The 57,671-nt window shown below is 35.3% G+C and carries 49 protein-coding genes, 3 riboswitches and 1 other annotated feature (1 of these 53 only partly in view); of the genes, 41 read left to right on the top strand and 8 right to left on the bottom strand.

Annotated features, from left to right (window positions below):
• From argR to ACIQ7L_RS15055, 11 genes are all read left to right on the top strand, one after another.
• On the top strand, window positions 1–407 hold the 3' portion of the coding sequence (argR, locus tag ACIQ7L_RS15105) for an arginine repressor (RefSeq protein ID WP_400570310.1). The gene continues 43 nt to the left of window position 1, outside the view; only the last 407 of its 450 coding nucleotides appear in the window; its start codon lies off the left edge, out of view; its stop codon occupies window positions 405–407.
• 275 nt (window positions 408–682) lie between these two features.
• Window positions 683–1,915 (top strand): arginine deiminase, encoded by a 1,233-nt coding sequence (gene arcA / locus ACIQ7L_RS15100; RefSeq protein WP_400570308.1) that lies wholly within the window; start codon window positions 683–685, stop codon window positions 1,913–1,915.
• Window positions 1,916–1,945: 30 nt separating this feature from the next.
• Window positions 1,946–2,944: an ornithine carbamoyltransferase gene (argF, locus tag ACIQ7L_RS15095; protein ID WP_400570306.1), complete on the top strand. Its 999-nt coding sequence runs from the start codon at window positions 1,946–1,948 to the stop codon at window positions 2,942–2,944.
• Between the two features lie 94 nt (window positions 2,945–3,038).
• Complete coding sequence (gene arcD, locus ACIQ7L_RS15090) at window positions 3,039–4,454, top strand: arginine-ornithine antiporter (RefSeq protein ID WP_400570304.1); 1,416 nt, start codon at window positions 3,039–3,041, stop codon at window positions 4,452–4,454.
• Between the two features lie 37 nt (window positions 4,455–4,491).
• A complete protein-coding gene (gene arcC, locus ACIQ7L_RS15085; RefSeq protein WP_335358872.1) occupies window positions 4,492–5,454 on the top strand; it encodes a carbamate kinase in 963 nt (320 codons plus the stop codon).
• A 191-nt stretch (window positions 5,455–5,645) separates the two neighbouring features.
• On the top strand, window positions 5,646–6,335 hold the full coding sequence (locus ACIQ7L_RS15080) for a Crp/Fnr family transcriptional regulator (RefSeq protein ID WP_400570302.1): 690 nt from the start codon (window positions 5,646–5,648) through the stop codon (window positions 6,333–6,335).
• Window positions 6,336–7,078: 743 nt separating this feature from the next.
• Entirely contained in the window at window positions 7,079–7,762 is a 684-nt protein-coding gene (locus ACIQ7L_RS15075) for an ABC transporter permease (protein WP_400570300.1), read from the top strand.
• Window positions 7,763–8,087: 325 nt separating this feature from the next.
• Window positions 8,088–9,752, top strand: a complete 1,665-nt coding sequence (locus ACIQ7L_RS15070; protein ID WP_400570298.1) for a glycoside hydrolase family 13 protein — start codon at window positions 8,088–8,090, stop codon at window positions 9,750–9,752.
• Between the two features lie 191 nt (window positions 9,753–9,943).
• The gene (locus tag ACIQ7L_RS15065) at window positions 9,944–11,581 is read left to right on the top strand and encodes a PTS transporter subunit IIBC (protein ID WP_400570296.1); all 1,638 of its coding nucleotides are present in this window, start codon (window positions 9,944–9,946) and stop codon (window positions 11,579–11,581) included.
• Window positions 11,582–11,584: 3 nt separating this feature from the next.
• Window positions 11,585–12,376 (top strand): endonuclease/exonuclease/phosphatase family protein, encoded by a 792-nt coding sequence (locus ACIQ7L_RS15060; protein WP_400570294.1) that lies wholly within the window; start codon window positions 11,585–11,587, stop codon window positions 12,374–12,376.
• A 308-nt stretch (window positions 12,377–12,684) separates the two neighbouring features.
• Window positions 12,685–15,450: a YhgE/Pip domain-containing protein gene (locus ACIQ7L_RS15055; protein WP_400570293.1), complete on the top strand. Its 2,766-nt coding sequence runs from the start codon at window positions 12,685–12,687 to the stop codon at window positions 15,448–15,450.
• Window positions 15,451–15,491: 41 nt separating this feature from the next.
• Here ACIQ7L_RS15055 and topB read toward each other — a convergent pair whose 3' ends face one another.
• On the bottom strand, window positions 15,492–17,681 hold the full coding sequence (topB, locus tag ACIQ7L_RS15050; protein WP_400570292.1) for a DNA topoisomerase III: 2,190 nt from the start codon (window positions 17,679–17,681) through the stop codon (window positions 15,492–15,494).
• A 445-nt stretch (window positions 17,682–18,126) separates the two neighbouring features.
• Window positions 18,127–18,236: riboswitch (TPP riboswitch) on the top strand.
• Between the two features lie 60 nt (window positions 18,237–18,296).
• Here topB and thiM point away from each other — a divergent pair.
• The 4 genes from thiM to ilvA all read left to right on the top strand — a co-directional run bounded on the left by thiM (window position 18,297) and on the right by ilvA (window position 22,181).
• A complete protein-coding gene (gene thiM, locus ACIQ7L_RS15045; protein ID WP_400570290.1) occupies window positions 18,297–19,115 on the top strand; it encodes a hydroxyethylthiazole kinase in 819 nt (272 codons plus the stop codon).
• Between the two features lie 16 nt (window positions 19,116–19,131).
• Window positions 19,132–19,785: a thiamine phosphate synthase gene (gene thiE / locus ACIQ7L_RS15040; RefSeq protein WP_400570288.1), complete on the top strand. Its 654-nt coding sequence runs from the start codon at window positions 19,132–19,134 to the stop codon at window positions 19,783–19,785.
• 140 nt (window positions 19,786–19,925) lie between these two features.
• A complete protein-coding gene (locus ACIQ7L_RS15035) occupies window positions 19,926–20,861 on the top strand; it encodes a TPR end-of-group domain-containing protein (protein WP_400570286.1) in 936 nt (311 codons plus the stop codon).
• A 111-nt stretch (window positions 20,862–20,972) separates the two neighbouring features.
• Window positions 20,973–22,181, top strand: a complete 1,209-nt coding sequence (gene ilvA / locus ACIQ7L_RS15030; protein WP_400570284.1) for a threonine ammonia-lyase — start codon at window positions 20,973–20,975, stop codon at window positions 22,179–22,181.
• A gap of 70 nt (window positions 22,182–22,251) precedes the next feature.
• On the opposite strand, the gene ACIQ7L_RS15025 is transcribed toward ilvA, so the two are convergent.
• Window positions 22,252–23,565 (bottom strand): anaerobic C4-dicarboxylate transporter family protein, encoded by a 1,314-nt coding sequence (locus tag ACIQ7L_RS15025; RefSeq protein WP_400570282.1) that lies wholly within the window; start codon window positions 23,563–23,565, stop codon window positions 22,252–22,254.
• 281 nt (window positions 23,566–23,846) lie between these two features.
• A riboswitch (cyclic di-GMP riboswitch) is annotated at window positions 23,847–23,933 on the top strand.
• Between the two features lie 143 nt (window positions 23,934–24,076).
• On the opposite strand from ACIQ7L_RS15025, the gene ACIQ7L_RS15020 reads away from it, so the two are divergent.
• From ACIQ7L_RS15020 to ACIQ7L_RS14970, 11 genes are all read left to right on the top strand, one after another.
• Window positions 24,077–25,816, top strand: a complete 1,740-nt coding sequence (locus ACIQ7L_RS15020; protein ID WP_400570280.1) for a methyl-accepting chemotaxis protein — start codon at window positions 24,077–24,079, stop codon at window positions 25,814–25,816.
• 83 nt (window positions 25,817–25,899) lie between these two features.
• Window positions 25,900–26,001: riboswitch (TPP riboswitch) on the top strand.
• Window positions 26,002–26,102: 101 nt separating this feature from the next.
• On the top strand, window positions 26,103–26,423 hold the full coding sequence (locus ACIQ7L_RS15015) for an MTH1187 family thiamine-binding protein (RefSeq protein ID WP_097898699.1): 321 nt from the start codon (window positions 26,103–26,105) through the stop codon (window positions 26,421–26,423).
• Window positions 26,395–27,171: an ABC transporter permease gene (locus ACIQ7L_RS15010; RefSeq protein ID WP_141523251.1), complete on the top strand. Its 777-nt coding sequence runs from the start codon at window positions 26,395–26,397 to the stop codon at window positions 27,169–27,171. The genes ACIQ7L_RS15015 and ACIQ7L_RS15010 overlap by 29 nt, the downstream gene beginning before the upstream one ends.
• Window positions 27,168–28,166: an ABC transporter substrate-binding protein gene (locus tag ACIQ7L_RS15005; RefSeq protein WP_400570278.1), complete on the top strand. Its 999-nt coding sequence runs from the start codon at window positions 27,168–27,170 to the stop codon at window positions 28,164–28,166. The genes ACIQ7L_RS15010 and ACIQ7L_RS15005 overlap by 4 nt, the downstream gene beginning before the upstream one ends.
• The gene (locus ACIQ7L_RS15000) at window positions 28,163–28,912 is read left to right on the top strand and encodes an ABC transporter ATP-binding protein (protein ID WP_400570276.1); all 750 of its coding nucleotides are present in this window, start codon (window positions 28,163–28,165) and stop codon (window positions 28,910–28,912) included. Before ACIQ7L_RS15005 ends, ACIQ7L_RS15000 begins: the two co-directional genes overlap by 4 nt.
• A 672-nt stretch (window positions 28,913–29,584) precedes the next feature.
• Entirely contained in the window at window positions 29,585–29,956 is a 372-nt protein-coding gene (locus ACIQ7L_RS14995; protein ID WP_400570274.1) for a DnaJ family domain-containing protein, read from the top strand.
• 10 nt (window positions 29,957–29,966) lie between these two features.
• Complete coding sequence (locus ACIQ7L_RS14990) at window positions 29,967–30,281, top strand: thioredoxin family protein (RefSeq protein WP_400570272.1); 315 nt, start codon at window positions 29,967–29,969, stop codon at window positions 30,279–30,281.
• Between the two features lie 14 nt (window positions 30,282–30,295).
• A complete protein-coding gene (locus tag ACIQ7L_RS14985; RefSeq protein ID WP_400570270.1) occupies window positions 30,296–30,550 on the top strand; it encodes a hypothetical protein in 255 nt (84 codons plus the stop codon).
• Window positions 30,551–30,699: 149 nt separating this feature from the next.
• Entirely contained in the window at window positions 30,700–30,843 is a 144-nt protein-coding gene (locus ACIQ7L_RS14980; protein ID WP_400570268.1) for a histidine kinase, read from the top strand.
• An 80-nt stretch (window positions 30,844–30,923) separates the two neighbouring features.
• Window positions 30,924–31,508, top strand: coding sequence for a TetR family transcriptional regulator C-terminal domain-containing protein (locus ACIQ7L_RS14975; RefSeq protein WP_400570267.1), 585 nt, complete (start codon window positions 30,924–30,926; stop codon window positions 31,506–31,508).
• A 101-nt stretch (window positions 31,509–31,609) separates the two neighbouring features.
• Window positions 31,610–31,861, top strand: coding sequence for a helix-turn-helix transcriptional regulator (locus ACIQ7L_RS14970; protein ID WP_400570266.1), 252 nt, complete (start codon window positions 31,610–31,612; stop codon window positions 31,859–31,861).
• A 169-nt stretch (window positions 31,862–32,030) separates the two neighbouring features.
• Here ACIQ7L_RS14970 and ACIQ7L_RS14965 read toward each other — a convergent pair whose 3' ends face one another.
• Both ACIQ7L_RS14965 and ACIQ7L_RS14960 read right to left on the bottom strand, forming a co-directional pair.
• On the bottom strand, window positions 32,031–33,314 hold the full coding sequence (locus ACIQ7L_RS14965; protein WP_400570264.1) for an MFS transporter: 1,284 nt from the start codon (window positions 33,312–33,314) through the stop codon (window positions 32,031–32,033).
• Between the two features lie 300 nt (window positions 33,315–33,614).
• Window positions 33,615–34,928 (bottom strand): alkaline phosphatase family protein, encoded by a 1,314-nt coding sequence (locus tag ACIQ7L_RS14960; protein ID WP_400570262.1) that lies wholly within the window; start codon window positions 34,926–34,928, stop codon window positions 33,615–33,617.
• Between the two features lie 156 nt (window positions 34,929–35,084).
• On the opposite strand from ACIQ7L_RS14960, the gene ACIQ7L_RS14955 reads away from it, so the two are divergent.
• From ACIQ7L_RS14955 to ACIQ7L_RS14920, 8 genes are all read left to right on the top strand, one after another.
• The gene (locus ACIQ7L_RS14955; protein WP_400570260.1) at window positions 35,085–35,369 is read left to right on the top strand and encodes a YesK-like family protein; all 285 of its coding nucleotides are present in this window, start codon (window positions 35,085–35,087) and stop codon (window positions 35,367–35,369) included.
• 104 nt (window positions 35,370–35,473) lie between these two features.
• Window positions 35,474–35,682: a binding site (T-box leader), on the top strand.
• Between the two features lie 43 nt (window positions 35,683–35,725).
• Window positions 35,726–37,156, top strand: a complete 1,431-nt coding sequence (gene proS, locus ACIQ7L_RS14950; RefSeq protein ID WP_400570259.1) for a proline--tRNA ligase — start codon at window positions 35,726–35,728, stop codon at window positions 37,154–37,156.
• A 671-nt stretch (window positions 37,157–37,827) separates the two neighbouring features.
• The gene (locus tag ACIQ7L_RS14945) at window positions 37,828–38,424 is read left to right on the top strand and encodes a TerD family protein (RefSeq protein WP_400570257.1); all 597 of its coding nucleotides are present in this window, start codon (window positions 37,828–37,830) and stop codon (window positions 38,422–38,424) included.
• Window positions 38,425–38,447: 23 nt separating this feature from the next.
• Window positions 38,448–39,032: a TerD family protein gene (locus tag ACIQ7L_RS14940; RefSeq protein ID WP_097898714.1), complete on the top strand. Its 585-nt coding sequence runs from the start codon at window positions 38,448–38,450 to the stop codon at window positions 39,030–39,032.
• A 72-nt stretch (window positions 39,033–39,104) separates the two neighbouring features.
• Window positions 39,105–39,683, top strand: a complete 579-nt coding sequence (locus ACIQ7L_RS14935; RefSeq protein ID WP_335358914.1) for a TerD family protein — start codon at window positions 39,105–39,107, stop codon at window positions 39,681–39,683.
• A gap of 73 nt (window positions 39,684–39,756) precedes the next feature.
• Window positions 39,757–40,545: a TerC family protein gene (locus ACIQ7L_RS14930; RefSeq protein ID WP_400570254.1), complete on the top strand. Its 789-nt coding sequence runs from the start codon at window positions 39,757–39,759 to the stop codon at window positions 40,543–40,545.
• Between the two features lie 117 nt (window positions 40,546–40,662).
• On the top strand, window positions 40,663–42,294 hold the full coding sequence (locus tag ACIQ7L_RS14925) for a YceG family protein (RefSeq protein ID WP_400570252.1): 1,632 nt from the start codon (window positions 40,663–40,665) through the stop codon (window positions 42,292–42,294).
• A gap of 18 nt (window positions 42,295–42,312) precedes the next feature.
• The gene (locus ACIQ7L_RS14920) at window positions 42,313–43,395 is read left to right on the top strand and encodes a toxic anion resistance protein (protein ID WP_097898718.1); all 1,083 of its coding nucleotides are present in this window, start codon (window positions 42,313–42,315) and stop codon (window positions 43,393–43,395) included.
• A gap of 36 nt (window positions 43,396–43,431) precedes the next feature.
• On the opposite strand, the gene ACIQ7L_RS14915 is transcribed toward ACIQ7L_RS14920, so the two are convergent.
• Together ACIQ7L_RS14915 and ACIQ7L_RS14910 are read right to left on the bottom strand one after the other, a co-directional pair.
• Window positions 43,432–46,098, bottom strand: a complete 2,667-nt coding sequence (locus tag ACIQ7L_RS14915; RefSeq protein ID WP_400570249.1) for a cation-translocating P-type ATPase — start codon at window positions 46,096–46,098, stop codon at window positions 43,432–43,434.
• Window positions 46,099–46,287: 189 nt separating this feature from the next.
• Window positions 46,288–46,512, bottom strand: coding sequence for a DUF1128 domain-containing protein (locus ACIQ7L_RS14910; RefSeq protein ID WP_097898720.1), 225 nt, complete (start codon window positions 46,510–46,512; stop codon window positions 46,288–46,290).
• Window positions 46,513–46,682: 170 nt separating this feature from the next.
• Here ACIQ7L_RS14910 and ACIQ7L_RS14905 point away from each other — a divergent pair, with 170 nt between their 5' ends.
• From ACIQ7L_RS14905 to ACIQ7L_RS14895, 3 genes are read left to right on the top strand one after another with little or no spacing between them, the layout of a single operon-like run.
• Window positions 46,683–47,147: a low molecular weight protein-tyrosine-phosphatase gene (locus ACIQ7L_RS14905; protein ID WP_097898721.1), complete on the top strand. Its 465-nt coding sequence runs from the start codon at window positions 46,683–46,685 to the stop codon at window positions 47,145–47,147.
• Between the two features lie 53 nt (window positions 47,148–47,200).
• Window positions 47,201–47,689 carry a DUF4075 domain-containing protein gene (locus tag ACIQ7L_RS14900; protein WP_400570247.1) on the top strand — a complete coding sequence of 163 codons (489 nt, stop codon included), beginning with the start codon at window positions 47,201–47,203 and terminating at the stop codon, window positions 47,687–47,689.
• A 6-nt stretch (window positions 47,690–47,695) separates the two neighbouring features.
• Window positions 47,696–48,565, top strand: coding sequence for a YihY/virulence factor BrkB family protein (locus ACIQ7L_RS14895; RefSeq protein WP_400570246.1), 870 nt, complete (start codon window positions 47,696–47,698; stop codon window positions 48,563–48,565).
• Window positions 48,566–48,746: 181 nt separating this feature from the next.
• Here ACIQ7L_RS14895 and ACIQ7L_RS14890 read toward each other — a convergent pair whose 3' ends face one another.
• A complete protein-coding gene (locus ACIQ7L_RS14890; RefSeq protein ID WP_400570428.1) occupies window positions 48,747–50,408 on the bottom strand; it encodes a heavy metal translocating P-type ATPase in 1,662 nt (553 codons plus the stop codon).
• Between the two features lie 530 nt (window positions 50,409–50,938).
• On the opposite strand from ACIQ7L_RS14890, the gene ACIQ7L_RS14885 reads away from it, so the two are divergent.
• The 3 genes from ACIQ7L_RS14885 to ACIQ7L_RS14875 all read left to right on the top strand — a co-directional run bounded on the left by ACIQ7L_RS14885 (window position 50,939) and on the right by ACIQ7L_RS14875 (window position 53,417).
• On the top strand, window positions 50,939–51,889 hold the full coding sequence (locus ACIQ7L_RS14885) for a DMT family transporter (RefSeq protein WP_400570244.1): 951 nt from the start codon (window positions 50,939–50,941) through the stop codon (window positions 51,887–51,889).
• A gap of 284 nt (window positions 51,890–52,173) precedes the next feature.
• Complete coding sequence (locus ACIQ7L_RS14880; RefSeq protein ID WP_400570242.1) at window positions 52,174–52,854, top strand: lysoplasmalogenase; 681 nt, start codon at window positions 52,174–52,176, stop codon at window positions 52,852–52,854.
• A 194-nt stretch (window positions 52,855–53,048) separates the two neighbouring features.
• Complete coding sequence (locus tag ACIQ7L_RS14875) at window positions 53,049–53,417, top strand: hypothetical protein (RefSeq protein WP_400570240.1); 369 nt, start codon at window positions 53,049–53,051, stop codon at window positions 53,415–53,417.
• A gap of 277 nt (window positions 53,418–53,694) precedes the next feature.
• Here ACIQ7L_RS14875 and ACIQ7L_RS14870 read toward each other — a convergent pair whose 3' ends face one another.
• Window positions 53,695–56,493, bottom strand: coding sequence for a GTP-binding protein (locus ACIQ7L_RS14870; protein WP_400570238.1), 2,799 nt, complete (start codon window positions 56,491–56,493; stop codon window positions 53,695–53,697).
• A 506-nt stretch (window positions 56,494–56,999) separates the two neighbouring features.
• Here ACIQ7L_RS14870 and ACIQ7L_RS14865 point away from each other — a divergent pair.
• Entirely contained in the window at window positions 57,000–57,593 is a 594-nt protein-coding gene (locus ACIQ7L_RS14865) for a DedA family protein (protein ID WP_400570236.1), read from the top strand.
• Window positions 57,594–57,671: the final 78 nt, after the last annotated feature.

Raw genomic sequence — 57,671 nt, 5'->3', positions numbered from 1 at the left:
AAGAGTATGAAATAGATACGCAAGAGAGATTAGTAGAATTGTTGGCAGAACAAGGCATATTAGTGACGCAGGCTACTATTTCGCGCGATATTCGTGAATTAAACTTAATAAAGGTAACTTCTTCAAATGGATTAACTATATATAAGGTTTTCTCAGAAGATAATTTACAAACTGATATGAAGTTAAAGAAAAAATTAAGAGAAGTTGTCGTAAAGGTTGATTATGTAGATCAACTAACGGTTATTAAAACGTTACCTGGTAATGCCCATGTTATTGGTGCCTTATTAGATTCCTTAGATTGGAAAGAAAAAGTAGGATGTATATGTGGAAATGATACATGCCTCGTAATTTCTCGGTCACAGTCAGATAGGAAGATTTTGGAAGAAAGATTGAATTTAATTATGTAGATGAAAATCCTGTTTCTAATTTTATTAGAGACAGGATTTTTTTTAGAGTTTTCATATGAATTAGGGAATCCGATATTCACCATATATACGTAATATACAGCTGTTTTGCAAAATATAGAGCAAAAACCCTAATAAAAATACAAATATATATTATTTTACAAAAAAACTTGTGAAATATTTCACTTGATAATGTTAGCGTTTACACAAAGAGGGAAGCACGCACCGTTTATTATGTACTTGTAGACAACAACCAAATTTAAAAGGAGGTACAACAAATGAAACATCCGATCCATGTTACTTCAGAAATTGGGGAATTACAAACGGTTTTATTAAAACGTCCAGGTAAAGAAGTGGAAAACTTAACGCCAGATTATTTACAACAATTATTATTTGACGATATTCCATATTTACCAATTATTCAACAAGAACATGATTATTTTGCGCAAACATTACGCAATCGGGGTGTTGAAGTTCTTTATTTAGAAACACTAGCAGCTGAGGCGTTAGTTGATAAAAAACTTCGTGAAGAATTTGTTGATCGTATTTTACAAGAAGGACAGGCTAACGTAAATGGTGCATATCAAACTTTAAAAGAATATTTACTTTCCTTTTCAAATGAAGAAATGGTTCAGAAAATTATGGGGGGCGTACGTAAAAACGAAATTGAAACTAGTAAAAAAACCCACCTGTATGAATTAATGGAAGATCATTATCCATTTTATTTAGATCCAATGCCAAATTTATATTTTACTCGTGACCCAGCAGCTAGTATAGGTGACGGTTTAACAATTAACAAAATGAGAGAACCAGCACGGAGACGTGAATCATTGTTTATGGAATATATCATTAAACATCATCCACGATTTGCAAGTCATAATGTGCCAGTTTGGTTAGATCGTGATTATAATTTTCCAATTGAAGGCGGCGACGAGCTCATCTTAAATGAGGAAACAATTGCAATTGGAGTATCTGCTCGTACTTCAGCTAAAGCGATTGAGCGTTTAGCTAAAAACTTATTTAGCCGTCAAAGTAAAATTAAGAAAGTGCTAGCAATAGAAATTCCAAAATGTCGAGCATTTATGCATTTAGATACAGTATTTACAATGGTTGATTATGATAAATTTACAATTCATCCAGCTATCCAAGGACCAAAAGGAAATATGAACATTTATATTTTAGAAAAAGGACAGGATGAAGAAACTCTTAAAATTACACATCGTACCTCTTTAATGGAAGCTCTAAAAGAAGTATTAGGCTTAAGCGAATTGGTACTTATCCCTTGCGGAGGAGGAGATGTGATCGCTTCCGCTCGTGAACAATGGAATGATGGATCGAATACATTAGCAATTGCGCCAGGAGTAGTTGTTACATATGACCGCAACTATGTATCAAATGCTTTATTACGTGAACATGGTATAGAAGTTATTGAAGTATTAAGTTCGGAATTATCCCGTGGTCGTGGGGGTCCACGTTGCATGAGTATGCCAATTGTTCGAAAAGATATTTAGTATAAATAACGGAGAAAGTAGGGATGAATCATGTTAATGACAAAACCAAACTTAAAAGGAAGAAGTTTTCTTGCTGAAAAAGATTTTACAGAAGAAGAAATGTTATATTTTCTAGATTTAGCAGCAGAATTAAAAGAGAAAAAGAAAAACGGTATTCCGCATCGTTATTTAGAAGGAAAAAATGTCGCGCTCTTATTTGAAAAAACTTCCACTCGTACACGGTGTGCATTTACGGTGGCATGTACGGATTTAGGGGCAAATCCTGAATACCTAGGTAAAAATGATATTCAGCTTGGAAAGAAAGAATCAGTTGAAGACACAGCAAGAGTTTTAGGACGTATGTTTGACGGAATTGAGTTCCGTGGTTTCGCTCATGCAACAGTAGAATCTTTAGCTGAAAATTCCGGTGTACCGGTATGGAACGGTTTAACAGATATGTGGCATCCAACCCAAACACTTGCAGATTTGTTAACAATTAAAGAGCATGTGGGACGTTTAAAAGATGTTAAGCTTGTATACGTTGGAGACGGACGGAACAACGTAGCAAATAGCTTGTTAGTTGGCGGAGCAATTGTTGGAATGAACGTATGTATTTGTACGCCAGAATCATTATTCCCAGCACAAGAAATAATCGATACAGCTAAAAAATATAATGATCAAGTCATGGTAACAAGTAATGTAGACGAAGCTGTTGCCGGTGCAGACGTAATTTATACAGATGTATGGGTATCAATGGGAGAAGAAGATAAATTTGCTGAACGTATTGAACAGCTAACACCTTATCAAGTAAATATGGAAATGATTAAAAAGACTGGAAATGAAAATGTGATGTTCTTACATTGTTTACCTGCATTCCATGATGTGGAAACAGCGTACGGAGAAGACATATATGAAAAATATGGATTAAAAGAAATGGAGGTAACTGACGAAGTATTCCGCAGTAAGCATTCAAAAGTATTTGATCAAGCGGAAAACAGAATGCATACAATTAAAGCAGTTATGGCAGCTACTTTAGGAAATATGGAATAAAGAAGGGGGAAATCCTCCTTCTTTCTCCTCCTTTAGACACTATCATTCACTATTGTTGTTTTATTCTTATTGCAATTAAAGAGAGGTGAGTGTAATGGGTGAAGAAAAGAAATTAGGATTACTTACTTTAACAGCCCTTGTAGTTGGATCTATGATCGGTGGTGGCGCATTTAACTTAGCAGGTGATATGGCAAAAGGTGCTGGTGCCGGGGCTATTATTATCGGTTGGGTTATAACGGGAATTGGAATGATTGCTCTTGGATTATCATTTCAAAATTTAACTGTAAAAAGACCAGATTTAGATGGTGGTATTTTTAGTTATGCAAAAGCAGGATTTGGTAATTTTATGGGGTTTAATAGTGCGTGGGGATATTGGTTATCTGCTTGGCTTGGGAATGTAGCTTACGGTACGTTGCTATTTTCTTCATTAGGTTATTTCTTCCCAGTTTTTGAAGGTGGACAAAATATAGCATCGATTATTGGAGCGAGCGTATTACTATGGTGTGTTCACATGTTAATTTTACGCGGTGTACAATCAGCAGCACTTGTAAATTTAGTAACTACAATTGCAAAGTTAGTGCCTGTATTTGTCTTTATTGTTGTAGGAATCTTTGCTTTTCATATTGATATTTTCTTAGATGGATTTTGGGGACAAGCTGGTTCCTTTTCTTGGGCAGCGGTAGGTAGTCAAGTGAAGAGTACAATGCTTGTAACTCTTTGGGTATTTATTGGTGTAGAAGGGGCAGTTGTTCTATCAAGTCGTGCAAAAAGCAGAAGTGATGTTGGGAAAGCAACTGTCATTGGATTAATCGGCACACTCATCATTTATATCCTACTTACATTACTATCTCTTGGCCTTATGCAACAAGCTGATGTTGCTAATTTAAAAAATCCATCTATGGCGTATTTATTTGAAAGCGTTGTTGGAAAATGGGGCGCTATTTTTATTAACTTAGGTTTAGTAATTTCTGTATTAGGTGCTTGGCTAGGATGGACTTTACTCGCATCTGAGATTCCGTATTTAGCTGCTAAAGACGGAGTATTTCCAAAGTGGTTTGCGAAAGAAAATAAAAACAAAGCTCCTGTAAATTCATTATGGATAACAAATGGTTTAATTCAAGTTTTCTTATTAACATTTGTTGTTTCAGATCAAGCATATCATTTTGCATTTTCTCTCGCTTCCTCTGCTATTTTAATTCCGTATGCTTTGTCAGCATTCTATCAATTTAAGTATAGTTTACAATCTGAAGAAAAAGATCGAACAAAAAATATAATCATTGGTTTGGTAGCAAGTATTTATGGAATTTGGTTAGTTTATGCAGCTGGTTTAGACTACTTAGTACTAACAATGACGTTATATGCACCAGGTATTTTCATCTTTTACAATGTTCAAAAGCAAACGAATCCAAAACAAATATTTACTCGTGTGGAACTGGCATCTTCTGTAGCGATTGGTGCCTTAGCATTCTTTGCGATTTACGGATTAATTACAGGAAGTATCACTTTATAAAAATTTGTGAAAATGCAATCAATTGGAGGGTTGAAATATGACACGTAGAAAAATCGTAGTTGCACTAGGAGGAAATGCTATACAATCTGGAAATGCCACTGCTGGGGCGCAGCAAGAAGCGTTAGAAAGAACAGCGGAACAACTTGTTAAAATTATGGAAAATGATGTGGATATTGTTATTGCACACGGGAATGGTCCACAAGTAGGTAATATTTTATTACAACAAAAAGCAGCGGAAACAGAAAAAACACCGGCAATGCCGTTAGATACTTGTGGTGCAATGAGCCAAGGAATGATTGGATATTGGATGGAAAATGCAATCGAAAAGGCTTTGAAAAAGCGAAGCATAAAAAAAGAGGTAGCAACGGTTATAACACGTGTTGTCGTGGATGAACAGGATGAGGCATTTAAAAATCCAACAAAACCAATTGGTCCTTTTTATACAGAAGAAGAAGCAAGAAGGTTAATGGAAGAAACGAAAGCTGTATTTAAAGAGGATGCAGGAAGAGGATGGAGACGGGTTGTTCCATCACCAAAGCCTGTGAGTATTCATGAACATAAAGTAATCAATTCATTAGTGGAGGGAGGAAATATAGTAATCGCTGTTGGGGGTGGTGGAATTCCGGTAATTGACTCTGAAGAAGGATTAAAAGGAACTGAAGCTGTTATCGATAAGGACTTTGCTGCTCAAAAGTTAGCTGAATTAGTAGATGCTGATACACTTGTTATTTTAACTGCAGTTGATTATGTTTATGTGAATTTTAATCAGCCTAATCAAAAGAGATTAGAGGCTGTTACAGTTGATGAATTAGAAGAATATATACAGGAACATCAATTTGCAGCGGGAAGTATGCTCCCAAAAATTGAAGCTGCTATTAGTTTTGCTAATGCAGATCCAAAACGAAAAACAATTATTACTTCTTTAGAAAAGGTATATGAAGCATTAGAAGAAAAAGCAGGTACTATTATTTCTAAGCAGGATGCATGTGTTTGTGTATAAACATAGCGAATTGTAAAAAGAATGAAGTGATCAACTTCATTCTTTTTATTTATTGGTATTTTTTGTAAAAAAATGTTCATAAAGTATTCATGGCAGGAGAAAGTTTACTATGTTAAGTATGGTAAAATAATAGTATTGAATACGCTTTCTTGATGCTTCACTCCGACATATAGCAAGAAAGAGGGAGTTTGATGAATAGACGAAACGTAGTTAAAGATCTGAAGCAGTTTGAATTATTTGCTCATTTAACAGAAAAAAAATTGAAAGGCTTAACAGAGTTTGTTTATTGGCGAACTTATAAGAAAGGTCAATTTTTATTTTTAGAAGGTGATTCAAGAGAAAGAATTTACCTTATGTTAGATGGTTTTGTGAAGTTAGAGCGGGTGAATCAAAGTGGAAATTTAATATATGAGGACTATGTAAAGCGATATTCTATTTTTCCTTATGGCGGTATGTTTACAGATAAGAGTTATAATTATACGGCGGAAGCAATGACAGATGTGGATGTGTATTATATTCCTACAGTGATTTTTGAGGATATGGTAAAAGCAAGTCGGACACAATTAATGTACGTTGTTCAGCAGTTATCCTCGATATTAAAAATTAACGAAAATCGTGTGCAAAATATTACGATCCCAAATGCGCAGGACCGCGTCATTCAGACATTAAATTATTTAATGAATGATCTAGGAGAGCAGGATGGGGAAGGGATTGTAATTGCATGTCCGCTCACAACAATCGAAATTTCCAAAATATCGGGAACGTCTCGGGAGACGGTTAGCGGTGTGTTAAAACAGTTAAAGAATGAAAGCATTGTTACGGTTTCAAGTAAAAAAATTATCATACATGACCCAACTTATTTCGAGGAAATTTCGATGTGAAAACTTCATAATAAATATTAGATAAGGGAAAGCATTGTTACACTGGGACAATGTTATATATATCAATTAAAAAACGAAATATAAACCTTTTTCTTTTTAGATGGACAAGAGCATCTGGCCATGCATAGAAGCGGTTAGGGCCTTTTTCTGCCACATGCGAAGTAAAGACAGAGAGAGCGAACGAGTGTAGGTCATGTTGTATTCTGCATAGCAGTAACTTAGATATCGAAAAATGAAAATGGATGTATATAAAAACCCCTTTCTTTTTAGGCGGACAAGAGCATCTGGCCATGCATAGAAGCGGTTAGGGCCTTTTTCTGCCACATGCGAAGTATAAAGACAGAAAGAGCAAACGAGTGCAGGTCATGTTGTATTCTGCATAGCAGCAACTTAGATGTCGAAAAATGAAAATGGATGTATATAAAAACCCCTTTCTTTTTAGGCGGACAAGAGCATCTGGCCATGCATAGAAGCGGTCAGTGCCTTTTTCTGCTACATGCGAAGTAAAAACAGAGAGAGCGAACGAGTGTAGGTCATGTTGTATTCTGCATAGCAGCAACTTAGATGTCGAAAAATTAAAGTGGATTAATATACATATCAATTCTCTTATTCATATTGTATATTAATAAGGTTCTTTATATATTTATAAGGAACTTTTTTATGTTATTTACTATAAAGAGATTGTATATTCCGATAATACTAGCTAAAATCGATAATAAAAAACAAAGGGAAAGGGAGAAAAAATGATTCGCATTGAATATGATCGATTAGTAGCTATTTTTTACAGTATCGGAGTATTGCTATTAATAAAAATGCCAAATGATAAGGAATTAATTGGAGAAAAATTATTTCACGCGTATGGGATTCCAGTAGATACATATATTTATATGGGCTATAAAGTTTCGAATATATGGATCTTTTCTTTTGTATTACAAGTAATCTCTTTGCTATTTCTTATGAAATGGTTAGAAAAGAAGGATTCTAACTGGTTGAAAAAGTTAAATAAAATAAAAGTAGCGTGTATAAGTGTTCTCATTATAACAATGCCATTTACTTTAAATAAAACGCTTCAAATTCTTGATAAAACATGGTACTACGCAGGCAAAAAAGGACTGGAAGCAATTGAATACAAAAAAGAGGATAGCCAATGTACGATGAAGAAAAAGGGAGATAATTTTGAACAAAATTGCGTCGTCACTTTAAAAAATTATCACAATCAGTCACAAGCACTACAGCTTGTTTTATATCAAGGTGCAAATCAGAATTTGCAGAGCTATCAAGTACCGACACCTATCTATTTACAGCGACATGAAACAAAGCAATTTGAATTTCAAATTCCGATTGCTTCAGGTGAAAGCATAGTGAAAAATAAAGCACCAAATATTAAATTACAGTCATTAAATGAAAATGATAAGACATATAATTAATTTATAATAGCGAGGGTATTATTAAGGGAAATCATTAGAAATAAAAAAGTAAACTTTAGTCATCCAACATGTTACGGAGAACCCGGGCATAAATTGGGTGATTTTTTATTTGCCATTTTAGTAATGATAAGAAGTAGTGAAAAAAATCTAACGGGTTTGAGCATCATATATGTAAGGTAATTAAATAGGGGGATGTTTCTTAAAGAAAAGTAGATATTTAATAATAAGATAAAAATTCCCGTTACAAACTCTCCATATTTTGTTATGATAGTGTTACGAAAACGTTTGCATAAATTTATGAAGGATGCAAAAGGAGAGAATTATTATGAATAAAACATGGTGGAAAGAAGCTGTCGCTTATCAAATTTATCCTCGTAGCTTTATGGATTCCAATGGTGATGGTATTGGAGATTTACAAGGTATTATTGCAAAGCTTGATTATTTAAAGGATTTAGGTATAGATGTAATTTGGATTTGTCCAATGTATAAATCACCTAATGATGATAATGGTTATGATATCAGTGATTATCAAGATATTATGGATGAATTTGGTACAATGGCTGATTTTGATGAACTGCTAGATGAAGTGCATAAGCGTGGTATGAAGCTAATTATTGATTTAGTTATTAATCATACGAGTGATGAACATCCTTGGTTTATTGAATCGCGTTCGTCTAAAGATAATCCAAAACGTGATTGGTATATTTGGCGTGATGGTGAGAATGGAAAAGAGCCAAATAACTGGGAAAGTATTTTTAACGGTTCTGCTTGGAAATATGATGAAATGACAGATCAATATTTCCTACATTTATTCTCACGTAAACAACCGGATTTAAACTGGGAGAATACAGAGGTTCGTGAAGCTTTATATGATACAGTGAATTGGTGGCTAGATAAAGGAATTGATGGCTTCCGTGTTGATGCAATTAGTCATATCAAGAAGGAAGATGGATTAAAAGACATGCCAAATCCAGAGGGCTTAACGTATGTACCTTCTTTCGATAAACATATGAATGTGGATGGTATTCAGCCATTATTAGAAGAGTTAAAAGATAACACATTCTCTAAATACGATATTATGACTGTTGGGGAAGCCAATGGTGTCAAAATTGAAGATGCTGATCTTTGGGTTGGAGAAGAGAATGGTAAATTCAATATGGTGTTTCAGTTTGAACATTTAAGTTTATGGGATGCAGAGAAGAAAAAAGAACTTGATGTGGTAGAACTGAAAAAGGTGCTAACAAAGTGGCAAAAAGGATTAGAAAATAAGGGATGGAATGCGCTGTATATTGAGAATCATGATAAACCACGTATTGTTTCTACGTGGGGAGATGATCAACAGTATTGGCGTGAAAGTGCAACGGCTTTAGGAGCAATGTATTTCTTTATGCAAGGAACACCGTTTATTTATCAAGGGCAAGAAATCGGTATGACAAATGTTCAGTTCCCAAATATTGAAGATTATGATGACGTAGCAATTAAAAACTTATATCGTCAAAAAATTGCAGAAGGCGTATCACATCAAGAGATGATGGAAATTATCTGGGCATCTTGCCGTGATAATTCACGTACACCGATGCAATGGAATAATGAAGAAAATGCTGGTTTTACAACAGGTACGCCGTGGTTTGGAATGAATCCAAATTATAAAGAAATTAATGTTCAAAAGCAGCAAGAAGAAGCAGATTCTATTTTAAATTTCTATAAGAAAATGATCGCGCTGAAAAAAGAGAATGCTGTATTTACTTATGGCACATATGATTTACTTTTAGAAGATGATCCGCAAATTTATGCGTATACACGTACGTTACATGATGAAAAAGTGATTGTTATTAGCAATATCTCGAACGAGAAAGCTGTGTACAATGAGAGTGTATTCGCACTAGAATGCAAACGTTTGCTTTTAAATAACTATGAAGTATTAGAACATGAAACAAGTAATACAATTACGTTGAAACCTTATGAAACAAGGGTTTATCGTATTTCATAAGAAAAGGATGCTCTCGTAGCATCTTTTTTTTATGAAAAAATACAAATTTTTATTGCAATGTGAAAACGCTTTTATTAAAATAGATTTATGAAAACGTTTGCGTTAAAAGAGGGAATCGTTTTCATAAAAAGAGAAGCAATTATAATCTATATCCATTAGGGATGCTATAAATAAGAGGGAGGAAGAAAGAGATGAAAATTACGTCTTTTGATTTTTGGCAAAAGTTCGGGAAAGCATTGCTAGTTGTTGTAGCAGTTATGCCAGCAGCTGGTTTAATGATTTCAATTGGTAAACTAATCGGTATGTCTGCTGGGGATATAAATGCAGTACATACGATTGCTAGAGTAATGGAAGACATCGGTTGGGCAATTATTACAAATCTACATATTTTATTTGCAGTAGCAATCGGGGGATCTTGGGCGAAGGATCGTGCAGGCGGTGCATTTGCAGCACTATTGGCATTCATCTTAACAAATCGAATTACAGGAGCTATATTTGGTGTAAACGTTGCAATGTTAGCGGATTCAAAAGCAAAAGTTTCTTCATTATTAGCGGGTGATTTAGTTGTTAAAGATTATTTCACTTCAGTACTTGGTGCACCAGCACTGAACATGGGAGTTTTCGTAGGGATTATTACAGGGTTCTTAGGAGCTACTTTATATAACAAATACTATAATTATAATAAATTACCACAGGCATTAGCGTTCTTTAACGGAAAACGATTTGTACCATTTGTTGTAATTGTATGGTCTACAGTTACTGCGATTGTGTTATCACTTTTATGGCCATTTATCCAAAGCGGATTAAATGAATTCGGTCGTTGGATTGCAGCATCAAAAGATAGTGCGCCAGTTGTTGCGCCGTTCGTATATGGGACATTAGAGCGTTTATTATTACCATTTGGATTACATCATATGTTAACGATTCCGATGAACTATACGGAGCTTGGCGGAACATATACGATGTTAACTGGAGCAAAAGTTGGTCAGGTTGTTGCAGGACAAGATCCATTATGGCTTGCATGGATTACTGATTTAAATAACTTGTTAGCAAAAGGGGATACAAAAGCATATCACGATTTATTAAATAATGTTGTGCCAGCTCGTTTCAAAGCTGGACAAGTTATCGGTTCAACTGCATCATTAATTGGTATCGCATTTGCGATGTTCCGTAATGTCGATAAAGATAAACGTGCAAAATATAAACCAATGTTCTTATCTGCAGCATTAGCAGTATTTTTAACAGGTGTAACGGAACCAATTGAATTTATGTTCATGTTCATTGCACCAGTATTATATGTTGTATATGCAGTTATAACAGGACTTGGATTTGCGTTAGCGGATTTGATTCACTTACGTGTTCATGCTTTTGGTTTTATTGAGTTACTTACACGTACACCAATGATGATTAATGCAGGATTAACAAGAGACTTAATTAACTTTGTTGTTGTATCAGTGATATTCTTTGGTTTAAACTTTACAGTATTTAATTTCTTAATTAAAAAATTCAATTTACCAACGCCAGGACGTGCTGGTAACTATATTGATAATGAAGATGAATCTTCAGAAGGAACAGCGAATGTAAAAGAAGGTTCTTTAGCAACAAAGGTTATTGATCTGTTAGGCGGAAAAGATAATATTGCTGATGTCGATGCTTGTATGACACGTCTGCGTGTAACAGTAAAAAATTTAGATATTGTTGCACCAGAAGCACAGTGGAAGCAAAATGGAGCTTTAGGTCTGATTGTAAAAGATAAAGGTGTTCAAGCGGTATATGGTCCGAAAGCGGATGTATTAAAATCAGATATTCAAGATATGTTAGGTGCATAATGAATGAAATTACTAACGTTAAACTGTCACTCTTGGCAAGAAGAGAATCAATTAGAAAAAATAAAATATCTTGCTAAGGTAATTCAAGAAGAGGATTATGATGTCATTGCATTGCAAGAGGTTAGTCAGTCTATACAAGCTCAAAGCATATGTGAGAACAAGAAAGAAGATAACTTTGGTCTTGTATTACTTGCAGAACTTGAAGCGCTACATGTAAGAGGTTACGATATCGTTTGGGATTTCGCTCATATTGGCTATGATATATATGAGGAAGGATTAGCAATTATAACGAAGCATCCAATTATCGAACAGAATTCTTTCTTTGTATCAGAAAGTAAGGATACATCCTATTGGAAAACACGTAAAATTGTGAGTGCAACAATCTCTTATAAAGATAAGAATATAACATTTTATTCTTGTCACCTCGGTTGGTGGAATGATGAAGAAGAAACATTTCAAGGACAAGTAGATTGTTTAATGAAGCATGTGAATGGAAATGAACTTTCTTTCTTAATGGGAGATTTTAATAACAATGCTCGTTTGCAAGGAGAAGGGTATGATTATCTCATGCAAAAAGGTCTTTATGACACATACAAATTAGCCATGCAGAAAGATGAAGGAACAACCGTGCAAGGAGAAATTGCTGGTTGGGATGAAAATAAACAAAACTTACGAATTGACCTTATTTTAAGTAACAAGTCAAAAACAGTTACTTCTTCAAAAGTCATTTTCAATGGTGTGAATCGAAATGTTATTTCAGATCATTTTGGAGTAGAAGTTCAATTGGATATATAATATAGAAGAAATCCTCACAGCGATTTAAGAGCTGTGAGGATTTCTTCTATAAATACAAGTATTTCCAAGAGAAAATACTTGTATTTTTTATGACATTTCCTGTATATTTGTTATCATTGAATGTAAAACCAATTTGGTCATTTTGTATGCATACTTTTTTTACTTCGTTATATAATGAAGTAAGTAAAAGATTTAATTGGAAAAATAGTACATTTTCGTTTAATCCACGATGTAGAAAATGATATAATGGCAAAATGCATGTATCATTTTCTAAAGAAGGAAAAATATATAATTAGGTGATAGCTTATATGAAACAAATATGGCGTATTTATACGACAGACTTACGGAATGTAGCCAAACATTGGGCTGCGATTGTAATTGTATTAGGGCTGATGGTTTTACCATCTTTATATGCATGGTTTAACATTAAGGCTTCTTGGGATCCATATGGAAATACAAAAGAAATCCCAATTGCAGTTTCTAACGAAGATGCGGGGGCAAACTTACGAGGAAAAGACATTAATATCGGGAAAGAAGTTGTAGATTCACTTAAGAAGGATAAGAATTTTAACTGGAAATTTGTTGATGAAGAACAAGCAGTTTACGGAGTGGAACGTGGAGATTATTACGCAAGTATCACGATTCCAAAAGACTTCACAGAAAAAATTACGACTGTTATTAGCGATAACCCGAAAAAACCAGAACTTGATTATTTTGTGAATGAAAAAGTAAATGCCATTGCACCAAAGATCACAGCAAAAGGTGCATCAGGTATAACAGAAGAAATTAGTAAAAACTTCGTTAAAACAGCGAATGGTGAGATTTTTAAAATTTTTAATGATCTTGGAATCGATTTAGAAACAAACTTACCAAGTATTGAAAAGGTAAAAGATCTTGTATTCAAGTTAGAAGCACAATTCCCAGAAATGAATAAACTTGTGGATACGGCATTAACAGATGCTGACAAAGCACAAGATCTTGTAAAAGTCGCACAAGAGAATTTACCAGTAGTGGAAAGTGTGATGAATGATGGGCAACAAATGACGAAAGATTTGGATGCATTCTTTGCAAGAAATGGTCAAACGTTAGAAGATGCTCCTGGGGTCATGAAAAATAATTTGACTGTATTGAAAAAAGGGATGGATGGTGCAGCAGCTGCTACGGATTTCTTGATGCATCCAGGAGTTGATTTAAATCTAGATATTCCAGACCTTCCACAAGTTAATGTAGAAGGATATAAAAATATAGCAAAAAATATTAATCAAACAGTAAATAATGTTTTTGGCTCTGCCCGTGTGGGAACAGCATATGCGCAAAGCGTTATGGATGGATTACAAAATGGGAAAATTGATCCAGGGATAGCGAAGAAAAATATAGAGGCTGTTTCTAATAATCTTCAGACGCATACTGATAATGTTTCTTCTGTGATTGCTATGATGTCTAAGCTTGAACAGAGTGCACCAACTGATTTTGGTAAAGATTTCTTCGGTACAAGAGTACAACATTTAACAGCGATTAGAGACTCGATGCAAGATGTAAATAATAGAATTAAACATGTTGGAGATTTAATTAGCTCAGGACAAGAAGTAAAACAAGATGTGGTTGATGCAATCAATCAAAAGTTAAATGCAGTAAATGGTTTAATTGATCAAGCTGAAAAAGATTATAACGAAACTTTTGTAGCAGATTTCCAAAAGGCAGTTAGCACAGCCGAACAGTTGAAAAATCAGTCGAAAAATGCGACAGAAGATTTCAAAAAGGCAAAAGACGATTTGAAAAACAAAGGTATTAACGGACTAGATGGTACAAAAACCGCTTTAAATAGTTTAAATGGTCAATTCCAAGCAGGTATGAATATGATTGATGATATGATACCTGTCTTAAATGATTTAAATAAAATTTTAGGTGATGTCAATAGTGATAAAAATGTTAACGATCAGATTGCTAAGTTAAACAAAGCAAAAACTGATCTTCAAAAAGGGATGGATTTAACGAATAAAGGAATTGCTGCTATTGATAAAGGGCAGCAACCAGCAAAAGATGTCATTGAAAGCATTAACCAAGTATCAAAAAGTGTTTCGGCACAATTAGGTGATATTTTAGCAAAATACGATTCAGAAATCGTTCCAAGCTTTAACGCAGCAATTGCACGTACAAAAGAGATGTCTAAAAATACATCTAAACTTTTAAGCGATGCAAATAAAAAGCTTCCAGATGTAAAAACACTACTTGAAGATTCATCAAAAGGTTTAGTAGAAGGCAAGAAGAAAGTTGAAGATATTAAAGCTGAGATGCCGGCTGCTGAGAAAAAGATTAAAGAATTAGCAAATAAAATTCGTGAATTTGATTCACAAGAGGATATAAAAGACATCATACATTTATTGAAAAATGATGTTGAAAAGCAAAGTGATTATTTTGCAAATCCAGTGAAATTAAAAGAAAATAAATTATTTGCGATGCCAAACTACGGTTCAGCGATGTCACCATTCTATACAGTGCTTGCACTATGGGTAGGGGCATTGTTAATGGTTTCGTTATTAACAGTAGAAGTACACGAAGATATAGACTATAAGAGCCATGAGATTTACTTTGGACGTTTCTTAACGTTCTTAACGATAGGTCTTGCGCAGGCGTTTATCGTGGCGATGGGAGATATATTCTTACTTGATACGTATGTAGTTGATAAGTTCTGGTTTGTTCTATTCAGCTTATTCATTGGTGGAGTCTTTGTTTGTATCGTATATTCACTTGTTTCTGTTTTCGGAAACATTGGGAAGTCGATGGCAATCATTTTACTCGTACTGCAAGTAGCTGGATCAGGCGGAACATTCCCAATTCAAATGCTTCCAAAATTCTTCCAAGCAATTTATCCGTTCTTACCGTTCACATATGCAATTAGCGTGATTCGTGAAACAGTGGGCGGAATGCTTTGGGATATTGTGATAAGAGATCTTCTTGTATTAAGTGTCTTTGTAGTAATCATGCTTGTACTTGCATTAGTACTGAAAACACGAATTAATAAGTCGAGTGAAAAGTTTGTTGAGAATGCAAAAGGAAGTAAAATTATTCATTAAAAATAAAAGGTTCCTACTGAAAACGGTAGGAACCTTTTTGTTTAATCAAATTTTAATTTTTTTAGTGCTTCTGCTAATGCATTATTCAATGGTTCTTCTTCTTTTTGTTGTTGTTTCATATATTTTTGGACGTCTCGTTTATCGGCTTTGTTGCCCGATTCTTTCTTGCGTCTTTCTTGGAATGTAGAAAGTTTTTCGCGATAGCCACATTTACATGCGAAGATTTGACCAGCTCCTTCACCACGAAGCTCTAGTTTCTTTTTACACTGAGGACAGCGTGCATTTGTAGTGCGGGATACATTTTTACGATGACCACATTCACGATCTTGGCATACAAGCATTTTACCTTTTTTACCGTTTACTTCTAACATTGGCTTGCCGCAGTCTGGACAAGTTTTCGTTGAAATGTTGTCGTGTTTATATTTTTTATCGCTCGATTTAATTTCAGCAACAATCTCTTTTGTATAGTTTTTCATTTCTGAAATAAATATTTCTTTTTTTAATTTCCCTTTTGCGATCGCTTCAAGTTTTTGCTCCCATTCACCAGTTAGTGTAGGAGACTTTAACTCTTCTGGTACTAAATCAAGTAACTGACGACCTTTGGATGTAATGTGAATATCTTTACCACGTTTTTCAATTAAAAATGAATTGAATAGCTTGTCGATAATATCTGCGCGTGTCGCTACAGTACCTAATCCACCAGTCGATTTTAACGTATCAGCAAGTTGTTTATTTTGATTATCCATATATTTTGTAGGATTCTCCATTGCTGAAAGTAAAGTTGCTTCGTTAAATCGTGCAGGTGGTTTTGTTTGACCTGATGTTTGCATAATTAACTTTACAGTTAATATATCGCCTTTTTCAATGCGAGGTAGAAGTTGCTCTTTTACGTCATCAGTTACATCATCGTCTTCAAATCGATTTTCGTATACTTCCTTCCAACCAGCATGTAAAATTGTTTTTCCGCGTGCAATAAACGTTTCATTACCAACTTTTGTACGTAACGTTAGTTGCTCGTATTCGAATGCCGGGAATAAAACAGCTAAGAAGCGTTTTACAACTAAGTCATAAATTTTACGTTCTTTATCTGTGAAAGCTGAGAAGTTTACGTAGCTCTCTGTTGGAATAATCGCGTGATGATCGCTTACCTTACTATCATCAACAAATGATTTATTAGATTTTACAGGTTTCTGCAATACTTTATGTGCTAAAGGACGGTATTCTCCGACGCCACATGCCTTCAGACGCTCTGGAAGTGTTCCAACGATATCAGATGAAATATAGCGTGAATCTGTACGAGGATACGTTAGCACTTTATGTTGCTCATACAATTTCTGCATAATGTTTAATGTTTCTTTAGCAGAGTAACCGAAGATTTTATTTGCATCACGTTGTAGTTCAGTTAAATCATACAGACCAGGAGAGAATGATTTCTTTTGTTTTTTATCAATTTCCACAACAGTAGCATTTTGTTTATCTAGATTCTTTACGATACCATCAATTTTTTCTTTATTAAAACTACGACTATTCCCTTTTGCATCTTGCCAAGTTAGTTTTAATTTATTAGTTGTTTGAGCTTCGATACCGTAGTATGTTTGAGCTTTAAAGTTTTTAATTTCATCTTCACGACCAGCAATAATAGCTACAGTTGGTGTTTGTACACGCCCACAGTTTAATTGAGCATTGAATTTTGTTGTTAATGCACGAGTAGCATTTAAGCCAATATACCAATCTGCTTCAGAACGAGCAACGGCTGAGGCGTATAAATTGTCATAAGCTTTACCTGGTTTTAAATTGTTAAAACCATCTTTAATTGCTTTGTCTGTTACAGAAGAAATCCATAAACGCTTAATTGGTTTATTTACTTTTGCTTTTTCAATTATCCAACGTGCAACTAATTCACCCTCTCTTCCTGCATCGGTAGCCACAATCACCTCATTAACATCATTTCGACTAAGTTGATGTTTCGCAGCATTAAACTGTTTTCCCGTTTGTTTTATCACAACTAATTTCATACGTTCCGGAAGCATTGGAAGATCTTCAAGATTCCATGTTTTATATTTATTATCATAAACCTCAGGGTCTGCAAGCGTCACCAAATGCCCAAGAGCCCAAGTCACGATGTATTTGTCACCTTCTAAAAATCCATTCCCTTTTTTTGTACACTTTAATACTTTTGCTATATCACGTGCAACTGATGGTTTCTCAGCAATTACTACACTCTTTGCCATTTATTCAAACTCCTTTACTAACTATATACCGTTTAATATACCACAGATTTCAAGAAGAGCAGTAAGGAACATCTTCTATTTGGCAGTCATAATTGACATAGCTTGTTTAAGAATCTCTACTTCTTGTCTTAATTTCTTATTCCCTCTATAAACCTCATTAAACTGCTTTGGAGTAACTATCACGTGCTGTTTTGAATACAACTTAATCCATTTTAAATTTTCGACATCTAAATCCCTGCGATGCAGAATAAAAAGTAACTTACACTCGTATGCTCATTCTGTTTTTACTTCGCATGTGGCGGAAAAAGGCCCTGACCGCGTCTATGCATGGCCAGATGCTCTCTCCCACTTAAAAAGAGGGGTTTTTGATGTATATATAATTGTATGAAAAAGTAAAGCACTTGTTATTTTACTAGAATAAGAGTAGACTCTGGAGTAGATGAATAAGAAAACACATGGGAGTTTGCGGATGCAGACTGAGAGTACGGCTAATCTGTCGTTGACCATTTGAACCTGTTGGATAATGCCAGCGTAGGGAGAGTGTAAAAGCACATGTTCAGGCACTTTGCATACGCGAAGTGTCTTTTTGTGTATCTCCCATTATTAAGTTAGGAGATGAAAAGAATGAATTTACAAGAAATCGCAAAAGTAGTGGAAACAGTGAGAGAGACGAATCCACTTGTACATAATATTACAAATGTGGTTGTAACAAACTTTACGGCCAATGGTTTATTGGCATTAGGGGCATCACCTGTGATGGCGTATGCAAAAGAAGAAGTAGCAGAAATGGCTAGCATTGCAGGAGCGCTTGTTCTAAATATGGGAACACTTCGTCCTGAAGAAGTAGAAGCGATGCTCATTGCTGGAAAAGCAGCAAATACACATCATGTCCCGGTGTTGTTTGATCCAGTTGGTGTAGGAGCGACTTCATACCGAACAGAAGTTGCAAGACATATACCAAGTGAAGTAAAGTTAGCGATGATTCGCGGGAACGCAGCAGAAATTGCCAATGTTATTAATGAAAAGTGGGCAATTAAAGGTGTGGATGCTGGAGCTGGAAACGGTGATGTAGTAGGGATTGCAAAACAAGCAGCTGATGAATTAGATACAGTTGCGGTGATTACTGGAAAAGAAGATATTGTTACAGATGGAGAGCGAACATTTATGATTCGCAATGGTCATCAAATTTTAACGAAAGTTACAGGAACAGGTTGTTTATTAACTTCTGTAATGGGAGCATTCGCAGCCGTTGAACAAAATTATGTGAAAGCTGCAGTTGCTGCATTAACGTTTTATGGTGTAGCGGCGGAACTAGCTGCTGTTAAAACAGTAGAGCTAGGGCCAGGAAGCTTCCAAATTGAATTTTTGAATCAGCTAGCAAACACTACTGCAGCTGATATTGAACAGTATGGAAAGCTGCAAGAGGTGCAGTAAGAAGGGGGGAGGAAAAATGGCGCGTATTGAAACACAACAAATGTCCAAGTTATTGCAAGTATATTTTATTATGGGGAGCAATAACTGCCAAAAGGATCCATTGCAAGTAATGAAAGAAGCGCTAGATGGTGGAATGACACTTTTTCAATTTCGTGAAAAGGGTGAAGGAGTGTTAGCTGGAAACGAACGATTGCGTTTTGCAAAGCAGCTACAAGCGCTTTGCAAAGAATATGGTGTGCCTTTTATCGTAAATGATGATGTGGAATTAGCGATTGAACTAGATGCAGACGGCGTCCATGTCGGACAAGACGATGAAGGAATCACATCAGTTCGTGAAAAAATGGGAGATAAAATTGTTGGAGTGTCTGCTCATACAATCGAAGAAGCACGTTTTGCAATTGCAAATGGCGCGGATTATTTAGGAGTAGGGCCTATCTTCCCGACAAATACAAAAAAGGATACAAAAGCAGTTCAAGGGACGAAAGGACTAAGGCATTTTAGAGAAGAGGGTATCAGGGTACCGATTGTTGGTATTGGTGGAATTACAATTGAAAATGCTTCTTCTGTTATCGAGGCAGGGGCAGATGGAGTTTCCGTTATTTCCGCAATTAGTTTAGCAGGTTCGGCGTATGAAAGTACGAAGAAATTAGCTCAGCAAGTAAAAAAATAATTTATTTATAAGAAAGAATGAAAAAGATCACGCAACATAGCAAGTGTTGTGTGATCTTTTTTTAGATATAATTCTTGAATATTCAGTTTTATCTCAGTGATCTAATGGTATAATTTAGAAAAAACAAGGGAGGAATCTTTGTGATAAAAATAAAATTTGTAGAGCTACAAAATGAACTGTTCAAGTTGTTTGAAAAAAGGGATTTTGAGGCCATGCATAGACTTATTTATAAAGCGCAAAAGGATTTCCCTGAAAGGCTAGATAAAACGAGTTTTTGGAAGGCATGTGCTTATTCCCTCCAAGGTAAACAAGAGGAAGCTCTCGCTATTTTGAATGCAGCTTTAACAAAAGGAGTTTGGTGGAATCCAGATACCTTAATGAGTGATCCAGACTTACATGAATTACAAAGCAGAGAAGAATTCAAACTGATTGTAAAGAAATGTGAAGCTATTTTAAATAATCATCAATTGAATTCTAGTTCTAAATTATTTGTGTATGGAAATGAAGGTTCAAACACTGGAATATTTTCGTTACATTGGAGAGGTTCAGATGTAAATGATTTTGCACCGTATTGGTATGATGATGAGTTGCTTCATGAGTATATTTTAGGATTTCCGCAGTCCTCACAAATATATGGAGTGAATTCTTATTGCTGGGATAAGCGCGATATAGCTATAAATGATATTTCTACAACGTTTCGTGACTTTAAAGAGAAGTATAATATGGAACAAATCATCATTGCTGGTGCTTCTCAAGGAGGGAACTTAGCAATAGAGTTAAGTTTAAATGATAATCTGTTAGCTACTAAGGGATTTATTGCTGTTATACCAGCTATTCGAGACATAGAGTCTATAGAAAAGTTGATTCAGACAAAGCAGGTAGCTAATTTGAAAGGATGCATGATTACAGGAGATAAAGATCCCTTTTATAAGAAAACAATTGAATTAATGTCTATATTTGAGAAGTATGATATCAAGTGTAAACTAATTGTGAAAGAAGGATTAGGGCACCTTTTTCCAGATGATTTTACAAAATTGTTATCAGAAGCTGTTCAATATATAGTAGAACCAAACTAGATCATGACAAATACTTAAAAATGAATTGGGCTTGATTTAGAAAGTCGTATAAAACAAATCCTGTCGCTCAAACTAATATATATGAACATATATCGATTCGGAGGCGAATGCATGATTTCTTTACAGGATATTATAGCTGCTTATGAGAAAATGAAAGGCATTGTACATATAACACCACTAGATTATTCAAGTACATTTAGCGAGTTAGCAAATAATGAAGTGTATTTAAAACTTGAAAATTTACAAAAGACGGGTTCTTTTAAAGTACGTGGTTCTTATAATAAGATGGTTTCTCTTGAAAAAGGAGAATTAGAAAATGGAGTTGTTGCAGCATCAGCTGGAAATCATGCGCAAGGAGTCGCCTATTCTAGTAATATGCTCGGTATTCCCTGCACGATTGTAATGCCAAAAGGTGCACCGCTCAGTAAGGTACTTGCGACGAAGAGATATGGTGCGCATGTGGAACTACAAGGGGATGCATTTGATGATGCTTTGGCTTATGCATTAGATTTGAAAGAAGAAACGGGTGCAAAGTTTGTTCACCCGTTTGATGATGAAGCAGTGATTGCTGGTCAAGGAACAGTGGGATTAGAAATTATGCAGCAACTTGATGATGTTGAAGCTGTTATTTGCCCTGTTGGAGGTGGTGGTTTAATTGCAGGTGTTGCGATGGCGATTAAAGAGCAAAAACCGTCGGTGAAAATATATGGCGTACAAGCACTTGCTTGTCCAGGGATGAAGCAATCACTTCAGGAAAAGAAAGTGATAACAGTAGATGGGGCACCGACTATGGCTGATGGTATTGCAGTAAAAAGGCCAGGAGATTTAACATTTCAACTTGTACAACGTTATGTGGATGATATTTTTTGTGTAGATGAAATGGAAATTTCGAGAACGATGTTAATGTTACTTGAGCGCAATAAATTATTAGTAGAGGGATCGGGTGCTAGTTCATTGGCTGCTTTACTCTATCAAAAAATCCCAGTGAAAGAGAAGAAAATTGTGCCGGTTTTAAGTGGTGGCAATGTTGATGTAAACTTCATTGCACGTATCATTGAGCATGGCATGGTTGAAGCCGGACGCTTTGTTCATATTGCAACAATGATTAAAGATAAACCAGGATATTTGCAACATTTACTTGAAATCGTAACAAGTTTTGAAGCGAATGTATTGAATATACATTTAGAACGAATTGGAACAAAGGTGTTCCCAGGGTATGCGCAAATCCACTTGTCATTAGAGACGAAAGATAAAAATCATATTGAAGAAATATTAAGTGGAATAGAAAGGAAAGGGTATCACGTAGAGGTTATTGAATGAAAGTTTTAAACAAACGTTTGATTAAATGAAAAAAGCACAAACTTGAAAAAAAGTTTGTGCTTTTCGTTCGTTAAAACATGATTGAAATGAGTAGCATTCCAATTCCAATGGAAGTAAATGTTGCAATAAGACCAGGAATCATAAAACTATGATTTAATACATACTTACCGATATGTGTTGTTCCAGTGCGATCAAAGTTAATCGCAGCAACAATGGTTCCGTAGTTTGGAATGAAGAAATAACCATTTACTGCAGGGAACATTGCAATGAGAAGTGCCGGTGAAATGCCAAGTGATAATCCAAGTGGCACGAGAGCACGTACTGTTGCTGCTTGGCTATATAGTAAGATTGATAAGATAAATAGTGCGATAGCGAATAGCCATGGTGCACTTGTTACTAAGTGTTGAATGGATCCTTGAATTATATTCAAGTTTCCGTTAAAGAATGTGTCTCCCATCCAAGCGATACCAAAAATGGCAACGACAGCTGTCGCTCCTGCTTTAAAGACATTGCCAGATACAATACTTTCCACATTTGGTTTACAGAAGATAATAATAAGAGCAGCAATTGTTAACATGACCATTTCAATTGTGTTTGGCATGGAAAGTCGAACTAATTTCCCATCTATCATCCATCCTGGGCGAAGTGCTTCGAATGAACCGAGAAGAACAACAAAAATAGTTGCGAATAAGAAGAGAATAACAGATAACTTGGCGCCCTTTGTACCTACAAACTCTTTCTTTTCTTCAAGTTTAGGAATCCTGCCTTCTTTTAATCGTTTCAAGTATTCTGGATCTTCATTTAACTCTTTTCCCATTTTGCTAGCAACAAAAGCTGCGAACATACAAGCAATAAAAGTAGAAGGAATACTTACTTTTAAAATATCTAACAATGTAATTTTATAATCAGCTAGCATTGCTAAAAGAGCAACAGTTGCAGCAGAGATTGGACTTGCTGTAATTGCCTGTTGTGAAGCAATGACGGCGATTGACATCGGGCGTTCAGGTCTAATCCCTGATTCACGTGATACTTCTGCGATAACAGGAAGTACAGAATAGGCAACATGACCAGTTCCAGCGCACAACGTAAATAAATAAGTTACAATAGGTGCGAAAAATGTGATACGCTTTGGATTTTTACGCAATGCTTTTTCTGCAAGGTGGACAAGATAATCCATTCCCCCTGCTGCTTGCAATGCACCGGCAGCTGTAATTACTGCTAAAATCATCAACATAACGTCAATAGGAGGAGCTGTAGGTTGCAAGTGGAAGACAAATACGAGGATTGCCATACCGACCCCACCCATTACTCCTAGACCAACTCCGCCAAGGCGTGCACCAATGAAAATGCAGAGCAGTAAAGTAAGAAATTGTAGCCAAAACATGATAAACTACCTCCGGAATTCATAGGATTAGATATTTTTGAATAATTTAATTGGTGTGAAAATTAATAAAGTATTCAAATGAAACCGCTATTTATAAACCTTTTTTATTATATAACACATAAAAAGTAACATTCACTCTTTTTATAGAATTATTTTGATAAACCTTTTTATTTGAATTTTATATTTATATGTGCAAATAAGTGGACAATTTAATTTTTATGTTGTAATCTGTGAAGGAGAATATTTAATTCTCATAAAACTCCCATATCGTTCAACTCGTTCAGCGAGAAAGGCAAACTAATGGAAACATGAGGGCGCAAAACTATAGGAGCTAAGGTCAAAATAGACTAAGCTAGCCAGTTACCGGACGGATAGGGTTGGTCTTGACCAATGCTTTTTTTACATTGGTCTTTTTTTTATTTACACACCCTTAAATGAGTAGTGTTATCATTTCTGGGTGTTATTTATATTCCTATATCTTATTATACGAAAAATAAAGGAGATAATTTTGATGAAGAAATATTGGCACAAGTTATCGTTTTTACAGAAAAATGTATTATTAACCGTCCTTGTTATTTTAACGCTTGTTGCAAGTATGGGAGTACTCGGTTTTAATATGTTCCAAAACAACATGATGTCTTTATTTGAAAGACAATCTATTGAAACAGGGGACAGTGTATTAAATGAGTTGGACAAGCAAATGATTGAAGATATTGCGAAGGATCCTGCGAGTCAAAGAGTGAAGAAAGAGAAGCTAACGGAGCAACTAGATGGGGTTACAAAAAAATTGAAAAGCGTGGGACAAGCATATGTAATGGGTCCAAAAACGAATGAAAAGGGTGAGCCGCAAATTGTTGGTTTAAGCACCGAGGTAGCAAAGGCCTTAACTCTGAAACCAGGAGATTATTTTGATATGCCTGATCGTTGGATGAACGCATACCATAAAGTAATGGATACGAAGAAGGCACAAATGACAGAAGTGTATAAAGATGATTTGGGTTCATGGGTAACGATATTAGAACCAATTACTGATCAAGAAAAAAACATTATTGCAGTTGTTGCAGCTGATGTAGATGCTTCTATCGTTCCTAGTACAAAGCAAAAATTTATTATACAAGGCTTAATCTTTATTTCTATTTCATTAGTAATTGCTACTGTAATTCAATTTTTTATTGTCCGCAGTTCTTTAGCTCCGTTACAAGAGTTACGTGAAGGGTTACGTAAAGTAGGTGAAGGAGATTTAAGTATTCAATTACGAGAGCGACCAGATGATATAGGGATCATTAATACCTATTTCAATACTACAATTGAAAAATTTAAATCGATTATTGATAAAGTAAAGCAGACGGCAGAACAAGTTTCTTCTTCTTCACAAGAACTATCAGCAAGTACAGAGGAAAACAGCATGGCAGTTCAAGAGATTGCAAGCTCTATGGAAGGTTTAAATGAAGGAGCGCAGTCTCAAGAAGTTTCTGTACAAAAATGTTTACATATTGTACATGAGATGGGAAGTAAAATAGAAGAGATTACAGGTGCTGCTAAACAGGTTGCAAATGCGTCTGAAGGTATGGAGCAGCATTCAGTAGAAGGAAATGAAGTCATTGATCAAATCATTAACCAAATGAATTTGATTCAAAGTGCAGTGCAAGATCTATCTTCTATTATTTATTCATTAGAAAATCGCTCAAAACAAATTAGTGATATTGTAACTGTTATCACTGGAATTTCGAATCAAACAAATTTACTTGCTTTAAACGCTTCTATTGAAGCATCTCGTGCCGGGGAAGCAGGGAGAGGATTTGCTGTTGTAGCAGACGAAGTACGTAAACTAGCAGAACAGACTGAGGCATCAGCTAAAGATATTGCTAAATTAATTGGGGAAACACAAGCAGAAACTGAAGAAGCTGTAGTTTCGATGCAAAAAGGTTCGAAAGAAGTAGAATCTGGGATTACGCTTGTCCAGAGCAGTGGTGCCTTCTTCGAAAAAATCTCACAATCAGCACAATCTGTTACGAATCAAGTCAAAGACGTTTCTAGTAATTCAAATGATATTCTACAAAGCAGCCATGGAATTGCTCAAGTTGTTGATGAATTGTCCCATATTGCTAAGACATATGCGAATAGTAGCAGCAATGTAGAAGAGAGTATGAAAGAGCAAGAGATGTCTGTTCAAGATATCGCTGAGTTAGCTACATCCTTAAGTTGGCTTGCTCAAGAATTACAAGAACTAATTGGTGAGTTTAAAAGTTAATAGAATGTAAAAAAGGTGTGGTGAAAATCCACACCTTGTGCTTTTGTTTGTTCAATAAAATAAATCATGCTACAATGAAAACGAATTAAGAACCGGGGAGCCAATTGGCTGAGAGGATGTAAGAATACATCGACCCTCAACCTGATCTGGATAATGCCAGCGTAGGGAGTTACTTAAAGTGATGTAGCATATGTTATTTTATAATAACTTGCATACAAGGCTTTCCTACGTGATGGTAGGAAAGCCTTTTCTTTTTACAAACATATTTCATAAGGGGGATTTTAGCATGTCACAACAAGTTACAATTTCATTTTCAGTAGTACCGCAAGCAAAAACGAAAGATTTATATGCTGTTGTTGATAAAGCGATTGAAGTCGTACAACAATCAGGCGTTCGCTATGAAGTAGGAGCGATGGAAACAACACTGGAAGGAGAATTAGACGTACTTCTTGATGTCATTAAACGTGCACAACAAGCTTGCGTCGATGCTGGTGCAGAGGAAGTTATTACTTCTATTAAAATCCATTATCGTCCAAGTACAGGTGTAACGATTGATGAAAAGGTATGGAAGTATCGTGATGAATATGAAAAACCAGAAGCGATCTAACATAACAATTACAACGATTTGGCTTATCCTTCTCATTGCTATATGGGAAGGATCGGTTTCAATATTTCAAATTGAATCGTGGATTTTACCGAAGCCTTCTGCTATTGTACAGGAACTGATTGGAATGAAGGATTTATTGTTACCAAATACGCTGCAAACATTGCAAGAGGTTATCATCGGATTATTTTTTGCGATTCTGCTTGGAACGAGTATTGCTATTATTATGGATGTTATTCCACTCTTTCGCATTTTAATTAATCCGTTGCTCGTTATTTCACAAACGATTCCGATTGTGGTGCTCGCACCTTTATTTATTATTTGGTTCGGATACGGAATGTTGCCAAAGGTGATGGTTGTTATTCTTGTTTGCTTCTTTCCGATTGCCCTTAGTATTTTAGAAGGTTTTCAAACGGTAGATAAAAACATGCTCAAGTTATTACAAACAATGCGTGCAACAAAGTGGCAAATCTATCAAAAGGTAAAATTCCCTGCCGTGCTTCCGTATTTTTTCTCGGGATTAAAAATTGCTGTCACATATAGTGTGATGGGAGCGATTATTGGGGAGTGGCTTGGGGCAAGTGAAGGATTAGGAGTTATGCTCACAAGAGCGACAAAATCCTTTTTAACTGCTCGTGTCTTCGGTATCGCAGCTATTATCGTCATGGTGACATTGCTCTTGTATTTTATCGTAGAGTTTATGGCAAGAATAACAGCACCATGGATATACAGAAAGGAAGACAGAAAATGAAAAAAGGCTTAAAAGTTATGCTAGCTGCACTGCTCGCAGTAGGTGTTGTTGGTTGTAATCCAGCGAAGAAAGAAGAAAGTGCAGATAAAGGGAAGAAAGTAAAAGTTGTTTTAGACTGGTTCCCAAATACAAACCATACTGGTTTATATGTAGCAAAGACGAAAGATTATTATAAAAAGCAAGGTTTAGATGTAGAAATTATTCAACCGGGTGATAATGTATCAGCAGAGCAAATGATTGCTTCAGGAAAAGCAGATTTTGGTGTGAGTTATCAAGAAAATGTAACATCTGCACGTGTTGAGGGAATTCCAGTAGTTTCGATTGGAGCAATTATTCAACATAACACATCTGCATTTGCATCTTTGAAAAAAGATAATATTACTTCACCGAAAGATTTTGAAGGCAAGCGTTATGGAGGCTGGGGAGCACCAGCGGAAGAAGCAACATTAAAAACAATTATGGATAAACATCAAGCGGACTTTAGTAAAGTAAATAAAATTGTGCTTGGACAAACAGATTTCTTTAAATCGATTGGTCGTGACGCAGATTTTGAATGGATTTACTATGGATGGGATGGTATCGAAGCGAAGCGTCAAGGAAAAGAATTAAATACAATTATGGTAAAAGATTTAGATCCAGCACTAGATTTTTATAGTCCTGTTATTATTACAAGTGAAAAGCATGCGAAACAAGATAAAGATTTTGTGAAAAAATTTATGAGTGCCACAGCGGAAGGATATAATTTTGCAATTAAGGATCCAAAAGCAGCTGCTGATATTTTAATCAAAAACGTACCAGATATTAATAAAGATTTAGTACAAGAGAGCCAAAAGTGGTTAAGTACAAAATATCAGGATGATGCAAAAGCATGGGGAGTACAAAAGGAAGAAGTTTGGACAAATTACATGAATTTCTTATATGATAACAAAGTTATTAAAAAGAAAATTGATGTAAAAGATGCCTTTACAAATGAATTCCTTCCAAGTGAAAAATGAGCGGATTACAAATAAAAGATGTTGTGAAGGCGTTCGATGGAAAAAATGTGTTAGAGAAGATTAGTGCTTCGATACACGAGGGTGAATTTGTTTCATTTGTAGGGCCAAGTGGTTGCGGAAAAAGTACGTTATTAAATATGATTGCGAGTGTTGAAGAGACGACTAGTGGAGAGGTAATGTATAATGATGAACTTGTTCAAAAACAAGATATCGTGAGTTATATGCCGCAGCAAGATTTACTGCTTCCGTGGCGTTCAGCTTTGCAAAATATTGTGCTTCCATTAGAAATTGAGGGAAAGCCGAAGAAAGAGCGTCTTGCAGAAGGAATGGAAGCATTAAAACAATTTGGTCTGTCTGAATATGCAAATCATTATCCAGATGCATTATCTGGTGGTATGCGACAGCGGATTAGTTTCCTTCGTACTTATTTATGTGAAAAACCTATTATGCTACTTGATGAACCATTTGGAAAGTTAGATGCTTTCACAAAAATGGAAGTGCATCGTTGGCTTCTAGATTCCTGGCATCAAGAGAAACAAACGATTGTGATGGTAACGCATGACTTAGATGAAGCAATATTACTATCTGATCGGGTGTTTATTATGTCACAAAGACCAGCAGCAATTGTAGGTGAGGTGAAAGTTAACTTACCTCGTCCTCGAACGATGGATATGTTAACATCCCTCGAGTTAAAAGAAGACAAAACGGAGATTTTAAGAGTATTAGCTCCTTATATGAGAAAGTAAAGAAAGCATCTGAACAGAGAGTGTTCAGATGCTTTTTATTACAGAGAAATGTTCAAAGAAAACGGAACAAAAAGAAAGGCATTAGCGATAAAAGCTAACGCCTTTTCTCTGTGATTAATATGATTTTCGATAACTCTTACATGAAAATTGTATGAATAAGCACTTTTATGATGCACATATACGCGTGCTTTTTCTATAGTTGTTGTTATATTTATATGAATACTATATAGATGCCTTTCCCTAATAGGCCACTATCTTTTTTATATGTATAGATAGTTTCAATCGGAACAACAATTATTTCTATAAATACAGAATAATGTGATTGATATAGAAAAACAAGGAATTTACAGGAAATTCATGTAAAATTCAATTCAACTTCATACGAACTTCATATAGAAAATTGAATATAATAATAATATATTTTACGAATTGAATTATATGTCTAATCTAAAAAAATAAAAGGTGAGAACTACGTAAAAAGTAAAAATCTCAGCTTAAAATTCAGACTGAAAAGGCCCTATCAGTAGAGAGAAAGACTTTCTCAATATGAAAATTAGGTTGTTTAGAAGATAATTTGAGAAAAAATTGTGTAAGGGTGTTGCTTCACATCGTAGCGACATTTTAAAATTTCATGTAAAATAATAGTAAAAATATGTAAGGGAGGGGAAGGAAGTGGATGTTTTCTTGAGTATTGCTGAGGAAAGAATTCGTCAAGCCATTCATAATGGTGATCTTGATGATCTACCTGGTAAAGGAAGACCACTGCAATTAGAAGACCTTTCAATGGTACCTCCAGATCTTAGAATGAGCTATAAGATTTTGAAAAATGCTCGAATGATTCCAGCAGAGATGGAACTACAAAAGGATATATTGAAAATAGAGGATTTAATTGCGTGTTGTTATGATGAAACAGAGAGAACAAAATTACAAGAAGAGTTAACTGCAAAAACGTTGCGATTTCAACAGTTAATGGAGAAGAGAAAAATAAAAGGAAATTCGGCATTTCGTATGTACCAAAATCAAGTGTTTCGTAAACTACGTTAAGAGGGATAATATGAGAGATTTTCAAACGATAGAAGAATTAGTAGCATATATTGAAGAAAAAGACTTGGCGCTTTTATTCATCAAAACTGAAAACTGTGGTGTTTGTGATGTGATGTTAGAGAAAGTAAATCGCTTATTAGAACACTATCAAGGTGTAGAAAACATTGTAATCTCACTACAGGATATGAGAGAAATTTCAGGGAAGTATTTAGTGTTTACAGGTCCAACAGTTTTATTATTTCATGAGGGTAAAGAGATACTTCGTGAGTCACGATTTATTTCTTTAGAGAAGATAGAGCGAGTACTACAATTAGTTGAAAAATAAAGGGGGCCTTTTATATGGGATTTGTAATAGCGGCATTATTATTTTTAGTTTTAATTGGAATGATTGCAAAATCAATTCGGTCAAGTAGAAAGAAAGTGAATCTTTATAAAACAGGTAGTGGAGATAGTACAACAACTACAACTGCTTCTACACCAATTTTCTTTGCAGGGTCAGATAGTGATAGCTCAAATGATTGCGGAAGTTTCTCTGGGGGAGATAGCGGTTTTTCAGGCGGTGATGGTGGTAGCTGTGGCGGCGGTGGAGATTAATGAAAAATGCGCTCTTTATGGGCGTATTCCTTTTTAAACAAACGTTTGATTAGTTGGCCTAAACCTGTATAGAATCAGCTAAACAAACGTTTGTTTAAGAGTAATATATTGATAAATAAGGAATATATGATGTTATAAGGGGAATGAACATGGAGAAAAAGCCAGAAGTTAAAAATAAAGGAAAAGTAGCATTATTTTTATTAGTGGCAGGGGGAGTATTTATTGTCAAACTTGGTCTTAAGATTGGAGTTATTCATACACTTCGCGTGTGGTTTGAAAATATATTTTCTTAAATCAGGAATATAGCCTCTTGTAATGGAGGTTTTATATTTGTTATCATTGGACTGAACGGTCGGTTTTATGAGGTGTAAATATGAGAAAAAGTGCAGAAGAGATAAAAAAAGAAATAGCCTACCAAGCGGAAGAATTGTTTTCACGAAAAGGATATGCCGCAACATCTATGGAAGATATTTGTGAAATTACAGAGCGTAGTAAAGGTAGTATTTATTATCACTTTAAAAGTAAAGAAGAATTATTTTTATTTGTAGTAAAACAACATACATATGATTGGCTTGAAAAATGGAATGTGAAGGAAAAGCAGTATCGTACGAGTACTGAAAAATTATATGGTCTTGCTGAGTATCATGTAGAAGACACGCAACATCCTATTTTTAGTGCAGTAGAAGAATTTTCTACAAGCCAAGTGGTGAGCAAAGAGGTTCTAGATGAAATGCTAGTTTTAGCAAGAGCATCATATGTTGTCTTTGAAAAATTAATTGAAGAAGGCATAAAATCCGGAGAATTCCGTCAAGGTGATATTCGTGATCTTATGTATATTGTAAATGGTTTATTATCTGGACTTGGCGTACTTTACTATGAGCTAGATTCTACAGAAATGAAGCGGATTTACAAAAAGGCAATCGATGTATTACTACAAGGAATGGCTGCTGAATCTTAAATCAGCAGCTTTTTTCTTACACTAAATTAGACTGAACGATCGGTTTTGGAATAGGGGACAGTTACCGCTCCTTTTTTGTCTGGAAATTTTTTGACAACTATATGCACCAAATATATACTGATGTTGTAAAAACGATTTTACAGGTTAGGAGAAATGATGTGAAAAATCAAATTTACGAATTGCGCACTGAAAATAATATTTCACAAGGTGCATTAGCTGATAAATGTAAAGTATCAAGACAGACGATAAATGCAATTGAAAATAATAAATATGATCCAAGTTTAGCGCTAGCATTTCGTTTGGCTGAAGTGCTAGGAACAACTGTTGATAAATTATTTTTATATAAGCAATAAGGAAAGACAATTTTTAGGAAAGTAAAATGAGTGTATTGTTTCTGTTTGTAGTAGGGATAAGTGCTATGGCATTTGCACTTTATTATTGCTTAACAGAGCTTCGTGGTAAGTGGTATAGATAGAAGATTCATAAAAAAATGTCCCTGTCATATAGAAAGGGACATCTTTGTTATAGTGTTTCTGATTTTGGAGCAGGGGGTGTAACAGAAGGAGCATTTTCGGGTACTCGTGTTAGTACAAATCCACCGATAACAAATAGGACGATAATACTTAGTACACCAGCGTTTGTTTTTCCTGTTAATTGAGTTGTTACACCGACCAATACAGGTCCCATAATAGCTGCGAATTTACCAAAAATATTATAAAATCCGAAGAATTCATTTGCGGATTCTTTCGGAACTAATTTAGCAAAATAAGAGCGGCTGAGTGCTTGAATCCCGCCCTGAGAAGTTGCAACAAGCATTGCCAGAATCCAAAAATCTAGTGTTGTTTTTAAGAAATAAGCATATGTGCAAATAATGATATAAATAATAATACCGACATATAACATCTTTTTACCTGTGAATGTTTCAGAGAGTTTTCCATATAACAAAGCGAATGGACAAGCGACAATTTGTGTTACAAACAAAATGATAAGTAAGCTTGTTGCACTAATCCCGAGATCTGTTCCATAAGCAGTGGACATGGTAATAATTGTATCAACCCCGTCGATATAGAAAAAGTAAGCGAGTAAGAATAAAAATACAGTTCTATATTGCTTAATATTTTTAAAAGTGATAGCTAAACGTTTAAAACTCATTGTAATTGGTCTTGGGTGTCGTTCAATATAGTGCGTTTGTTCTACATTTTTAAGCATTGGAATTGTAAATAATCCCCACCAAAGTGCTGTAATTGCAAAGGAAATTTGACTAGCGATGCCGACTGATAATGGAATAGCTCCCTTTTGTGCAAGGATAATAAGAGCGATACAAGCGATAAAAGGAATTGTGCTTCCAATATAACCGAGTGCAAAACCGCGTGTTGAAATTCGATCCATTCTCTCTGCTGATGTTACATCTACTAAGAACGCATCATAAAAAATATTCGCCCCAGCAAATCCAACTAAAGCGAGCATATAGCATCCTAGGAGTAAGTGCCATTGTGATGTAGGAACAACTGCTAACATGCTTGTAAATATAATGCCGAGTCCAAAAAAGAATGTGAAAAAGCGTTTTTTAAACCCTTTATAATCAGCAACTGTACCAAGAATAGGAGCAAGAATGGAAATTAAAAGCGTGGAGAAAGAATTCGCATATCCCCAAAAAGCTGTTGAAGTTGCACCTGATAAACCTGCATTTTTTGCTGCAGCTTTGAAATAAATCGGAAATATTGCAGTTGTAATGACGAGCGAGTATACCGAGTTTGCCCAGTCATACAATATCCAGCTCTTTTCTTGCCTGGACATCTTTTTCATAAAATGTTCCTCCTTAAAAATGTTCTATATAAATCCATTTTAATTTTTCGACATCTAACTCCCTGGAGTGCAGAATAAAAAGTAACCTACACTCGTTTGTTCTTTCTGTTTTTACTTCGCATGTGGCAGAAAAAAGCCCTGACCGCTTCTATGCATGAATAGATGCTCTCTCCCATCTAAAAAGAGGGGGGTATGTCGTGTTTTTAATTGATGTATATATAATATTAGTGTACAGAAATAAAAATTAAAAAAAGAGAAACAGAGATAAGTTTTACATAACTTTTACATATACACATTTCTTTACAATTGAAGTAACTCCTCTATCACAGTTCCGTCTGTCTCACCAAGGTGTAATCCAAGTAATCTGGCAATGGTAGGGCCTTCATCGATCAATCTCATATATGGAATGGTTGCACCTTGACGAATTCCTTTTCCAGAGGCGATAAAGATTGTTTCATAGTTTGGTTTTGTTGGAGAATATCCATGTGTACCAAATGTATATTTTTTATTGGAAGTTACATCTTTTTCTGTAACTTCTTTTATAAAATCTCCTGTATAATTTTCAATGAAGTAATAGCCCTCTCTTGCTTCTAACATGAAAAGGCAATTTCCATCAGCACCGCGCTCTTTTGCATCTTCATCATGGAGAACAAATTCGATTCCATTTTGTTTATCTTGAAGAAGTTCTTCAAGAAGGTGCTGAACAGTTTGGATGGTTTGAGTATCATTTTTATCTTTCACATACACGTAGGCAGAGCCGTCACAGCTTTGACAATAGGCTTTCCAATTTGTAAGCTTTCCTTTTTTGTTTACAGAAATTAGTCCTTTTTGATGGAAAAGAACATTTAATTGAATCGCTTTATTTTCACTTAGAGCACTATGGTCACCAAGAGCAATAATTGTACTGTTTTCGTACATACCACTTTTTTGCAATGCATGGATGATTTGCCCTAGTCGTTCATCATGTCGATGAATAGCTGCTTGGGTTTCTTTAGAAGTAAATCCATGATAATGTCTTTGCGTGTCTAAATCTGTAAAGTGTACAAACATAACGTTAGGTTTTTTTGTTTGAATGGTATGTACAGCAGAGGCAAGGACAAAATCATCAAGCTCTGGCTGTGACAATCCATTTCTAATATGACCAAAACGACGATTTAAATCTAGCTGATACAACGGGCTTCCGCTAAATAATGAAAGAAGAATTTGATTTTGCCACGGTCTGTTTGGAAAGATTTCAGGTAAGTTGTAGTCGATTTTTGCCCTTCCTGTAACTGGCCATAGGAGAGCAGCAGTCGTTAAATTTGCTTTTCTTGCTTCGTCATATAATGTCGTTCCTTTAATGGAACGGCGGTACCAATGCCAATCTGGTGATTCCCGGCCAGGCTGAAGTAATGTATTATTTACAACACCATGTTTGTTAGGGTAGTTACCAGTGACAATAGTGGCGTGACTTGGATATGTTACAGAAGGATAAATAGCTTCTACCTTTTTTGCAATTGCACCTTGTTCTATTAAAGAACGAAAATGAGGAAGTTCTTGTAATATAGGAAAATCTAAAGCTGATAAACAGTCAAAAGATAAAATAATTACATGATTTGTTAATGGGTTTTCCATTGTGTATACCTCCTGATTATATGTAACCTATTATTATATATTACTATTAACACCTGGTTATAAAAACTTATATTTGAAGAAAGTTTATTATTTATTTTTTGAATTTTTAAACATATAATATATATTATAGGGAAATGAATGGAAGGAGGGAATGGGATGAATGGATTTGAAGTGTTTTTTATAATTGGAGCTGTAACAATTCTCATTGTATTTGCTGTTTCATTTTTATTAAAGAAGCGATTTCCAAAGAGATCATTTGATATTATATTTGCACTCATTTTAATTCTTCTTTGTTTAGCTTTCTTCCCAGTTACAATCTTCGCTATTGGCGGATGGGATGGAATGGGTTACGGTATTGCATGTTTCTTTGTTTTAGTGGGAACACTTATCGGTATGATTGCTCATCAAATCGTAAAACTCTTTCGAAAAACTTATGTATAAATGTAGTATAAAACAGAAGAAAATGAAAAGAATATATAAAAATAAGAAAATTAGCTATTGTTTAGAAATAAAATTTATATTATGATATTCAACAAATTTATCTTGTTATAACGATGAAAAAGGACTAGTACATGTCCCACCTTTTTTGTAGAGAGAGAATCCGTTTGGCTGGAAGATTCTTAAAAAGGCGATATGGAACCTACCTTTGCGTTCTGCATATGCAGCGGGAAATTCCCGTTATCAAAAAGAGAGCATGTATAATTTATTTGTGCATGAATCAGGGTGGTAACGCCGGCAAAGCTCGGTCCCTATTTTGGGGACACGGGCTTTTTTTATTTTCTAAAGGAGGAATAGCTATGGCAAAAGAACAGGTACAAGCCATTACAAAAATGGAAGAAGACTTTGCTCAGTGGTATACCGATATCGTAAAGAAAGCTGAACTTGTGGACTATTCAAGTGTAAAAGGATGTATGATCTTACGTCCATATGGGTATGCATTATGGGAAAACATGCAGAAAGTGATGGATGAAAAATTAAAAGAGTCTGGTCATGAGAATGTGTATATGCCAATGTTTATTCCAGAGAGTTTACTTCAAAAGGAGAAGGACCACGTGGAAGGATTTGCACCTGAGGTAGCGTGGGTTACACATGGAGGAGATGAGAAGTTAGCGGAAAGACTTTGTGTACGTCCAACATCTGAAACGTTATTTTGCGAGCATTTTTCAAAAATTGTCCAGTCTTATAACGACTTACCAAAATTATATAATCAATGGTGTTCAGTAGTCCGCTGGGAAAAAACGACGAGACCATTTCTTCGTACAACTGAATTTTTATGGCAAGAAGGTCATACAATTCATGAAACGGCAGAGGAATCTCAAAAGGAAACATTAAACATTTTGAATCTATATGCTTCTTTTTGTGAAGATTACTTAGCTATTCCAGTCATTAAAGGGCAGAAAACAGATAAAGAAAAGTTCGCAGGAGCAAAGGCAACCTATACGATTGAAAGCTTAATGCACGATGGAAAAGCGCTTCAAACAGGAACATCTCATAATTTTGGAACGAATTTCTCTGAAGCATTTGATATTAAGTTTTTAGATCGGAATGGGAAATGGCAATATGTACATCAAACATCTTGGGGTGTATCAACAAGAATGATCGGTGGATTGATTATGGTCCATAGTGATAATAACGGGTTAGTAATGCCGCCTAAAGTGGCACCAGTACAAGTTGTTATCGTACCAATTGCGCAGCATAAAGAAGGCGTTCTAGCAAAGGCAACACAGTTGCAAGATCGTATTCAAAAAGTTGCTCGTGTGAAGATAGATGCTAGTAATAAAACGCCTGGATGGAAATTTAATGAGTATGAAATGAAGGGTGTTCCAATTCGATTAGAAGTTGGTCCAAAAGATATTGAAAAGAACCAAGTAGTACTTGTGAGACGTGATACGAAGGAAAAAGAATTTGTATCCATGAATCAATTAGAAGAACGAATTACAGCGTTACTTGATGAGATTCATCATACTTTATTCAATAAAGCAAAGGCGTTTCGTGATGAACACACATATAGTGTTACGACCTTTGAAGAAATGAAGCAAGCGGCTGACGAAAAACAAGGGTTTATTAAAGCAATGTGGTGTGGTGAGCTAACTTGTGAAGAAAAATTAAAAGAAGAAGCAGGTGTATCATCACGTTGTATACCATTTGAGCAAGAACAGTTAGCAGGAGAATGTGTATGTTGTGGTAAAAAAGCTGAACATATGGTGTACTGGGGCAAGGCGTACTAATGTACTGGTGTTTAAATTTAGCTTGAGCCATATTCTATTTGAATACATTCCGTAAGTAATAAACTGGACCTTCATCTGGAACGATATAAATCCATTTTAATGTTTCGACATCTAACTCGCTGCGGTGCAGAATAAAAAGTAACCTACAATCGTTTGTTCTTTCTGTTTTTACTTCGCATGTGGCAGAAAAAGGCCATGACCGCTTCTATGCATGGCTAGATGCTCTCTCCCATCTAAAAAGAGAGGTTTTATGTCGGTTTTTTAATTGATGTATATAGAGATAAAGGTCCAGTTATATTTTATCCCGCATTAACGGGCAGTAATACTCCCACCTCAAAATTCGGCGAAAGCAAAGAAGTTAGGTGGGAGATAAACTGTCCGTAAAAGCCCGATTGGTTCAACTAATAATCAGTGGGGGATGAAGAAAATCCCCCACTGATTAAAGTTTCACTTTATGATAATTGTGAGATTAAACTTGCGAAAAATCGTAATCATACCGGAATGATAGGGGCAATTTACCACTTCTTACATCCTTATGAATAAATGACGCAAATGTTTTCATATAATTAGAAATTTATTCTTTTTTTCAATCGACAAATAATGCTACAATAGAATAGAAGAATACAATATTTTCCCATTAGGAAAATACATTGTAGAAAGGAAGAAACTTCATGCCTATTATTTTAGAAAAAGGACAGAAGATTGATTTAACAAAGGGACAACCAGGAATAGCAAAATTACAGGTTGGCTTAGGATGGGACCCAATGGGGCAATCAGGTGGATTTCTATCTTCGTTATTTGGAAGTAAACCAAACATTGATTGTGATGCATCCGTGGTTATGCTAGAAAATGACCGTTTTGTAAATAAAAATGATCTTGTTTATTTTGGAAATAAGCTTTCTACTTGTGGAAGCATTATTCATTCAGGTGATAATTTAACAGGTGAAGGAGAAGGCGATGACGAAACAATTTTCGTAGAGCTGCATAAAGTTCCAAGCCGTATTAATCGTTTAGTATTTGTTGTAAATATTTATGATTGCGTAAATCGTCGTCAAGATTTTGGGATGATTCGAAATGCGTATATTCGTATTCAAAATCCGCAAACACGTGAAGAATTAGCACGTTATAATTTATCGGAAAATTACGGTGGGAAAACAACGTTAATCGCAGGTGAGATGTGTCGTAACGGAAGCGAATGGGAGTTTTCTGCAGTTGGTGAAGGAACACAAGATAAGAATTTAAGTGAGATTGTATCACGTTATCAGTAATACAATTTGAGGAGGAATCATATATGGCATCTATTTCATTAAAAAAAGGACAGAAGGTAGATTTAACAAAAACAAATCCAGGTCTTTCTAAAGTTCTTGTAGGACTTGGTTGGGATACAAATCGTTATGATGGACAACATGATTTTGATTTAGATGTTAGTATCTTCTTAGTAGGTGCGAATGGTAAAGTATCAGGACCAGAAGATTTTGTTTTCTATAATAATCCAAAGGGTGCAAATGGTTCTGTGGAACATTTAGGAGATAATCGTACAGGTGAAGGAGAAGGCGATGATGAGGCAATTAAAGTAGACTTGAAAAATGTTCCTTCACACATCGAGCGTATTTGCTTCACCATTACAATTTATGATGGTGAAGGCCGTAGCCAAAACTTTGGACAAGTATCCAACTCTTTCGTACGTATTTTAGATGAAGAAAAGAATGCAGAATTAATTCGCTACGATTTAGGAGAAGATTTCTCTATTGAAACAGCAGTAGTAGTAGGTGAATTATATCGTCATGCTGGCGATTGGAAGTTTAATGCAATTGGAAGTGGATTCCAAGGCGGATTAGGTGCTTTATGTAACAACTTCGGCTTAGATGTAGAGTAATAAATGACAATGTCCATCAGTGAATCAGCAGTTTTATTGATGGACATATTTTTTAAGAAGAGGTGAATATAAATGGTTATTCAATTACAAAAAGGACAGAAAATTGATTTAGGTAAGACAAGTCCAGGTCTTACTAAAGCAGTAATTGGTCTTGGGTGGGACATTAAGTCCTATGATGGTGGATCTGACTATGATTTAGATGCCTCTGCCTTTTTATTAGATGCAAATGGAAAATGTACGAAAGAAACAGATTTCATTTTCTATAACAACTTACAATCTCCTTGTGGATCGGTTTTACATACAGGTGACAACCGTACAGGTGAAGGAGAAGGCGATGATGAACAACTTGTTGTAGATTTGAAGAAGGTTCCAGCAGATGTTCATAAAATCGCAATTACAGTTACAATTTATGATGCGGAAGGCCGCAATCAAAACTTTGGACAAGTTGCAAATGCATTTGTTCGCTTAGCAAATGAAGAGACAAATGAAGAAGTTCTACGTTTTGATTTAGGAGAAGATTTCTCCATTGAAACAGCAGTTGTCTTTTGTGAATTATACCGTCATAATGGACAATGGAAGTTTAATGCAGTAGGAAGTGGATTCCAAGGTGGATTAGGTGCGCTTGTAAGAGCGTATGGCTTGGATGCATAAGAAGGAAACGAACCTCGTTTCCTTCTTTTTGACCTTTCTATAAATCTAGCAAAGAATAGGGGATAATAGTAAGATGAGCGTTTTACAAGGAATCCTTGATACGTATGCCCAATTTTTTGATTTGGACATGTGGATTAAAGTATTACAAGATCCAGTATCTTGGGGATTAATTGGTACACTTGTTGTACTTGAAGGTTTATTATCTGCTGATAACGCACTTGTGTTAGCGGTAATGGTAAGACATCTTCCAGAAGAAAAACGTAAAAAGGCGTTATTTTATGGATTAATTGGTGCATATGCATTCCGATTTATTGCTATCGGAATCGGAATGTTCTTAATTAAATTATGGTGGGTTAAAGTACTGGGAGCGTTGTATCTTGCATGGCTTTCTATCAAATACTTCATTGATAAACGAAAAGGCGATAGCGAAGACGAGGAATCTCATGGCATAAACCAAAACGGTCTTCTCGTTAGAATGTTTGGTGTGTTCTGGGGAACGGTTGTAATGGTTGAATTAATGGATATTGCGTTTTCCGTAGACAGTGTTCTTGCAGCCTTTGGTGTTTCCAATGAAGTTTGGATTCTACTATTAGGCGGAATGCTTGGAATCTTAATGATGCGTGGTATTGCAGGCGTATTTTTAAAATTACTAGAACGTGTTCCAGAGCTTGAAACGACAGCATATATTTTGATATTAATTATTGCAGCGAAAATGTTCCTGTCTGTATTCGGTATCGAAATGAGTCATACGGTGTTCTTTATTATTTTAGTTGTGGCATTTGGAGCAACATTTATTTTGCATTATATGCGACAAGGACAAGCCCGAGAAGAGATTGCAGCTACTAAGAAAGAAGATAAATAATTGAAATGGGTTTGCTCGTTATACGAGCGCCCATTTTTTATAACTTAAAATAGTTTATAATAAAAAGATAAGATATTATTTCTTTAAAAAAGTAAATGTTTCTGGAGGTGAACTGTCGTGTTTTCGCGTTTTACACTTCATCCATATGCATTAAAAGAAGAAGCTGACTTAAAACAATTCGAAATGATTTTAGAAAAGCGCCCACAGTATGAATTAACAGAGAATGAGATGAAATTTAGCTATATAGCTTGTCGTATTCTTGGTGTTCCAAACGATGTAGACGAATATTTCAATGAACTATTTGATTATAGTGAAGCAAAAGGAATTCATGTACTGCATGAACAAAATTTGAATAAAGTGATTGATTCTGAAAAACTTCGTCACATTCAAGAAATATTCACACTGCATCAAGAGGCACCAAATGGGCTTACTGTAAACAGACTTGTTGCACATTTATCAGGAAAACAATTGTTGCCGAAAGTAGATAATCCCGATTTACAACATTATATACATACAACATTTATCGCTGTATTGAAATTGTATGAGAAACAACATAATCAATCTTTAAAAACAGAAGGTTTTCGTCGTTTCTTAATTGACATAATTAAATTAAGCGAAAATTACGTAGCAAAATGGTTTTCTGCAGTTAATTATAAGAAACAAATGCCGCGTATCGTTTGGTACGGTGATGCGAAAGAGAGCCAAATCTATTTTTTATATTTTCTTATTATGCTCGGATGTGATGTTCTCTACTATCATCCAGAAGGAAAAGATGGTTTCGAAAGCGTTGATGAAGAAGCTAGGACTTTTGTCGTTTCACATCCAGGTCGCGTTTCATTAGAGTCATTCCCTGATCGACGTCGCGAGCGTGTTGCAACGGTAGCCTATCAAGCATCAAAGGAAATTGAACAAGTGCTTCATCATGATAATTCATTATTATACAAACCGTGGCAATTTCGTACGTACACGCCTGTAGCGCGTACGCTGAAGACAACATACGATGAACTCTTTATCATTACGAAAGAAAAAGCATTTATACGCCCGACATTCTTTGTGGAAAATAAACATATTTATATTCCATCTTTATTTGCAAAAGTATCTGGTGTTTCAAAAAATGATAAAGAATATTTCCAGCGTTTGAAGGCTGTCACATCATTCGATAACAGCTTATTAATTAATACATTTCCATTTACAAAAGAACAAAAAGCAAACTTTCAATTTCATTATCGAGATGCATTAGACCGTGCGGGGAAACTGCATCCAGATCAAATTATGAATGGTCACTGGTGGCCGCATAAGCGCTTACCTGAAGGTTTGCAGCATGGGATTGCAGAAGCTATCATTCATACGTGTGAAAGTGAACTGTGTAAACCAGTTGGAAAAGAAACAAAACAAGATGTAGCACTGTATGTTTTTGCGCAGCTTTCTCAAATTCCACCTCATATTTTAGAGTTACTTGAGAAGTTTGATTATTCACAAGAAGTACCGAAAATTGTTATATTTAATAATGAAAAGAGTGGAGAATTAACTCGTTCTGATGCGGTCTTATTATTATTTCTAAATCAAATTGGAATTGATGTACTGCACTTCAATCCAACAGGGAGAAATGATATTGAACCGTATATTGAAGGAGCAGCATTCGATTCACATTGGCTTGAGGAAGTGAACTTTGATCTTGAATTTCACGGTCCGTCAGCGTATAAAAATTTATCTCAAACAATAAAAGGGCTATTTCGTCCATTTTTATAAGGAAAGGGAGAATAACACATGAATAATCCGGTCGTACTAGATTCGAAAACAGAATTAAATGAGCAAACCGCACAAGATGTTCGTTTGCAGCTGAGACAAGATGCTGAAGTGCAACGTATTTATAATGGAGTGGATGTTAAAGATCAGCTAGAATTAATTGAGCTTGGAAAAGAACCATCCATGGAAATTTCTCGTTTTGCGGATCAAATTTTACATACAATGTCTTTATCTAAGATAGAGGATTCTGGTGAGTTGTTAAAGCAACTTGGCAAAATTATGGATAAATTTGATAGTAAAGACTTTGCAGAAGAGAAGAGCGGCTTTTTCTCTCGTATGTTTAAAAAAGCAGATAAAATGATTGAGCAAATCTTTAGTAAGTATCAAACGATGGGCCGTGAAATGGACAAAGTATATGTGGAAATTACGAAATATCAAGATGAAATGAAGAAATCAATTGGTACATTAGATGGCTTATATGAACAAAACTTAAAATATTATTTAGACTTAGAGAAATATGTAGTAGCAGGAGAAATGCTATTGGAGCGCTTGAACACAGAATTAGTTCCAATGTATGAAGAACGTGTACGTAATAACGATCAATTAGCGGGTATTGAGTTAGAATCTCTTAAAAACTCTGTTGAAATTTTAGAACAACGCATTGATGATCTAGAAAAAGCGCGTATGGTGGCACTATTAACAGCACCGCAAATCCGCATGATTCAGCGCGGTAATAATAAATTGATTGGTAAAATTAATACAGCGTTTATTACAACGATTCCTATTTTTAAAAATGGAATTATTCAAGCTGTAAATGCGAAGCGTCAAAAGCTTGTTGCAGATTCAATGGCTGAACTTGATCGTCGTACGAATGAACTGCTTAAGAAAAATGCCCAAAATATTGCAACGCAAAGTGTAGAAGTAGCGAGATTATCTGGTTCTTCAAGTATTAAGATGGAGACGCTTGAAGAAACATGGAATATTATCTCAAGGGGTATGCAAGAAACGCAGCAAATTGAAGAGCAAAACAAACGTGAACGTGAAGAAAGCCGTAAGCGTATGGCAGAATTAACAGAGAATATTAAAAAAGAATTGCAAGGATAATATGAAAAGGCAATGAGAAAACTCACTCATTGCCTTTTAATGTTTCTTAAATAGTTTTATGACTTCATTTACAATAAGCGGAATGATGCTTAATAAGAGAACGAATCCCCAATCTCTTATCGTTAAAGCATGTACCCCAAATATATTTGCAAGCGGTGCTATAGAGATAATACACACCTGCATAAGAACGCCGATGAGAAGTGAAAAAACTAAGTATTTATTTGTAAATACCCCAATTGAAAAAATTGATTTTGTGCTTGATCGTAAGTTAAATGAATGAACGAGCTGTGAAAAACTAAGTACGACAAATGCCATTGTTTGAGCATGTAATAAAGCATCCTCATCAATTTGAGATGGGAAGAGCGGAAAGAGATTTGTATCTCCGGTATAGAGCTTTGCGCCAACAATAAAAGCAATTAAAGTAATGAGTCCAATGACAATTCCATTTAGAATCAGAAAAGGAACACTACCACTGAATAAACTCTCTTTTGCATGACGCGGTTTGTCTTTCATAACGTCTGGATCTTCTGGATCAACACCAAGTGACAATGCCGGGAGCGTATCCGTGATTAAATTTACCCATAAAATATGAATAGGGCGTAGCGGTGTAGCCCAGCCGAGTAAAATAGCTAAAAATAGTGTAATAATTTCTCCAAAGTTACAGGACAGTAGGAAGAGGATTGCCTTTTTAATGTTACGATAAATGTTTCTTCCTTCTTCAACAGCTTTGACAATAGACGAGAAGTTATCGTCTGTTAAAACCATATCAGCTGCACCTTTAGCTACATCTGTTCCCGTAATTCCCATCGCGACTCCAATGTCCGCTTGTTTTAAAGATGGGGCATCATTTACACCATCCCCAGTCATTGAGACGATATTTCCTTTTGCGCGCAATGCTTTGACAATTTTCACTTTGTGTTCTGGGGAAACACGAGCAAAGACATGTAAATGATTGATTTCATTTGCTAGTTTTTCATCTGAAATATGGTCCAAATCTATACCAATCATGACTTCAGATTCTTTCTCAGCAATGCCAAGTTCCTTAGCGATAGCGAATGCAGTATCTTTATGGTCTCCTGTAATCATGACGGTGCGAATACCAGCCTTTTTACACTCTGTAATAGATGCTTTTACCTCTGTTCGTGGTGGGTCAATCATACCGACAAGTCCAATGAATGTAAGGTTTTCTTCTACGTGATCGATACGAATATTTTTTGTGTCATATTGTTTGAAAGCAAATGAAAGTACTCGCAAAGCGTCCTGTGACATTGATTGAGCAGCGTCTAATATTTGTTTTTTATCTAATTCTGTTAAAACCTCAGTTGTACCATTTATAAAGATATGAGTACAATGAGGTAAGAGCTTATCAATTGCGCCTTTGGTCATGCTATAGTAGCCTTGATTGTATGTATGTAATGTTGACATCATTTTTCGATCAGAATCAAATGGCAATTCATTTAGTCGTTTATGTTTATCTTCTAAAGCATCTTTTTGAATATTGAAGGTGCCTCCGGCGATAAGGAGTGCAATTTCTGTTGGATCACCAGTTTGTGATTCAGCACTGTAGGATGCATCATTACATAAAATCATATTTTCTAATAGTAAGCGCTGGGCATCATTATTTATATTTAAATTATCTAATTTATCGTATATACGATCGCTGTAGAAATGAGTAACTGTCATTTTATTTTGGGTTAAAGTACCTGTTTTATCTGAACAAATAATTGTGACAGAACCGAGAGCTTCGACAGCTGGGAGTTTCCGAATGATAACGTTTTGTTTAATCATACGCTGCACGCCAATGGCGAGAACAATGGAAACAATAGCTGGTAATCCTTCAGGGATTGCTGCAACGGCTAAGCTGATAGCAGTCATGAACATTTCTAATGTGTCTCGACCTTGGAAAAATCCAATGAGGAACATAATGATACAAATGGCTACAGCTACAAACCCTAAATATTTTCCCACTTGTGCTAAGCTTTTTTGAAGCGGGGTTGTATCATCGTCAGCTTCATGTAAAAGAGTAGCGATTTTCCCGATTTGTGATTTCATCCCTGTCTCAACAGCGACTCCGACCCCACGGCCATATGTTACAAGTGTCGACATAAAGGCCATATTTTTTTGATCACCGAGTGGTACTTGTTCATTATTTTGTATGGATGGATGGTAAAGCGCATCCTTATCTACAGGAACGGACTCACCTGTTAAAGCCGACTCTTCAATTTTTAAATTCGCCGTTTCGATAAGTCGCAAGTCACATGGGATATAACGGCCGGCGTCAAGTATAACAATATCACCTGGGACGACGTGTTCTGATGGAATTTCTTTTAGTTCACCATCACGTTTTACAATTGCTTTTGGCGTTGCCATCTTTTTTAATGCTTCTAGCGCTTGTTCTGCTTTTGATTCTTGAATCACACCAATTACAGCATTTAAAATAACGACAAGAGCGATAATGCTCGCATCGGCCCATTCACCTACAAAGGCAGAAATAAGAGCAGCGATTATAAGGACGTAGACAAGAACATCATTGATTTGAGCAAAAATGCGTTGCCATAAGGTCCGTTTTTGCTTCGTAGCCAATTCATTCTGGCCATATTGGTGTAACCGATTACGTACCATTTCATCTGTTAAACCATGTTGTTCATTTGTTTTGAGTTCAAGTAGTATTTGATCTTTCGTCTTACTGTACCAATTGCTCAATATAAGCACCCCCAGTAAAAACAGTTAGCAATGGTAGTGTGGCAATTTTTTACGTGTAGTATGTATGGAGAAATAATCTAGGATGAGGTTCTATTTTTATTGTACAGTATTTTAAAGTGGGATAAAGCGAAGGGGCGAGTTGTCATAAATTTGTTGGAATTGAAAAAAGCCCCATTTAGAGGCTTTTTGTTACTTTTTAATTAATGTACCTAATTCTTCTGTAATAGCTTGCATTTCACTAATGCTGAATGTTTCACGTTTCATGACATGGTCATAAATGTCTCTTAAATCTTCATACATTTCCTGGTTAAAGCTAGCAGCTCTCATTGCACCTGCATTTACCATACGTAATTTTTCTTTAATAGCTTCTACCATATATTCAACATTTTCTTGCGATTTTACGGATAAATCCACCGAAGTGTCCCCCTTTAAAATAACATAAGGCTATCTTAACATTTTTTATCATTTTCGTTAATGAAACTTTTCAGTCCATTAAATTAGTAGGGATTTCCTTTATAATTAATAATTGGTTGTTTATACTATATGTATATATAAGAAATGCAGCAAGAAGGGAAGAAACAAATATGGTTCAAGTATTATTTGTTTGCCTTGGGAACATTTGCCGCTCTCCTATGGCAGAAGCAATTTTTCGAGACCTTGTTATACAAGAGCGACTAGAAGATAAGATCCAAATTGACTCTGCTGGAACAGGAGATTGGCATATTGGCCATCCACCTCATGAAGGAACACAAAAAATTTTAAAAGAAAATGAAGTCTCTTTTGAAGGAATTAAAGCACGTCAAGTAGAAAAAGAAGACTTAACAAAGTTTGATTATATTATTGCCATGGACAACAAGAATATAGCAGATTTAAAAAGCTTAGGTAAAGCAGGAGGCTATATTGGTAAACTGTCCGATTTTGTTCCAGATGGTGGCTGGGCAGATGTTCCTGACCCGTATTTTACAGGGAACTTTCAAGAAGTCTATGACCTTGTAACAGAAGGGTGTGCAAAGCTGTTAGCGTTCATTCGAAATGAGCAAGGAATATGAGTAAGCTTAGAAAGAGATACTTTTTAACATAAGAAACGAAAGGGTGAAGGAATATGGCAAAAAAGAATAATATAGCTCGAAATATAGCGATTGGGGTAGCGGCAGGTGTAGCTGTTTCCATGCTTAAAAAGGAAAATCGTGAGAAAGTGAAAAATACGGCAGAAAAAGCAAAATCAAAGATGATTGAAATTGGTGAAAATGCGAAGATAAAAGAAAAAATGCAAACTGTTACAGAAAAAGGACGCGAACTTGCAGATTTTAATGTAGTAAAGGCTAAAGTAGCGGAAATAAAGAAGCTAACGCCAGCTGTTGTTGGCACGTTAAAGGAAACAAAAGAAATGTTTAGTAAGAAAAAGGCTGAGCCAGAGACAATTGAAATTCAAGCTATTTCTTCAAAAGCAGAAGAAGAACCGGTAGTAGCTGAAGATGGTGGTATGAAAGAAGCGCGTGAATTATTTATGAAGGAATCTAATACGGAAGAGAAAAAAACAGAAGCATACATTGAGTTAAAGCAAGATAAAGAAGAGAAGAAAAGCGTTTAGAAAAATATGAAAAAATTTCTAGAAAAAGCAAGGGGAAATCGTGTCTATTCGTTTGGGAAAGACCTATATGACCGAACGATGCGAGATGACGTAGCGGGCTTAGCAGCACAGCTCGCTTATTTCTTCTTGCTTGCTATTTTTCCTGGGCTTGTTTTTTTAATTACGCTTCTTGGTTTTATTCCCATTCATACAGAAGATGTGCTTGGTTTATTGGAGGCCTATGTGCCAGAAGATGCAATGAATTTAATTGAAGTGAATGTAGATAAGGTTGTAAATGAACAAAATGGTGGATTACTATCATTTGGTTTATTATCGATGTTATGGTTTGCTTCAAACGGTGTAAATGCAATCATGAATGCTTTTAATCGTTCCTATGATGTAAAAGAGACACGTTCTTTTATTGTAACAAGGGCTTTGTCTATCGTGTTGACATTGGCAATGATTTTCATGATTGTCTTTGCATTAATTGTTCCTGTGTTTGGACAAGTAATTGGAGCAGCGATTTTTAAAGCGCTTGGTTTATCGGAGAGCTTTTCTTTTGTATGGAGTATTACACGATTAGTAGCTAGTTTCTTCGTGTTATTTGCTTTATTCAGCTTTCTATATACATTCACACCTGATCGAAAGTTAAAAAGAAGAGAAGTAGTATCAGGAGCATTATTTGCAACGTTTGGATGGATTGTGGTATCGTACTCATTTGCTTTTTATGTAGATAAGTTTGCAAATTATGCCAATACATATGGTGGTCTTGGTGGTATCATCATTTTAATGTTGTGGTTCTATTTAACAGCTTGGGTCATTTTACTTGGCGGGGAAATTAATGGACTACTACATTTTTATCGAACAAGTGACAATAATTCCCGTGATGAAAAGTAATCTTCTGTTCCATAATAAAGAGGAACAGGGGGGATTCAAAATGAGTAATAACAAAAAAAATCACAATAATAAAAACCAAGGTAAAAAAAATAGTAGCTCACATCCAAAGCACAAAACGAGTAGCAGTGCGAATGGACATAATAGCTATCATTAAAAAAACGGGTTCCCTATGGGGACCCGTTTAGTTATCTCCTTTTAATAAACGTAAGCCGTTTAAAATAACAAGAATTGTGCTTCCTTCATGGCCGATAACACCAAATGGAAGAGCTAAAAATTGCAAGAAGTTCGAGCAAATAAGCATTGCAATTACTGCTAAAGAAAAGATAACGTTTTGTTTCACGATACGATTCATTCGTTTTGATAAGCGAATGGCTTGAGAAAGACGAGATAGTTCGTTTTTCATAAGAACAACATCTGCGGTTTCTAAAGCGACGTCTGTTCCTTCTCCCATGGCAACACCAATGCTAGCTGTAGCGAGTGCAGGAGCATCGTTAATACCATCACCAACCATTGCAACAGTACCATATTTTTCTTTTAATTGTTTCACTGTTTCAACTTTCGTTTCTGGTAGGCATGAAGCATAATATTCCTTTATGTTACTTTCAGCTGCAATTGCTTTTGCTGTTTCCTCATTATCACCAGTAATCATAATGGCTTCAACACCGATTTTTTGTAAATCACGAATAGCGGCAATTGTTTCTTGGCGCAATGTATCTTTTAAAGCAATAAGGCCAAGAATACCTTCTTCATCACTAATATAGACAACTGTTTTTCCTTCTTGTTCGAGAGTATTAGCAATGCCGTTATGGAAAGTTTTTGTTTCTTCTCCAATAAAATCTGCTTTCCCAATTTTATAAGCTGTATTCTCTAAAATTCCTTTTAAGCCAAATCCAGTGACATCTTCTACATTTTCTGGTTTGGCTAATGTAATGTCATATGCGTGTTTTGCATATTTCACAATTGATTCAGCTAAAGGATGTGTAGAATGACTTTCAATAGCTGCTGTAATATAAAGTACCTCTTTTTCTGTTATTCCTTCTCGCACATATACGTCTGTTACAGTAGGTTTCCCCTGTGTTAATGTACCTGTTTTATCAAAGGCAATCGCTTTTACAGAGGCAAGGTGCTCTAAATGAATGCCTCCCTTAAATAAAATACCGTTTCTTGCACCATTAGAGATAGCAGATAAAGTTGCTGGTGTAATCGCTGCAACGAGTGCGCAAGGAGAAGCGACTACAAGTAAAATCATAGCGCGATAAAATGTTTCATTCCAGCTCCAACCTAGTAGAAAGTGAGGTGCAAACATCATAAGAGCAACAACAAGAAGTACCCCTTTTACATATGTTCCTTCAAATTTTTCAATGAATAGTTGTGATGGTGACTTTTCACTTTGTGCATTTTGAACGAGACGAATGATTTTTTGGAACAATGTTTGATCACTAGGTTTTGTAATTTTAACTTCAATGGCACCTCGTAAGTTTACAGTTCCAGCGAATACTTCATCACCAAATTTTTTCTCATTTGGGATAGGCTCTCCTGTAATAGCTGCTTCATCAATATTTGTCTCACCACTATAAATGGTACCATCAGCAGGAACACGCTCACCTGGTTTAATCAAAATGATGTCATCAATTTGTAATTGACCTACTGGAATGCGTTCTTCAGTTCCGTTTGAAATACGTAGTGCCTCCTCAGGCTGTAAATCAAGGAGTGCTGAAATTTCTTTTTGACTTTTACTTAATGTATAAGATTCCATCGCACCACTTAGTGCAAAGATAAAGATTAGGATAGCGCCTTCTGCCCAGTAGCCGATTATAGCAGCACCGATGGCAGCAAAGAGCATTAACATTTCAACATTTAATTCTTTCTCTTCGATTGTATCTGCAATACCTTCTTTTGCTTTTGCATATCCTCCAACGATATACGCGAGGATATAAAAAGTAATTCCAGCAGTGGCTGCTTCGTTTTTGGTTAGTAACCAACCGGCTAAAATGAAAATACCAGATAAGATAGCAAAGATAAGTTCATGGTGCTTTTTAAATGCTTGAACCCAAGATGGGGTAGATACCTTCTTTTTTGATGGTAAAGTTTTTACTTCTCCGTTCATTGTGACTCGCTCCTTCCAATTTTTTATTGAGAAAAAGAATCAAAATCGAAATCCCTATAAAACGACGAAAGCTGCCATCCATACGGATAGCAGCATTTTGGTTGAAATTAATTTTATCATTATTTGGGATTTCTCCTACATCATATCATATGTTTTTACTTGATGATATGTTTTTGCTTATACAGTAAATGGAAAACTTGCGTTTTGCCGTTTCATTTGGTATATATGAATATTGTTCATAAAAAGATCGGGAAGGAAGACAGCAAGTGAAGACAGAGAAATTTTTTACTCATCCGATTGGCGTGTTTATTGCGGCATTGGCAGCAACATTTTTATGGGGAAGCGCATTTCCTTTCATTAAATTAAGTTATGCTGAACTTGGAATTCAGCCACATGAAGTTGGTGAGCAAATATTATTTGCTGGTTATCGCTTTTTCTTATCAGGTGTGATGCTTTTATTCTTTTTTAGAGTACTAGGAAAAGATATGTACTTCAAAAAAGAAACTGCGAAGCAATTAGTACAAATAGGATTGTTTCAAACATTTCTACAATATGTATGCTTTTATATTGGTATGAGTTACAGCACGGGGATAGAAGGGGCAATCATTTCAGGGACATCATCTTTCTTTCAAATTTTAATTGCTCATTTTTTGTATAAAGATGATGCATTAAATATAAGAAAAGTAATCGGAGTTTCCATCGGCTTTTGTGGTGTGATCTTGGTGAATGTACCAAGTGACGGGAGTTTGGCATTCCATTTTGGTATTGGTGAATTATTACTACTTGGTGCTGCTATGATGTATTCATACGGAAATATATTAGCTAAAGAAGGTAGTAAAACATTAGATGTAGGATACATGACAGCATATCAAATGATTTTTGGATCGATTGGATTATTATGTATTGGTATTTTTCAAGTTGGATTTATGCCATTTGTATTTAGTACGAAGGCGCTCTTTATGTTGATATATTTATCTTTCTTATCGGCAGCGGGATTCTGCATATGGAATACAGTTATGAAATATAACAAAGTAGGAAAAGTATCGATGTATATGTTCTTTATACCAGTGTTTGGTGTGTTGTTATCAAGTATGATTTTAGGAGAAGCGATTCATTCGTTTGTTTTATTCGGCTTAGCGTGCGTTGCAGCTGGGATTGTTGTAGTAAATCGTACACCAGCTGAACCGAAAACTGAACAAGAAAAACAAGTGGCATAGAGGAGAGGACCAGAAGTGCTTTTCTTTTTTATTCGAAATGAAAACAGGAGAAAAGCTACTATATCACGAAAAGAGATACAGTGAAACTTTTATTCTGCTATTTGCGGGGAATAATACTCCCGCCTTAAAATGTGGTGAGAGATAAATTGCCTGTAAAAATCCGATTGCTAAGGGCTAATAGTCAGTGGGGATGAAGAAACCCCCCCGCTGATTAAAGTTTTACTTTATTGGTAAAATAGCATTTTGAGTTCAGATACATATCCATTCGTTGAGGAGAACACATTATGAATGAAATTTACATTTTATTAATTGGACAAATTATTATATTTGTTGCAGGTGCCATTTATGCGATAATGCAGACAAATCAAACACGAGGGAATAGACCATTACCATTAGTTATTCGCCTTATCCTTAGTTTTTCTTTAACTATCGGTGCGATTTGGATATGGTTACAAGATCCATCCATAGCGTATCATCAATGGGTTGCAATTGGCATGACCTTATCTACATTAGGTGATTTATTTATGGCAGGACTGATCCCATTTGGTCATCGATTAATTGGAGGAATGGTGGCCTTTGCGATTGCCCATTGTTTTTATGTAACGGCATTTTTGCAAACGGGTATTTCATGGAATGGCTTTTGGATTGGTCTACTTGCATATGGGTTATTTTTAATCATCGGTTGGTTCTTTTTTATTCGGAACCCTAGCCAAGATAAGTTGTTTACTTTAGGTGCACTCATTTACGGTTTATGGGTGGGCGGAATGGCTTGTTTTGCATTTGCCCTGTATTATGCGAATCATGGAATGTGGTGGGTACCAGCATTTGGTGGATTGCTATTTGTGATTTCTGATTTCATTATTGGTGTTACGGATATTGGTGGACGGAAAGTAAAGTATGACCCACTTTGGATTTGGCTAACATATGTTGCCGCACAGATGTGTATTATATATGCGGGAATATGATGAAAGAGGATATCTCTAAAAATAGCTATTGAGTTATTTTTAAGATATCCTCTTTTTTGAGTACGTGTTATGCTACGATATTCTTTTGTTTGAAAGCAGAATGACTATATTCGTCTGCAGAATTATAATCTTGAGAGGATAATTTATTATCTATTTAAGTATATGAAAATTGTAAATTAGAAAGAAGGTGGATTATGGAGGATATTTCATGGCGTATTGTAGTAGAAATGGGACGAGGTCTTGCAAGTATTATAAAAGTTGCTGGGGATTTTTTGTTAGATGAAGTAGTCGAGCAAGCAGTAGAAAGTTTCGGTGAACGAGAAGAACGAAAAAAGAAAAGAATAAATCGACATGTGGAAAAGTTAAAACAATATGCGTGGTTTAAGATTTTATATGAGGATAAACGCTGTCAGGAAGTTATGCTTTGCAACAAAGTGTATAGAGATTTATTAAGTAAGCGCAGATATATACATAAGTTAATTCATATAGAAGAAGAAAGAACGAAATTTATACAGCGTGTGAAAATTGAGGCGAAGGTTGAAGAAGTGATTTGGGATATGTGAGATATAGTGATATGTTCTATGTAGAATGCTATATAAATCCATTTTAATTTTTCAGCATCTAAATCCATGCTATGCGGAATAAAAAGTAACCTGCAATCGTTTGCTCTTTCTGGTTTTACTTCGCATGTGGCAGAAAAGGGCCCTGACCGCTTCTATACATGGCCAGATGCTCTCTTCCACCTAAAAAGAGGGGTTTCATGTCGGTTTTTTAATTGATGTATATATAGAAATGGAAAAAACCAAGCAATTTTTAAGAATTGCTTGGTTTTTTTATGATTTACACAGTGGGTGTTTCATTATTCTCTTCTTTCGAAGGAGAAGCCTCATCGTTTTTTCGATTGATGTTTAGCATGAATTTGTATTGTAATAACTGTAATTTAAATAGTGTTAAAGGATCGTGATAAGTTTCTGGATTTGTTCTTAGTTTTGTTAACGCATTTTCATCTTCTTTTATTTCAAGATGTGCAGCTTCTACAGTTTGTTTTAGTATGCTAAGAGGGTCTTTAAAGAACATCATAATATCACGTTCTAATGCACTCTCAAATAACTCAAATTGAAGGAAAAATTGTTTTGAAACAGTTGTAGCAACATCTGTATAATCTTCCGTTTCAATATATTGCTTATATTTGTTATAGAGTATAGATTGGTTTTTTTGCATGTTACCAAATAGTTTTCCTGCACTTTTTAAGAAAAATTGTGTTGGTGTAAAGCGTAATAAAATATTGATGTCGTCAACTTTGATTCTGTTTGTCATTCTTACTACATCTCTACGCCAATCATCAAGTAGTTGGAAGTCACATGGTAATTTCATGCGTTCTTCTTCATATAGCTTATTAAAAGTTTCGCTCATTTCGTCTAAATAAGACTGACTTTGAATGAATTCATTATGTGCAGTTTCAATCCATTCTTGAATGGATTGAGTAAATTTAGGTAATATCACTTGCTGGAAATGCTTTTGAATTCGTTCATTCATTGCCATATTTAATTCTTCATGAACTAATTTAAAATCACTATCTTCTTGAACGAGGTCCGAGCAACTCTGTAATAATTCAGGAATTTGGGCATGTATATCGTGTGTGATTTCTTCTTTTGTTAAACGATAAGAATCTGTAATGGAGCGAATCTTATCTTTTTCAATTGCAGTAAGGTTATTAATAAAACCATTTAGTTTTACTAAAATGTGTTTATTCCAACGAATTGATTTTACTAATGTGTTTTCTAGTTCTACACGTTCACTTAAAAGATATGTAATGGTTTTTTGAATGAACCATAATAGTTTTTCCATGCGCTCTGTCTTTATATTCCTTTGATCGATGTTAGAGAGAATAGACTCTGTTATATCACTCAGTTGTTGGCTATTTTCATGTAAAGGTGAGTAAGGGAATACCTGTGCATTTGGAAAATGTACACGCACTTTAGTCACTACTTCATTTATTATTTTATTTGCAATACCATTGTTGCCACTTTCATCGATGGTATTTAAAACAAAATGAATCTGCAAATTCGGGACTTGTTCTCGTATATATAACAATGTATCGAGCTCTTCATCTGGTAATGGTGAAGTTGCATTTATTACATATATAAGACTATCTGTTGCATGTAAATATTCAAAAATTGTATCGTTTTTATCAACTTTTCCATTACACTCTGGTGTGACAATGAATGAGAATTTATTTTTTCTTAAAAATCTACATGGTAATTTAAATTCAATACATTTCTTCTCGATTTCTGATTTTGAAGGAACGGCCATCATATCCCGAAATTCATTGAAGGTTGGAATCTTTTGTACTGTTAAATCTGTGAACTCTGTAATTTCAGTATGGGCATTATCTTTAAACACAATAGCAGTTGCTTGGGAATCACTGAGTATATTATCTCCAAGTATCGAATTGATAAAGGATGATTTATCATGATTACTAGTTCCTGCTATGAGGAGTTGTGTAACGTTTAAATCAGAAAGTTCACGAACGAGCAATGTAAATTGATGTCCTAAGTCTACATCATTTTTTTCGGCCCATATAGTAATTGTTTCAAAGAGAGTCGAAATATTGGTTATATCAATTCCTTCATATACTTCTGAGTTAGACAGAAGGGCTTCAGCGCTTTTTACGAGTAATGGTTCTAGACTTGTAGGTGAGATTTCATTCCATGCTAAGACTGCCGCGGAAACAAATAAAGAATGTTCTGCTTTTGTTAAGCTGAACCAATTGGTTAACAAGTTCGGAATCAGTTCCTGTAACTCATGCATGAAATGTTGCCCTGTAATTAACTCGCAGTAAGTTTCTTGATAAAGAGAAGCAATTTCGTTCCATTCATCGTAAGCATCTGCTTCGATATGTAAAAATAGATGATTGATTGTTTGAATCCAAGATAGATAAACGGGTTCTTTTTGATAACTGTTCCAAAATGCTGAAACGAGTTCTTTAAATTGAACTTGATCAATTGTATATAAAGCTTTTAACGATTCATAAAAATATTCCGGGTTCATTTTGTTTGTAAATCCCTGATTTACATAGTTTGTTAAAATGTCAAACCAATGTAATGCTTTTGTTCGAATCCCTTCCTGGACTGCAAGTTCAATAGCGTTATTCCAATCTTTTTGTTTCTCATAAAAGGAACGAGCAATGGCAGTGATATTAGGATAATCTGGTTGGAATGAAACTGCTTCGCTAATCGTTTTAAAAGCTAGCCCTAAACGGCTTTGATCCATATAAAGAGAAAGGAGTTGTAATGAGACTTCCATTGTAAGTGTTGTATCTTCCGTTTTTATAGATTTATAGATTTCTTCTGCCGTTGAAAGGAATCCTAATTCGAAATAAGAGTCTGCTATATTTTTCTTTGCCCATGAAGCGAGTTCATTATTTACTTTTTCCCATTTAAAGATGGCCGCTTCAAAGTCTTTATTTTGAAAATACACTTCACCTTGTGCGAAGCGAATGCTAGATATATTGGAAAATTCATTTTCGGATTCATTTATATATGCTTCTCCAAGAATCTCTGGGGCTTGGGTAGAGGCTTGCTCCATTAAAAATGTTTCATAGTATACCTTTTGTATCAATTGTTTTTCTATGGTCATGTTTTTCCCCCCTGTATAGTTTAGAAAAATGACTTTTTATCCCGCTATTTGTGGGCAGTAAGATCCCCCACCTCAAGGTTCAGAGGGAGCTAGGACGATGGATGGGGGATAAATGCTCGTAAAAGCAGCGCTTTCCATCAGTGGAGGATAAAGAAAATATCTACTAATGGAAGTTCTACTTTATGTAAAAGGGCGCATATTACCCTGCTGGATAAAAACTGCATTTTATAGATCAAAATATGTTCTTTGCTAGTTAAATCACTTTTCTTGAGAGTTAAACCGATGCTAAAAATAACTTTCTTTTATTGTAACAAAAAAAAACGCTCGTGAATTTTTATTTTTTCTTATCACTTTTGTGAACTATAGGATGTATCTAAAAGAATGAGATGAATAGGAGTAGAGTTCATTATAAAAACCATGTATAGTGAACATGTATACCATGTTTGCTGCAAAGATAGAAAGGGCACAATATGGAATAACGATCGTGCATAGGATGTGTCATCCGAATGGAACAACATATTGGTGAGTTAATCGCACACTATGGATATTTTGGAATTATTATAGCACTAACTGGTGGAATTGTCGGTCTACCAATACCAGATGAATTCTTACTAACATTTGTTGGATATAATATTTCGAAGGGCATTATGTCAGGAACAAGTGCTTTCCTAAGTGGGATGGCAGGTGCGATGCTTGGAATTACATTAAGTTATATACTTGGCTTAAAGCTGGGACTACCTGTATTGAAAAAATATGGTCCAAAGATTCTAATTAAAGAAAAACATATTGAAAAAACACATGTTTTATTTGAAAAATATGGTCCTTTTCTATTAATGGTTGGATACTTTATACCAGGGGTACGCCATTTAACAGCGTATTTTGCTGGAATGTCAAATTTAACAGTTTGGCGATTTTGTTTATATGCATATAGTGGTGCTTTTATTTGGGTTAGTGTTTTCGTTGGTCTTGGCTGGAAGATGGGAGAGAAGTGGCGCCTTGTTGAATATAGTTTACACCAGTACGGAATCTGGATTTTAATTATTTCAGCAGTGGTATTATTCATTGTATGGTTCTATATTAAAAGGAAGAAAAACCGCTAATATAAGCGGTTTTTTTAGCTGAAAGCAATACATAAAACACCAGCTGTAATTAGAAAGATCTTTGAATGAAATGCTTAT

The sequence above is a fragment of the Bacillus sp. NPDC094106 genome (genome assembly GCF_044764345.1).
Lineage (GTDB): Bacteria > Bacillota > Bacilli > Bacillales > Bacillaceae_G > Bacillus_A.
The sequence above is the reverse complement of the archived record's forward strand: the minus strand, read 5'-3'. Positions and strand labels throughout refer to the sequence as shown.

What these genes read in the sequence shown, in the direction of transcription:
- ACIQ7L_RS14980 (WP_400570268.1), top strand. Translation starts at nt 30,700, where the DNA reads ATGGAGAAAAAGCCAGAAGTTAAAAATAAAGGAAAAGTAGCATTATTT.
- proS (WP_400570259.1), top strand. Translation starts at nt 35,726, where the DNA reads ATGGCAAAAGAACAGGTACAAGCCATTACAAAAATGGAAGAAGACTTT.
- ACIQ7L_RS15015 (WP_097898699.1), top strand. Translation starts at nt 26,103, where the DNA reads ATGTCACAACAAGTTACAATTTCATTTTCAGTAGTACCGCAAGCAAAA.
- arcA (WP_400570308.1), top strand. Translation starts at nt 683, where the DNA reads ATGAAACATCCGATCCATGTTACTTCAGAAATTGGGGAATTACAAACG.
- ACIQ7L_RS14970 (WP_400570266.1), top strand. Translation starts at nt 31,610, where the DNA reads ATGCACCAAATATATACTGATGTTGTAAAAACGATTTTACAGGTTAGG.
- ACIQ7L_RS14965 (WP_400570264.1), bottom strand. Translation starts at nt 33,314, where the DNA reads ATGAAAAAGATGTCCAGGCAAGAAAAGAGCTGGATATTGTATGACTGG.
- ACIQ7L_RS14975 (WP_400570267.1), top strand. Translation starts at nt 30,924, where the DNA reads ATGAGAAAAAGTGCAGAAGAGATAAAAAAAGAAATAGCCTACCAAGCG.
- ACIQ7L_RS14960 (WP_400570262.1), bottom strand. Translation starts at nt 34,928, where the DNA reads ATGGAAAACCCATTAACAAATCATGTAATTATTTTATCTTTTGACTGT.
- ACIQ7L_RS15080 (WP_400570302.1), top strand. Translation starts at nt 5,646, where the DNA reads ATGAATAGACGAAACGTAGTTAAAGATCTGAAGCAGTTTGAATTATTT.
- ACIQ7L_RS15065 (WP_400570296.1), top strand. Translation starts at nt 9,944, where the DNA reads ATGAAAATTACGTCTTTTGATTTTTGGCAAAAGTTCGGGAAAGCATTG.
- ilvA (WP_400570284.1), top strand. Translation starts at nt 20,973, where the DNA reads ATGATTTCTTTACAGGATATTATAGCTGCTTATGAGAAAATGAAAGGC.
- ACIQ7L_RS14865 (WP_400570236.1), top strand. Translation starts at nt 57,000, where the DNA reads ATGGAACAACATATTGGTGAGTTAATCGCACACTATGGATATTTTGGA.
- ACIQ7L_RS14920 (WP_097898718.1), top strand. Translation starts at nt 42,313, where the DNA reads ATGAATAATCCGGTCGTACTAGATTCGAAAACAGAATTAAATGAGCAA.
- thiM (WP_400570290.1), top strand. Translation starts at nt 18,297, where the DNA reads ATGAAAAGAATGAATTTACAAGAAATCGCAAAAGTAGTGGAAACAGTG.
- argF (WP_400570306.1), top strand. Translation starts at nt 1,946, where the DNA reads ATGTTAATGACAAAACCAAACTTAAAAGGAAGAAGTTTTCTTGCTGAA.
- ACIQ7L_RS15025 (WP_400570282.1), bottom strand. Translation starts at nt 23,565, where the DNA reads ATGTTTTGGCTACAATTTCTTACTTTACTGCTCTGCATTTTCATTGGT.
- ACIQ7L_RS15000 (WP_400570276.1), top strand. Translation starts at nt 28,163, where the DNA reads ATGAGCGGATTACAAATAAAAGATGTTGTGAAGGCGTTCGATGGAAAA.
- ACIQ7L_RS14870 (WP_400570238.1), bottom strand. Translation starts at nt 56,493, where the DNA reads ATGACCATAGAAAAACAATTGATACAAAAGGTATACTATGAAACATTT.
- ACIQ7L_RS14900 (WP_400570247.1), top strand. Translation starts at nt 47,201, where the DNA reads ATGGCAAAAAAGAATAATATAGCTCGAAATATAGCGATTGGGGTAGCG.
- ACIQ7L_RS14890 (WP_400570428.1), bottom strand. Translation starts at nt 50,408, where the DNA reads ATGCTCTTTGCTGCCATCGGTGCTGCTATAATCGGCTACTGGGCAGAA.
- thiE (WP_400570288.1), top strand. Translation starts at nt 19,132, where the DNA reads ATGGCGCGTATTGAAACACAACAAATGTCCAAGTTATTGCAAGTATAT.
- ACIQ7L_RS15070 (WP_400570298.1), top strand. Translation starts at nt 8,088, where the DNA reads ATGAATAAAACATGGTGGAAAGAAGCTGTCGCTTATCAAATTTATCCT.
- ACIQ7L_RS14930 (WP_400570254.1), top strand. Translation starts at nt 39,757, where the DNA reads ATGAGCGTTTTACAAGGAATCCTTGATACGTATGCCCAATTTTTTGAT.
- arcD (WP_400570304.1), top strand. Translation starts at nt 3,039, where the DNA reads ATGGGTGAAGAAAAGAAATTAGGATTACTTACTTTAACAGCCCTTGTA.
- ACIQ7L_RS15060 (WP_400570294.1), top strand. Translation starts at nt 11,585, where the DNA reads ATGAAATTACTAACGTTAAACTGTCACTCTTGGCAAGAAGAGAATCAA.
- ACIQ7L_RS14990 (WP_400570272.1), top strand. Translation starts at nt 29,967, where the DNA reads ATGAGAGATTTTCAAACGATAGAAGAATTAGTAGCATATATTGAAGAA.
- arcC (WP_335358872.1), top strand. Translation starts at nt 4,492, where the DNA reads ATGACACGTAGAAAAATCGTAGTTGCACTAGGAGGAAATGCTATACAA.
- ACIQ7L_RS15010 (WP_141523251.1), top strand. Translation starts at nt 26,395, where the DNA reads ATGAATATGAAAAACCAGAAGCGATCTAACATAACAATTACAACGATT.
- ACIQ7L_RS14945 (WP_400570257.1), top strand. Translation starts at nt 37,828, where the DNA reads ATGCCTATTATTTTAGAAAAAGGACAGAAGATTGATTTAACAAAGGGA.
- ACIQ7L_RS14940 (WP_097898714.1), top strand. Translation starts at nt 38,448, where the DNA reads ATGGCATCTATTTCATTAAAAAAAGGACAGAAGGTAGATTTAACAAAA.
- ACIQ7L_RS15005 (WP_400570278.1), top strand. Translation starts at nt 27,168, where the DNA reads ATGAAAAAAGGCTTAAAAGTTATGCTAGCTGCACTGCTCGCAGTAGGT.
- ACIQ7L_RS14985 (WP_400570270.1), top strand. Translation starts at nt 30,296, where the DNA reads ATGGGATTTGTAATAGCGGCATTATTATTTTTAGTTTTAATTGGAATG.
- ACIQ7L_RS14895 (WP_400570246.1), top strand. Translation starts at nt 47,696, where the DNA reads ATGAAAAAATTTCTAGAAAAAGCAAGGGGAAATCGTGTCTATTCGTTT.
- ACIQ7L_RS14935 (WP_335358914.1), top strand. Translation starts at nt 39,105, where the DNA reads ATGGTTATTCAATTACAAAAAGGACAGAAAATTGATTTAGGTAAGACA.
- ACIQ7L_RS14955 (WP_400570260.1), top strand. Translation starts at nt 35,085, where the DNA reads ATGAATGGATTTGAAGTGTTTTTTATAATTGGAGCTGTAACAATTCTC.
- ACIQ7L_RS15055 (WP_400570293.1), top strand. Translation starts at nt 12,685, where the DNA reads ATGAAACAAATATGGCGTATTTATACGACAGACTTACGGAATGTAGCC.
- ACIQ7L_RS15020 (WP_400570280.1), top strand. Translation starts at nt 24,077, where the DNA reads ATGAAGAAATATTGGCACAAGTTATCGTTTTTACAGAAAAATGTATTA.
- topB (WP_400570292.1), bottom strand. Translation starts at nt 17,681, where the DNA reads ATGGCAAAGAGTGTAGTAATTGCTGAGAAACCATCAGTTGCACGTGAT.
- ACIQ7L_RS14880 (WP_400570242.1), top strand. Translation starts at nt 52,174, where the DNA reads ATGAATGAAATTTACATTTTATTAATTGGACAAATTATTATATTTGTT.
- ACIQ7L_RS15075 (WP_400570300.1), top strand. Translation starts at nt 7,079, where the DNA reads ATGATTCGCATTGAATATGATCGATTAGTAGCTATTTTTTACAGTATC.
- ACIQ7L_RS14875 (WP_400570240.1), top strand. Translation starts at nt 53,049, where the DNA reads ATGGAGGATATTTCATGGCGTATTGTAGTAGAAATGGGACGAGGTCTT.
- ACIQ7L_RS14905 (WP_097898721.1), top strand. Translation starts at nt 46,683, where the DNA reads ATGGTTCAAGTATTATTTGTTTGCCTTGGGAACATTTGCCGCTCTCCT.